49 protein-coding genes and 3 tRNA genes (2 of these 52 running past the window's edge) are annotated in these 57671 nt (G+C 67.5%); 22 read left to right on the top strand and 30 right to left on the bottom strand.

All coding sequences use genetic code 11. The features are described 5' to 3' along the window. The 4 genes from IEX49_RS05230 to IEX49_RS05215 form a co-directional block, all read right to left on the bottom strand. Window positions 1-729, bottom strand: the start of a protein-coding gene (locus IEX49_RS05230; protein ID WP_188804853.1) for an aldehyde dehydrogenase family protein. 864 nt of this gene lie to the left of the window's left edge; 729 of the gene's 1593 nt are visible here — the first part of the coding sequence; its start codon is at window positions 727-729; the stop codon falls past the left edge of the window. Between the two features lie 113 nt (window positions 730-842). Further along, window positions 843-1754: a glycerophosphodiester phosphodiesterase family protein gene (locus IEX49_RS05225; RefSeq protein WP_188804851.1), complete on the bottom strand. Its 912-nt coding sequence runs from the start codon at window positions 1752-1754 to the stop codon at window positions 843-845. 16 nt (window positions 1755-1770) lie between these two features. Then, on the bottom strand, window positions 1771-2682 hold the full coding sequence (locus IEX49_RS05220; protein WP_188804849.1) for an HAD family hydrolase: 912 nt from the start codon (window positions 2680-2682) through the stop codon (window positions 1771-1773). Window positions 2683-2743: 61 nt separating this feature from the next. Next, complete coding sequence (locus tag IEX49_RS05215; protein WP_229672257.1) at window positions 2744-3694, bottom strand: carbohydrate kinase family protein; 951 nt, start codon at window positions 3692-3694, stop codon at window positions 2744-2746. 228 nt (window positions 3695-3922) lie between these two features. Between IEX49_RS05215 and IEX49_RS05210 the strand changes: the two genes are divergently transcribed. Next, window positions 3923-5233, top strand: coding sequence for a uracil-xanthine permease family protein (locus IEX49_RS05210; protein WP_188805076.1), 1311 nt, complete (start codon window positions 3923-3925; stop codon window positions 5231-5233). Window positions 5234-5304: 71 nt separating this feature from the next. On the opposite strand, the gene IEX49_RS05205 is transcribed toward IEX49_RS05210, so the two are convergent. Together IEX49_RS05205 and IEX49_RS05200 are read right to left on the bottom strand one after the other, a co-directional pair. Continuing rightward, window positions 5305-6282, bottom strand: coding sequence for a type 2 periplasmic-binding domain-containing protein (locus IEX49_RS05205; RefSeq protein WP_188804847.1), 978 nt, complete (start codon window positions 6280-6282; stop codon window positions 5305-5307). 6 nt (window positions 6283-6288) lie between these two features. Then, window positions 6289-7011 carry a dienelactone hydrolase family protein gene (locus IEX49_RS05200; RefSeq protein WP_188804845.1) on the bottom strand — a complete coding sequence of 241 codons (723 nt, stop codon included), beginning with the start codon at window positions 7009-7011 and terminating at the stop codon, window positions 6289-6291. A 167-nt stretch (window positions 7012-7178) separates the two neighbouring features. On the opposite strand from IEX49_RS05200, the gene aqpZ reads away from it, so the two are divergent. Next, window positions 7179-7964, top strand: coding sequence for an aquaporin Z (aqpZ, locus tag IEX49_RS05195; protein WP_188804843.1), 786 nt, complete (start codon window positions 7179-7181; stop codon window positions 7962-7964). A gap of 117 nt (window positions 7965-8081) precedes the next feature. Here aqpZ and IEX49_RS05190 read toward each other — a convergent pair whose 3' ends face one another. Beyond that, window positions 8082-8651 carry a YceI family protein gene (locus tag IEX49_RS05190; RefSeq protein ID WP_188804841.1) on the bottom strand — a complete coding sequence of 190 codons (570 nt, stop codon included), beginning with the start codon at window positions 8649-8651 and terminating at the stop codon, window positions 8082-8084. A 384-nt stretch (window positions 8652-9035) separates the two neighbouring features. On the opposite strand from IEX49_RS05190, the gene IEX49_RS05185 reads away from it, so the two are divergent. Next, entirely contained in the window at window positions 9036-10364 is a 1329-nt protein-coding gene (locus IEX49_RS05185) for an NAD-dependent epimerase/dehydratase family protein (protein ID WP_188804839.1), read from the top strand. 18 nt (window positions 10365-10382) lie between these two features. Continuing rightward, window positions 10383-11588 carry a glycosyltransferase family 4 protein gene (locus tag IEX49_RS05180; protein ID WP_188804837.1) on the top strand — a complete coding sequence of 402 codons (1206 nt, stop codon included), beginning with the start codon at window positions 10383-10385 and terminating at the stop codon, window positions 11586-11588. 101 nt (window positions 11589-11689) lie between these two features. Here the strand turns inward: IEX49_RS05180 and IEX49_RS05175 are convergent. Beyond that, window positions 11690-11773 (bottom strand) — tRNA-Leu (locus IEX49_RS05175). A gap of 268 nt (window positions 11774-12041) precedes the next feature. Here IEX49_RS05175 and IEX49_RS05170 point away from each other — a divergent pair. The 7 genes from IEX49_RS05170 to pknB are packed head-to-tail and all read left to right on the top strand — an operon-like array spanning window position 12042 to window position 21937. Further along, on the top strand, window positions 12042-12965 hold the full coding sequence (locus IEX49_RS05170; protein WP_188804835.1) for an FHA domain-containing protein: 924 nt from the start codon (window positions 12042-12044) through the stop codon (window positions 12963-12965). Next, entirely contained in the window at window positions 12962-13513 is a 552-nt protein-coding gene (locus tag IEX49_RS05165; RefSeq protein WP_188804833.1) for an FHA domain-containing protein FhaB/FipA, read from the top strand. The genes IEX49_RS05170 and IEX49_RS05165 overlap by 4 nt, the downstream gene beginning before the upstream one ends. Before the next feature lie 5 nt (window positions 13514-13518). After that, on the top strand, window positions 13519-15090 hold the full coding sequence (locus IEX49_RS05160; RefSeq protein ID WP_188804831.1) for a PP2C family protein-serine/threonine phosphatase: 1572 nt from the start codon (window positions 13519-13521) through the stop codon (window positions 15088-15090). Further along, window positions 15090-16505: an FtsW/RodA/SpoVE family cell cycle protein gene (locus IEX49_RS05155; RefSeq protein ID WP_188804829.1), complete on the top strand. Its 1416-nt coding sequence runs from the start codon at window positions 15090-15092 to the stop codon at window positions 16503-16505. Before IEX49_RS05160 ends, IEX49_RS05155 begins: the two co-directional genes overlap by 1 nt. Further along, window positions 16502-17950: a penicillin-binding transpeptidase domain-containing protein gene (locus IEX49_RS05150; RefSeq protein ID WP_188804827.1), complete on the top strand. Its 1449-nt coding sequence runs from the start codon at window positions 16502-16504 to the stop codon at window positions 17948-17950. The genes IEX49_RS05155 and IEX49_RS05150 overlap by 4 nt, the downstream gene beginning before the upstream one ends. Then, window positions 17947-19734 (top strand): protein kinase domain-containing protein, encoded by a 1788-nt coding sequence (locus tag IEX49_RS05145; RefSeq protein ID WP_188804825.1) that lies wholly within the window; start codon window positions 17947-17949, stop codon window positions 19732-19734. The genes IEX49_RS05150 and IEX49_RS05145 overlap by 4 nt, the downstream gene beginning before the upstream one ends. Window positions 19735-19789: 55 nt before the next feature. Next, window positions 19790-21937, top strand: a complete 2148-nt coding sequence (gene pknB / locus IEX49_RS05140) for a Stk1 family PASTA domain-containing Ser/Thr kinase (protein WP_188804823.1) — start codon at window positions 19790-19792, stop codon at window positions 21935-21937. Between the two features lie 68 nt (window positions 21938-22005). On the opposite strand, the gene IEX49_RS05135 is transcribed toward pknB, so the two are convergent. Beyond that, window positions 22006-22698: an anthranilate synthase component II gene (locus IEX49_RS05135; protein ID WP_188804821.1), complete on the bottom strand. Its 693-nt coding sequence runs from the start codon at window positions 22696-22698 to the stop codon at window positions 22006-22008. Between the two features lie 214 nt (window positions 22699-22912). Here IEX49_RS05135 and IEX49_RS05130 point away from each other — a divergent pair, with 214 nt between their 5' ends. Next, complete coding sequence (locus IEX49_RS05130) at window positions 22913-23200, top strand: cell division protein CrgA (protein WP_188804819.1); 288 nt, start codon at window positions 22913-22915, stop codon at window positions 23198-23200. 32 nt (window positions 23201-23232) lie between these two features. Here IEX49_RS05130 and IEX49_RS05125 read toward each other — a convergent pair whose 3' ends face one another. From IEX49_RS05125 to IEX49_RS05115, 3 genes are all read right to left on the bottom strand, one after another. After that, entirely contained in the window at window positions 23233-23859 is a 627-nt protein-coding gene (locus tag IEX49_RS05125; RefSeq protein WP_188804817.1) for a DinB family protein, read from the bottom strand. Window positions 23860-24253: 394 nt separating this feature from the next. Further along, window positions 24254-24982 carry a rhomboid family intramembrane serine protease gene (locus IEX49_RS16765; protein WP_373286687.1) on the bottom strand — a complete coding sequence of 243 codons (729 nt, stop codon included), beginning with the start codon at window positions 24980-24982 and terminating at the stop codon, window positions 24254-24256. Window positions 24983-25321: 339 nt separating this feature from the next. Next, entirely contained in the window at window positions 25322-25867 is a 546-nt protein-coding gene (locus IEX49_RS05115) for a peptidylprolyl isomerase (protein ID WP_188804815.1), read from the bottom strand. 199 nt (window positions 25868-26066) lie between these two features. Here IEX49_RS05115 and IEX49_RS05110 point away from each other — a divergent pair, with 199 nt between their 5' ends. After that, window positions 26067-26945 carry a hypothetical protein gene (locus IEX49_RS05110; RefSeq protein WP_188804813.1) on the top strand — a complete coding sequence of 293 codons (879 nt, stop codon included), beginning with the start codon at window positions 26067-26069 and terminating at the stop codon, window positions 26943-26945. An 82-nt stretch (window positions 26946-27027) separates the two neighbouring features. Here IEX49_RS05110 and IEX49_RS05105 read toward each other — a convergent pair. The 10 genes from IEX49_RS05105 to dnaA form a co-directional block, all read right to left on the bottom strand. Further along, window positions 27028-27100 (bottom strand) — tRNA-Ala (locus IEX49_RS05105). A gap of 9 nt (window positions 27101-27109) precedes the next feature. Beyond that, on the bottom strand, window positions 27110-27277 hold the full coding sequence (locus IEX49_RS05100) for a hypothetical protein (protein WP_188804811.1): 168 nt from the start codon (window positions 27275-27277) through the stop codon (window positions 27110-27112). 45 nt (window positions 27278-27322) lie between these two features. Further along, window positions 27323-27396 (bottom strand) — tRNA-Ile (locus IEX49_RS05095). Between the two features lie 170 nt (window positions 27397-27566). After that, window positions 27567-28160, bottom strand: coding sequence for a DUF3566 domain-containing protein (locus IEX49_RS05090; protein WP_188804809.1), 594 nt, complete (start codon window positions 28158-28160; stop codon window positions 27567-27569). Then, window positions 28160-30829 (bottom strand): DNA gyrase subunit A, encoded by a 2670-nt coding sequence (gene gyrA, locus IEX49_RS05085; protein WP_229672288.1) that lies wholly within the window; start codon window positions 30827-30829, stop codon window positions 28160-28162. The genes IEX49_RS05090 and gyrA overlap by 1 nt, the downstream gene beginning before the upstream one ends. 198 nt (window positions 30830-31027) lie before the next feature. After that, complete coding sequence (gene gyrB, locus IEX49_RS05080; protein ID WP_229672287.1) at window positions 31028-33118, bottom strand: DNA topoisomerase (ATP-hydrolyzing) subunit B; 2091 nt, start codon at window positions 33116-33118, stop codon at window positions 31028-31030. A gap of 441 nt (window positions 33119-33559) precedes the next feature. Then, window positions 33560-34141: a DciA family protein gene (locus tag IEX49_RS05075; protein ID WP_373286686.1), complete on the bottom strand. Its 582-nt coding sequence runs from the start codon at window positions 34139-34141 to the stop codon at window positions 33560-33562. Continuing rightward, a complete protein-coding gene (recF, locus tag IEX49_RS05070) occupies window positions 34138-35337 on the bottom strand; it encodes a DNA replication/repair protein RecF (protein WP_188804804.1) in 1200 nt (399 codons plus the stop codon). The genes IEX49_RS05075 and recF overlap by 4 nt, the downstream gene beginning before the upstream one ends. A 38-nt stretch (window positions 35338-35375) precedes the next feature. Beyond that, window positions 35376-36506, bottom strand: a complete 1131-nt coding sequence (gene dnaN, locus IEX49_RS05065) for a DNA polymerase III subunit beta (RefSeq protein WP_188804802.1) — start codon at window positions 36504-36506, stop codon at window positions 35376-35378. Window positions 36507-37295: 789 nt separating this feature from the next. Then, on the bottom strand, window positions 37296-38744 hold the full coding sequence (gene dnaA, locus IEX49_RS05060; RefSeq protein ID WP_188804799.1) for a chromosomal replication initiator protein DnaA: 1449 nt from the start codon (window positions 38742-38744) through the stop codon (window positions 37296-37298). Between the two features lie 365 nt (window positions 38745-39109). Between dnaA and rpmH the strand changes: the two genes are divergently transcribed. From rpmH to IEX49_RS05020, 8 genes are all read left to right on the top strand, one after another. Beyond that, a complete protein-coding gene (rpmH, locus tag IEX49_RS05055) occupies window positions 39110-39247 on the top strand; it encodes a 50S ribosomal protein L34 (protein ID WP_115932474.1) in 138 nt (45 codons plus the stop codon). 38 nt (window positions 39248-39285) lie between these two features. Continuing rightward, window positions 39286-39747, top strand: coding sequence for a ribonuclease P protein component (gene rnpA, locus IEX49_RS05050; protein WP_188804798.1), 462 nt, complete (start codon window positions 39286-39288; stop codon window positions 39745-39747). After that, a complete protein-coding gene (yidD, locus tag IEX49_RS05045; RefSeq protein WP_188804796.1) occupies window positions 39744-40109 on the top strand; it encodes a membrane protein insertion efficiency factor YidD in 366 nt (121 codons plus the stop codon). Before rnpA ends, yidD begins: the two co-directional genes overlap by 4 nt. 6 nt (window positions 40110-40115) lie before the next feature. Beyond that, entirely contained in the window at window positions 40116-41084 is a 969-nt protein-coding gene (yidC, locus tag IEX49_RS05040) for a membrane protein insertase YidC (protein WP_188804794.1), read from the top strand. A 122-nt stretch (window positions 41085-41206) separates the two neighbouring features. Then, window positions 41207-41842: a Jag family protein gene (locus tag IEX49_RS05035; protein ID WP_229672285.1), complete on the top strand. Its 636-nt coding sequence runs from the start codon at window positions 41207-41209 to the stop codon at window positions 41840-41842. After that, complete coding sequence (gene rsmG, locus IEX49_RS05030) at window positions 41835-42563, top strand: 16S rRNA (guanine(527)-N(7))-methyltransferase RsmG (RefSeq protein WP_373286685.1); 729 nt, start codon at window positions 41835-41837, stop codon at window positions 42561-42563. Before IEX49_RS05035 ends, rsmG begins: the two co-directional genes overlap by 8 nt. A 130-nt stretch (window positions 42564-42693) precedes the next feature. Next, window positions 42694-43593 (top strand): ParA family protein, encoded by a 900-nt coding sequence (locus IEX49_RS05025; RefSeq protein WP_373286684.1) that lies wholly within the window; start codon window positions 42694-42696, stop codon window positions 43591-43593. 1936 nt (window positions 43594-45529) lie between these two features. Continuing rightward, on the top strand, window positions 45530-46816 hold the full coding sequence (locus tag IEX49_RS05020) for a ParB/RepB/Spo0J family partition protein (protein ID WP_373286683.1): 1287 nt from the start codon (window positions 45530-45532) through the stop codon (window positions 46814-46816). Between the two features lie 108 nt (window positions 46817-46924). Here IEX49_RS05020 and trxA read toward each other — a convergent pair whose 3' ends face one another. The 5 genes from trxA to IEX49_RS04995 form a co-directional block, all read right to left on the bottom strand. Beyond that, entirely contained in the window at window positions 46925-47248 is a 324-nt protein-coding gene (gene trxA, locus IEX49_RS05015; RefSeq protein ID WP_188804786.1) for a thioredoxin, read from the bottom strand. A 70-nt stretch (window positions 47249-47318) separates the two neighbouring features. Further along, window positions 47319-48293 carry a thioredoxin-disulfide reductase gene (gene trxB, locus IEX49_RS05010; RefSeq protein WP_188804784.1) on the bottom strand — a complete coding sequence of 325 codons (975 nt, stop codon included), beginning with the start codon at window positions 48291-48293 and terminating at the stop codon, window positions 47319-47321. Between the two features lie 240 nt (window positions 48294-48533). Next, window positions 48534-50426, bottom strand: a complete 1893-nt coding sequence (locus tag IEX49_RS05005; protein ID WP_188804782.1) for a hypothetical protein — start codon at window positions 50424-50426, stop codon at window positions 48534-48536. Between the two features lie 182 nt (window positions 50427-50608). Then, window positions 50609-52522, bottom strand: coding sequence for a murein biosynthesis integral membrane protein MurJ (murJ, locus tag IEX49_RS05000; protein WP_229672253.1), 1914 nt, complete (start codon window positions 52520-52522; stop codon window positions 50609-50611). Beyond that, window positions 52519-53112, bottom strand: coding sequence for an NUDIX hydrolase (locus tag IEX49_RS04995; RefSeq protein ID WP_188804780.1), 594 nt, complete (start codon window positions 53110-53112; stop codon window positions 52519-52521). The genes murJ and IEX49_RS04995 overlap by 4 nt, the downstream gene beginning before the upstream one ends. 105 nt (window positions 53113-53217) lie before the next feature. Between IEX49_RS04995 and IEX49_RS04990 the strand changes: the two genes are divergently transcribed. Continuing rightward, window positions 53218-54879 (top strand): tRNA nucleotidyltransferase/poly(A) polymerase-related protein, encoded by a 1662-nt coding sequence (locus IEX49_RS04990; RefSeq protein WP_188804778.1) that lies wholly within the window; start codon window positions 53218-53220, stop codon window positions 54877-54879. 74 nt (window positions 54880-54953) lie between these two features. Here IEX49_RS04990 and IEX49_RS04985 read toward each other — a convergent pair whose 3' ends face one another. The 3 genes from IEX49_RS04985 to IEX49_RS04975 all read right to left on the bottom strand — a co-directional run. Then, window positions 54954-56723 (bottom strand): formate--tetrahydrofolate ligase, encoded by a 1770-nt coding sequence (locus IEX49_RS04985; protein WP_188804776.1) that lies wholly within the window; start codon window positions 56721-56723, stop codon window positions 54954-54956. Window positions 56724-56876: 153 nt separating this feature from the next. Beyond that, complete coding sequence (locus tag IEX49_RS04980; protein ID WP_188804774.1) at window positions 56877-57038, bottom strand: hypothetical protein; 162 nt, start codon at window positions 57036-57038, stop codon at window positions 56877-56879. Window positions 57039-57644: 606 nt separating this feature from the next. Beyond that, window positions 57645-57671, bottom strand: partial view of an inositol-3-phosphate synthase gene (locus IEX49_RS04975; RefSeq protein ID WP_188804772.1) — the final stretch only. 1059 nt of this gene lie beyond the right edge of the window; 27 of the gene's 1086 nt are visible here — the last part of the coding sequence; its start codon lies off the right edge, out of view; the stop codon is at window positions 57645-57647.

The following is a 57671-nucleotide window of genomic DNA, read 5'->3' as shown; positions in this document are numbered from 1 at the left end:
GTAGACGATCCGCCCCACGCGCTCCCCTCCCGTGTAGAAGATGTGGTCGAACTTCTCGGTCAGCAGGGCCTGCACGGCCTCGGCCCCGCCCTGCACCACGGCGACCGCACGCGGATCCAGGTACTGCGGGATGAGCCGGCCGATGAGTTCGGAGGTGGCCGGGGCCTTCTCGCTGGGCTTGAGCACCACGGAGTTGCCAGCCGCCACGGCCGCCACCAGCGGGCCGAGCAAGGTCTGGACCGGGTAGTTCCACGGGCCGATGATCAGCACGGTCCCCAGGGGCCGGGCCTCGACCTTGGCGCTGGCGGGCCGGAACGCCAGCGGCACCTTCACCGACTCCGGCTCCATCCAATCGGTCAGGTACAGCAAGGCGTGGTCCACCTCGGATCGCGTGGGCTGGAGCTCGGTCAGCATCGCCTCGACGCTGGGCTTGCCGAGGTCGGCCGCCAAGGCCGCGCAGATCGCGTCGGCCTGTTCCTCCAGCATCCGCCGGAGGCCCTTGAGCTGACCGGCCCGGAAACGCCGCGGGTGCGCCAACCGCAGCGCGGCGGCCTGGCGCATCCTGGCGACGGCGGCGCCCGGCTCCTCGTTTCCGCTCGCCACGTCCGGCCCGGCGGGGACGTGCAGCATCGACGCCGGATCGAGGGCGGCGTCATCCTGCCCGGGTCCCTCGCCGTGCTGGCCGGGGTTCAGGGTCTGGTCCGCGATGAAGTCCGGAATCTGGGGCATGCCCCCACGGTAATGGCAAGGGCCCGATACCGCGCAGCCGCTCTGGTCACGGCGAATTCGATTCTGCTGACAGGCAGCGATGGGTACCCTTCTCTGCCCCCACAGGCGGGGGTTCAGCGCTGCGGCCAGTACCCGCGGGCCTCCATCACGGAGGCCAGGGCCTCGGCGTCGTCCGTCATCAGACCGTCCACGCCGAGGGCCAGCAGGTGCTCCATCTCCGCGGGCTCGTCCACCACCCAGACGTGGACCTGCAGCCCGGCGGCCTGGCACCGGGACACGAACGTGCGGGTCACCACGGGGATGGGGCCTTGCTTCACGGGGACCTGGACGCAGTCGACGTGCACGAGCCGGCGCGCCACGAACCGGGTCAGGCCCAACGGAGCCGCCACCACGAGGGCGGCGATGGCCCACCCTCCGCCGGACATCGCGATCCGGCGGCCGGCCGTCCGAGTGAATCGCCGGCGTCGGGAATCATGGAAGGAGGCGATCAGCACCCGGTCCCAGGCATCATGGCGGGCGAGCAGGGGCACCATGGCCTCGCCGGCGGCATCGTCCTTGAGGTCCACGTTGAGGTGCACGTCAGGCCACTCGGTCAGCAGGTCCTCGAAGCGCAGCAGGTGCTCTCCCTCGAGCAGGTCGCTCCCGGCGAACCCCACCTCGGGGTCCAGCGCCTCACCACCACCGGAGGACACCCGCGCCCCCACCGGACCGCGGTCGGACCCCTGCCTGGTGGCCGGATCCAGCACACGCAACGCGCTGAGTTCCTCCCAGGTGTGGTCGGAGATCCGGCCCGAGCCGGTGGTGACGCGGTCCAGGACCTCGTCGTGGAAGACCATGAGCACCCCGTCCTTCGAAGTGCGCACGTCCAGCTCGAGGTAGCCGTAGCCGCGGTCCACGGCACTGCGGAACGCGGTCAGCGTGTTCTCCCGGGTGGTGTCCGCCCCGCGGTGGGCGAAGGCCAGCGGCCATCCTCGGCGCGCGGGAAGGGAGTCCGTCAGATAGGGAGGCAGGAAGGTGCGCTTCACGCGTCCACCCTATCCGTCAGTCGAGCGTGAGCAGATGCTCGATGGCCTCGGCCACCCCGTCGTCATCGCAGGCCCCTGTGGTCGCGTCCGCGGCAGCCAGCAGGGTCGGGTGCCCCGAGGCCACGGCGTACCCGGTGCCGGCCCAGTGGATCATCTCCAAATCGTTGGGCATGTCCCCGAACGCCACCACCTCGCCGGCGGAGATGCCGTGCTCGGCGGCGAAGCCGGCCAGGGTCGTGGCCTTGTTGACCTCCGGCCGGGACAACTCCAGCAGGGTCATCCCCGGTGCGGAATGCGTCACGGCGAGCAGGTCCCCCAGCAGGTCCCGGACCTCGGCCAGGAAGGCATCGGGCTCGTGGGAGCGGGTCTTGACCAGGAACTTCACCACGGCAGGATCCGCCGGCAGGACTTCGTCCAGACGAGGTGCCACGTGGACTCCGGCGGCCAGTTCGCCAGATACCAGGTCCCCGGTGGCCTCCGCGTCCTGGCGGTCGATGAAGGCGGCATCGAGGTGGAAACCCTCGAGTGTCTCCATCCCGAACGACGCCGACGGGTCCAGGGCGGCGATCATCTCGCGTGCCTGCAGCACGGTCTCGAAGTCCATCGGCTTGGAGTCAAGCACCTCCTCCCGGACGAGGTCGTAGATGACGGCCCCGTTCGAGCAGATAATGGGCCCGGCATGGCCCAGCGCCTCGGTCAGCGGCGTCAGCCAGCGGATCGGCCGCCCGGTCACGAAGACCACCTGGATGCCGGCGTCATGAGCGGCCTGGAAGGCCTCCACTGTCCGCGGCGAGATCAGCCCGGTGCGAGTGTGGTCGTACCCGATGATGGTGCCGTCCAGGTCACTGGCGATCATCCGGGGCCGGCGGACGGCCGGACCGGCCGGAGCCGGCGGCGCCGGTTCGTAGGTCGGTTCTGGACGGGACATGGCCCCCATTCTAGGCCGCGGGCCCGCGGGGTGACGGCGCGAGGCGAACCGGCGGGGCGTCTCAGCCGAGCTCGTCACGCGTGGGCGGATCGGCCCCCAGCCGGGACGAGGTGATGGCCGCCGCCCGCGCGGCGTAGGCGAGTACCGCCGTGGTGTCCTCCGGGCTGATGGTCCGCAGTGCCCCGCGGTTCTCGGCGCCCAGGAGCCCGCGGTCCTTCAAGGCGACCAGCAGGGCGGCGGTGAAGGAGTCGCCCGCACCCACCGTGTCCGCGACCTCCACGGGCGTCACGGGATGTTCGGTCACGCCGGCAGCGGTGGCGCACAGGAGCGAGGCCTCCCCGCGGGTCACCACCACCATGGCCGGCTCGATCCGCTGCCACTCGACGATCACGTCCTCGAGCGCGCGATCCGGATACAGCCAGGCCAGGTCCTCGTCCGAGGCGTGCACGATGTCCGCGAACGCCACCGACTCCTCGGCCCGGCGGCGGGCGGTGATCCGGTCGGGCACGATCGACGGGCGGCAGTTCGGGTCGTAGCTCAGGGTGACATCCGGCTCGAGCGTGGTCAGCAACTCCATGACGGTGGAGGCACCCGGCTCGAGCATCGTGGCGATGGATCCGGTGTGCAGGTGTTTGAGGGTCCGTGCCCGTCCGTCCTTGTCCAGCACGGCGCGCACCAGCCGCGCCGTCTCGTCCGGATCAGGCAGCGACCAGTCCAGGTCGAACTCGTAGTGGGCCACCCCGGTGGGGTCCAGGCGCGCGGTGGCCACGGAGGTCGGCAGGCCGTCCGGGTCCAGCACCGTGTTCACGCCGTTGCGGTCGAGGTGCTCGCGGACCATGGTGCCGTAGTCATCGCGGCCGTAGCGGCCGGCGAAGAACACGTTCTCCCCGAGACGGGCCAGGCCGACGGCCACATTGAGGGGACTGCCGCCGACGTGGACCCGCGGCGTCGCGGTATCGGAAAGGACGACGTCGACGAGCGCCTCGCCGATCACACCCACGTAATCAGTCACAGATCAACGGTACCCTACCGCTCAGTTGCCCTCGCAGTTTTCGACCGGCTCTCCGGACGTCCGCAGGGCAATTCCCGCACCCCCGAACCGACCGGAAAGATGCCCGTGACCTCGAAGGACCCCACAGAGCCCACCGACGGACCCGCCGCGGAAGCCACCGACGGAGCCGCGGGAGCCACCACCGCGTCCGACGCCGGAGAGCAGCGGTCCCTGGCCCGCCGGCTCGGCATGGGCTGGCACCTGCATGGCGACGGCCGTCGCATCACCCCGGGCGAGGTCGTCGCCCCGGACGAGCGGCTCGCCTGGCCACAGACCGTCGGCGTCGGCATCCAGCACGTGATGGCCATGTTCGGCGCCACCGTGCTCGTGCCCACCATCACCGGCTTCCCCGTGACCGCGTCCCTGTTCTTCTCGGGCGTGGGCACTCTGCTGTTCCTGATCATCACCGCCGGCCGGGTCCCCTCCTACCTCGGCAGCTCGTTCGCGTTCATCGCGCCCATCAGCGCGGCCATGAGCCAGCACGGCATCGGCGGAGCCCTCGGCGGCGTCCTCGTCTCCGGAGTCGCCCTGTTCTTCGTCGGCCTGGTCGTGCAGCGGGCCGGGACCGGATGGATCCACGCGCTCATGCCCCCGGTGGTCATGGGCACGATCGTGGCCCTGATCGGCCTGAACCTCGCCGGTTCTACCACGGAGGCCATGGTCACGGTGCCCCTGACCACCTTCTCCACTGCCCTGGCCATCGTGGTGTGCGCCGTGCTGTTCAAGGGCCTGCTGGGCCGGCTGTCCATCCTGCTCGGCATCATCGTCGGCTACCTCGTGGCCCTGGCCCAGGGCCAGATCGACTTCAGTCCCATCGGCGAGGCCGCCGTGGTCGGCCTGCCGCCCTTCCACGCCCCGGAGTTCCACTGGGACGTGCTGTTCCTCTTCCTGCCCGTGGTGCTGGTGCTCGTGGCGGAGAACATCGGCCACGTAAAGACGGTCGGCCTCATGACGAACCGCAACCTGGACTCCTCCAACGGGAGGGCCCTGATGGCCGACGGCCTGGCGACCACGCTCTCCGGCCTCGGCGGCGGCGTGGGCACCACCACCTATGCGGAGAACATCGGCGTCATGGCCTCCTCCCGCGTCTACTCCACCGCCGCCTACTGGGTGGCCGGGATCGTGGCCCTCGCCCTCGCGTTCTTCCCCCAGTTCGGCGCCCTGATCAACACCATCCCCGCGGGTGTCGCCGGAGGTGCGGGGATCATCCTCTACGGCATGATCGGCGTGATGGGCGTGCGCATCTGGGTACAGAACCGCGTGGATTTCTCGAACACCATCAATTTGATGTCCGCCGGCGCAGGCCTCATCGTCGCGATCGCCGACCCGACCCTGGACGTCGCCGGCATGCAGTTCGGCGGCATCGCCCTCGGCACCGCGACCGTGCTCGTGGTCTTCCACCTCATGACCGCCATCGCCCGCTGGCGCGGCACCGAACCCGTACCCGAGGATCCGGACGAGAATCCCTACGAGTCCTCCGAACCCGGCCGCCTGGGCTGACCCGCACGGCCACGGCGGCAACGGCGCACATGCACGACGCCGGTCCTCCCCGTCCGCAGGTCAGGGCTCGTTCAGCGGCGATTGCCGCCCCTGCCGCCCTTCGATCCCGGGGACCCCTTCGAACCCTTCGATCCCTTGGCCGCGCCCTTTGACCCGCCTTTGGAACTCTTGGAGCCTGCCCCGGTGGCACCCTTGGCACCTTTCGTGGCCGCGCGGTTGCGGCCCGCGGTGGTGGCCTTGCCGCTGCGGGACGCACCGGCGGCCGTGGCGCCGCCTTGAGGCGCCGCGGGGGAGGCCTGGAGGTGGTCATTCCGGGAGGAGCCGGGGCGGCGGCCCTTCGCCGCGCCGACGAAGTCCTGCACGAGTTGGGAGTCCACGGTCTTCAACCAGGCCAGGCCCACGCCCCATCCGGGGTGGCCGTCGGATGCCTCCGGGGCGTCACCGCGGCGTTCCAGCGGCAGCACCACCACGTCCTTGCGGCCGAACATGCGGGCCACCGAGGCGGGCAGGACCACGTGGCCCGCGCCCGTGGCCACGATCTCCACGGCCATCCGCTCGCCCGAACCCGGGACCTCCGGGGCGTCCAGCGCATCGATCGGCGGCTCGGGCGCGAACCTCGCCGGATCCAACTGTTCGGCCGCGTCCAGCTCGGAGCACGGGACGGGGCCGTCGGCGGCGGCATCCCACGCTGCCAGCAGGTGATCCTGGCCTACGCAGACCACCGGGTCCTCCTCGTAGAACCGGACCACGTGCACGTCGGCGGGATCCACGCCGCCGGCGTTGAGGAGTGCCTCGGGGGTGGAGTCGAGCCGCCAGCGCAGGTAGCCCAGCTGCGGGAGTCCGCGCGGGGCCGAGCCGTCCGGGCCGGGGGCCAGGAACGCGACCTGCGCGCCGACGTCGTGGTTCACCAACTGGACCCGCCGCTCACGGGAGGTGAAACGGTCCACCCACTTGGAGGGCGAGGCGCCGGGGATGGTGGAGAGGAACAGCGTCTCCGGGACGATCTCGTCTGTTGAAGACCGCCCGGGCGGGGGCGAGGACGGTGGCACCGGCGGTTACTCGACCTTGTCCTTCAGGAACCGCACGGTGCGGGACCAGGCGAGCTCGGCCTCCTCGGGGCGGTAGTTGCCCTGGGGATTCTCGTCATTATGGAAGGCGTGCGGGGCATCGTAGAAGAAGTACTCGACCTCGGCACCGGACTCTTCGCGGATCTGATGTTCCTGGGCGCGTGCGTCCTGGGGCGGGAACATGGAGTCCTGTTCGGCGTAGTGGCCTTGAACAGCAGCCTTCACCCCGGCGTAGGCCTGCGGGACGGCCTGGCCGACGCCATAGAACGGCACCGCGGCGGAGACCTTCGCACCCTGGTCAGCGGCCAGGGCGAGCACGAACCCGCCACCCATGCAGAACCCGACAGTACCGACGGTCTTCGAGGTGACCGAGTCCAGGGACAGCAGGTAGTCGACGGCCCCGGCCAGCTGGCGGGCCCCCTCCGCCGCGGGGAGGTTCTGCATCATCTCGCCCGCCTCCTCGCCATCATGGGCGACCCAACCGCCGAACAGGTCCGGGGCCAGGGCGGTGAAGCCCTCCGCCGCCAACCGGTCGCAGACGTCCCGCATGTGGTCGGTGAGGCCCCACCACTCCTGGATGACGATGACGCCGGGGCCGGACCCGGATTCTGGGGTGGCCAGGTAGCCGTGGCCGAGGTTTATCCCGCCATCGGAGCCTTCCTTCTCCGGGAGGGCGAAGGTGGTGTTCTGGTGCGGGGTCTTTCCGGCCATGGGTCCTCCTTGGATCCGCGGATGAAGCTGGTAACGGTCACGGTCAGTCTAGGCGTGCCTTCAGGCCGGACAAGTGGAGATACTGGGGCTTCCGGCAGTCGCCCGTGTTGCCCGTCCACCCGGAGGGCCGGTGCCGATCTGCCATCACAGCACTGGAGGATCGCACCATGCCTGCTTCATCTGCTCCCAGCACCCCGGCCCGCCTGGTGGCCGAGTTCATCGGCACCTTCGTCCTCGTCTTCGGCGGTTGCGGCACCGCCGTCTTCGCCGCCCAGGTCATGGACGATCCCGCCGGCGTCAACATGGGCGTCGGTTTCCTCGGGGTCGCCCTCGCCTTCGGCCTGACCGTGGTGGTCATGGCCTACGCGGTGGGACACATCTCCGGCGGCCACTTCAACCCGGCCGTCACGCTGGGCACCGCCCTGGCAGGCCGGACCAAGTGGTCCGACGTCGGTCCCTACATGCTGATCCAGATCCTCGGTGCCACCGTGGCCGGCGGCGTCCTACTGGCGATCGCCTCCGGGAAGACCGGATTCGATGCCCAGGAGTCCGGATTCGCCACCAACGGCTACGGGGAGCGCTCACCGGACGGCTACACCATGCTGTCCGTGCTGCTGATCGAGGTCGTCCTGACCGCCGTGTTCCTCTACGTCATCCTCGGTGTCACGGACCGCCGCGCCCCGGCCGGCTTCGGACCGCTGGCGATCGGCCTGTCCCTGACCCTGATCCACCTGATCTCCATCCCGGTGTCCAACACCTCCGTGAACCCGGCCCGCTCCCTCGGCGTGGCCTGGTTCGCCGGCGGTGAGGCACTGGGTCAGGTCTGGCTGTTCATCCTGGCCCCGCTCGTGGGCGCGGCGATCGCCGGTCTGACCTACAACCTGTTGCTCCCGGACCGAGGAGACGTCAACGCCGGCATCGCCGGGCGGGAAGCCAACGACGCCACCGCCTGAGCGGTTGCCTGCCGCGCCAGGTCGCCTCCAGAGGTCAAAAGCGCCCCGTTGTCCCGGATGATCTCCGGGACAACGGGGCGCTCTGGCCTGCCGTTGCAGGCGGGGGCGTGCTCAGGCTCAGGCCTGGGCGCCCTCTTCGGCCGGCAGGACGAAGGAGGCGTCGATCTGGATCTTGACGGCGTCGGAGACGAGCACGCCACCGGCCGCGGCCTGCAGCGGGGCGTTCCAGGTGATGCCGAAGTCCTTGCGGGAGATCTCCCCGGCGGCCTCGAAGCCGGCGCGGGTCATGCCGAAGGCGTCGACGGTCTGGCCGCCGAACTCCGCCTTGAGCTCGACCGGGTTGGTGACACCCTTGATGGTCAGGTTGCCCACGAGGGTGAACTCCTGCGGGTCGTTGCCCTGGGCACGGACCTCGGTGGAGACGAAGGTCATGTTCGGGTGGGCCTCGGTCTCGAAGAAATCGGCGGCCTTGATGTGGGCATCGCGGTCCGGCTGGCCGGTGTCCACCGAGTTGGCGTCGATGGTGATGTTCACGTTCGAGGCGGTGGCGTCATCGGCCACGACCAGCGATCCCTCGACGGCGTTGAAGGTGCCGCGGACCTTGGAGATGCCAGCGTGGCGGACCGTGAAGTCCACATCGGTGTGGGTGGCGTCCAGGTTCCAGGTTCCGGGGGTCAATGCGGTCATGAGAGGTCTCCTTGCGTTGAATGCGGTGGCGTCCGGACCGCAGCCCGTCCGTTCCACCAATATTGGTTGAACGTTCAATAGAACCACGGTCGGCCCGGAACTATTCCCGGCCCCGGAATGAACTTCGGATGAACTGATCGAGGCGTCTCCGCGGACGGCGGCCGACGGCGGCGGTCCGGCCCCGCGGGGAGCCGGGCCTTTCGTCCGGTCTCCCGGCGCATCCCCTGACATCCGGGCGTCTCACCCGCTCCTGGGTCTCAGTCGTTTGGATAGGCTCAAGGCAGCCCTTCGACCGATACGGCAGCCAACCCACGGTGCCCGCCTGAGCACCACGAGTGCGGCTCGCCGTGATCGGTCCCTCGACAACCTGCATTGGGAGTACTTGTGAAGATTGCGATCCTCGGCGGCGACGGCTTCTGCGGCTGGCCCGCTTCCCTGCACCTCTCGGACCAGGGCCACGAGGTCACCATCGTGGACAACTTCTCCCGGCGTGTGATCGACGAGGAGCTCGAGGCCGAGTCCCTGACGCCCATCCGGTCCCTCTCCGAACGGCGCGCAGCTTGGCGGGAGGTCTCCGGCCGCCAGATCGGCTTCGCCTTCATCGATGTGGCCCAGGACTACGAGGGACTGCTGGAGTTCTTCCGCACCGAGCGCCCTGATGCCGTGGTGCACTTCGCCGAGCAGCGGGCCGCGCCCTATTCCATGAAGTCCTCGAAGAACAAGCGCTACACCGTGGACAACAACGTCAACGCCACGCACCATGTGCTGAGCGCGATCGTCGAGTCCGGCGTGGACATCCACCTGGTCCACCTCGGCACCATGGGCGTCTACGGCTACGGCACCGCTGGCATGAAGATCCCCGAGGGCTACCTGGACATCGAAGTCACCGCAGACGACGACTCGGACGGTGCTGCGAACGGTGAGGTGAACGGCCCGTCCGACCAGCCGGCCGAACCGCGGCGCATCGAACAGCAGATCCTGTACCCGTCCAACCCGGGCTCGATCTACCACCTGACCAAGGTCCTGGACCAGCACCTCTTCGCCTACTACGTGAAGAACGACTCGGTGCGGATCACCGACCTGCACCAGGGCATCATCTGGGGCACCCACACGGCCCAGACGCAGCTCGACGAACGCCTGATCAACCGCTTCGACTATGACGGGGACTACGGCACCGTGCTGAACCGCTTCCTCATGCAGGCCGCCGTGGGCCATCCGCTCACGGTGCATGGCACGGGTGGCCAGACGCGCGCGTTCATCCACCTGCAGGACATGGTCCGCTGCGTGCAGATCGCCCTGGAGAACCCTCCGGCCGCGGGCGAGCGCGTCAAGATCTTCAACCAGATGACGGAGACCCACCGGGTGCGGGACCTGGCCGAGCTGATCGGCAGGATCACCGGCGCCGAGGTGGCCATGGTGCCGAACCCGCGCAAGGAGTCGGCCGAGAACGACCTGCACGTCGTCAACGACACGTTCCTGGACCTCGGACTCCACCCGACCACCCTGTCCGAGGGACTGCTGCTCGAGGTCGAACAGATCGCCGAGAAGTACCGGGACCGCGCGGATCTGTCCAAGATCCCCGCCACCTCGCTCTGGACCGCCGACCAGCAGGCCGGCGTCCCGGCAGCGCCCCCGGCCGGGCCGGCGTCGTCCCCGGTCCCGGAGACGGACCCCGTTCCGGCCGCTGTTCCGGCTCATGCCCCGGTGAAGTAGCGGGAGCGGACTCCGCGCATGCGCATCGCGATGTTCACCGAGGTCTTCCTGCCGAAGATCGACGGCGTGGTGACCCGGGTGGTGCGCACCCTGGAACAGCTGGAGGAGCTGGGACACGAGGTCCTGCTCTTCGCGCCGGGTGAGCCGCCGGCGGAGTATGCCGGGCATGAGGTGGTGCGGGTGCGGAGCTTCTCGCTGCGCTACCTGTACCCGGAGTTGAAGGTGGGAGTTCCGACGCCGGCCATCGCCCGGCGGGTGGAGGCCTTCCGCCCGCACGTGGTCCACACCGTCAACCCGATCTGGCTGGCCGCCTACGGCGTGCTCTCGGCCGGGCGGCGGGACCTGCCCCAGCTGGCGAGTTTCCACACGGACGTGCCGAAGTACACGGAATCACTGCGCGTGGGCTGGGCCCGGCACCCCCTCGAGTCCTGGATCCAGTTCCTCCACAACAAGGCGGAGGTGAACCTGTGCACCTCCGGACCCATGGTGGACCGGGCCCGTGAGGTCGGCATCCAGCGGGTGGACCTGTGGCCGAAGGCCGTGGACACGGTCGGCTACCACCCCTCGAAGGCCACGGACCAAATGCGGGAGAAGCTGACCGCGGGCCACCCCGAGGCCCCGCTGGTGGTCTATGTGGGACGCATGAGCCGCGAGAAGGACCTCGACCAACTGGTGGAAACGATGCGCCGTGTCCGCGAGCGGATTCCCGGTGCCCGGCTGGCGATGGTGGGCTCCGGTCCGTACCGCGAGGACCTGGAGCGTTTGTTCGACCCGGCGTACACCGTGTTCACGGGCTACCTGTCCGGCGCGGATCTCGCCGCGGCGTATGCCAGCGCGGACGTCTTCGCGTTCCCCTCCACCACGGAGACCCTGGGCCTGGTGGCGCTGGAGTCCATGGCCTCCGGGGTGCCCGTGGTCGGAGCCCGTGCCGGCGGCATCCCCTTCGTGATCGACGACGGCGGCACCGGCTTCCTGGTCGACCCCGGCGATATCGACGGCTGGGTGGACCGCCTGGCGCGCGTGCTCGGAGACCGCGGATTCCGGGCCTCGATGGGCGAGGCCGCCCGCGCCGAAGCCGAACGGCATTCCTGGCGTGCCGCCACGGAGGCCCTCGTGGGCTTCTACGAGCAGGCGATCGAGACACACTGGAGCCACGGGCACCGGGACCTCAACGGGCCCTTCCTGGACCGCTTCGCCAAGCCGATGCCGCGGGCGGTGGACTGAGGCCGGCGCCGTGGCACCTCACGTGCTGACGGCCCGCAGCGTCCCAGGGACAGCGAAGGCCCCGGATCCATGATCCGGGGCCTTCGCTGTATTGACTCGCGTGCGCGAGGGGGGACTTGAACCCCCACGTCCTTTCGAACACTGGCACCTGAAGCCAGCGCGTCTGCCAATTCCGCCACTCGCGCGAGGTTTTGGTCTGTCTTCCCGGTCGAAAGGCCTGTATGGAATCCTTCGTACCGGTCAGAACAGCAGGATCTATCCTATCCCCACCCTGGCGGATTCCCAAATCGGCGGTCAATCGAACGCACATCGAAGGCCATCCGAGCGCCTGAGCCCTGCCTGGGAGATCGCATTGAAACCGCATTGAGACCCGTCACCGGCCTGTTCCTCACGGTTTGCTCATGCGTGCCGCGTACTATCGACACAGACATCTGCGGAAAGGAGCACCCCCGCGTGGGTCTTCTGGATAACCTCGAGCGCGGCCTGGAGAAGGCTGTGCAGTCAGCCTTCTCGGCCGGCGGCTCCCGAGCAGTCAAGCCGGTCGAGATCGCCAACGCCCTCAGACTGACCATGGACGATGAGGCCATGGTCCTCTCCGAGGGCCGCACCTTCGTGCCCAACGTCTTCATCATCCGGTTCTCCACCCCGGACTTCGAACTGGCCCGCAAATGGGGCTCCGCCCTGGCGGAGGAACTCTGCGACGAGGCCATCCGGCATGCCCGGGACCAGGGCTACACCTTGCATGGCCCGGTCCGCGTCACCTTCGTGGAGGAGGCGTCGCTGCGCGCCGGCAAGCTGGACATCGAGTCCGCCTCGGACCGCTCCGGCGGTTCGGACCAGATGCACGACGCCGGCTCCTCACCCTCCGGGACCGGCTCGGCCGCCGTCGTGTCCCAGGCTCCGGTGGACCGGGACGTTCCCGTCCCGCCGGTGGCGTCCGCGATCCCCAGCCCGGCCGCCCGGCCCGCGCCCTCGCCCGCCGCGCCGGCGGAAGCGGTCCGGCCAACGCCGAGCCCGTTCCCCCAGCGCCCGGCCCAGCCGTCCCGACCGGCAGCCGCACCACTGCAGCCCGTGCTCGAGATCGACGGCCGCAAGTACGGCATCAACGCCGATTCGATCGTGCTCGGCCGTTCGGCCGACGCGGACATCCTGGTGGAGGACACGGGCGTCTCCCGCCGCCACCTGGAGATCATCACCCGGGGCAGCACCGTCATGGCGGTGGACCTGGGCTCGACGAACGGCATCTACGTCAACGACCGTAAAGTGGACGGCTCCACCGTGCTGCGGCACGGTGACCGAATCACGATGGGACGTGTTGCCATGGTCTTCAGGATGCTGCCCGCGCGGGACACGCCGGGCCCGGGAGGTGCCTCATGAGTGAACTTGCCGTGGCCGCACTGCGGCTGGGCCTGCTGCTGGTCATGTGGATCCTCATCATCTCGATCGTCTCCTCGCAGGGGCGGGATCTCATGGTCGGCGCCCGCAACAAGGTCCGTCCCCGCGGCAAGAACCCCGCGCCCGTCGCCGCCGGCGCGGCCGCCGGTACGGCCGGCAGCCCCAGTGGTGGCCCCAGTGGCGGTGCACCCGCCTCCGGGACCGGAGGTCAGAGCACCGGCCAGCAACAGGCCCGACCGCTGCCGACGCGGCTCCAGGTCACCGAGGGCCCACTCCAGGGCTCCGTCGTGGACCTGCACGGATCACCGCTCCTGCTCGGGCGCGCCCAAGAGGCCGACCTGGTGCTGGACGACGACTACGTCTCGGGCCGTCATGCCCGCCTGTTCCCGCAGGGCTCACGCTGGTTCCTCGAGGACCTCGGCTCCACCAACGGGACCTACGTCTCCGGCTCCCAGCTGACCCGCACCGTGGCCGTGGACCCGGGCACCCCGATCCGGATCGGCAAGACCGTCCTGGAACTGAGGTCCTGACGCCGATGCCGTTGGTCCTCCGCTTCGCTGCGCGATCCGATGTGGGCAGGGTCAGGTCGAAGAACGACGACTCTGCCTATGCCGGTTTGCACCTGGCCGTCGTGGCCGACGGCATGGGCGGGCACGTGGGGGGCGACGTGGCCAGCGCCTCCACGGTGCTGGACCTGGCACCCCTGGACGCCACCGGCTATGCCAGCCCGGAGACCGTGCTGCCGGACGAGATCCAGAACGCGAACCTGATCCTCAACGACCTGGTCCATGCCAGCCCCAAGCTCGCCGGCATGGGAACCACGTGCACGGCGATGCTGCTCGCCGGGCGGACCATCCACGTGGCGCACATCGGGGACTCCCGGGCCTACCGGCTCAAGGACGGCACATTCGAACAGATCAGCATCGACCACACCTTCGTGCAGCGGCTCGTGGACGAGGGACGTCTGGACCCGGCCGAGGCCGAGTCGCATCCGCACAAGAACGTGCTCATGCGGGTGCTCGGGGACGTGGATGCCTCCCCGGAACTGGACATCTCGGCCGTGGACGCCGCGCCCGGCGAGCGCTGGCTGCTGTGCTCCGACGGGTTGACGGCCGTGGTGCCGCCCTCGGTGATCGAGCAGAAGCTGCGCCACCGGAGCGACCTGCAGGCCGTGGCCGATGAACTGGTCGAGCTGACCTTGAGCGGCGGTGCCCCGGACAACGTCACCGTCGTGGCCCTGGAGGTGGACGAGGCCACCGAGGCCGAGGCGGCCCTGCCCTCGCCCGCCCACCTCTCCGACCAGGCCCTCGCCGCCGCCACCCCGGGCGAGGCCGGCCCCGTCTCCGCCTCCCTGTTGCGGGAGGACCTGGAGTCCCGGCCCCACGTGCTCGTCGGCGCCGCCGACCTGGCCACCCAGACCGGCAAGATCCCCATCGTCACCCGCCGCAGCACCCAGAAGCGAGCGGCAGCCCTGCTGACCGGCGCGGCCAGCCACGGTGCTCAGGCCGACGGCGCCCTGCCCGACCCGCTGGCGGTCTCCGCTGCCTCAGAGCTCATCGAGGGCCATCGTGGGCCGGTCGATGGCTCAGACGACGGTCTCGGTGACGGCGCGGGCTCCGGCAGGCCCGAACCGGAGGAAACCCGGGACGGGACACGGGACGAGGAGCGGCCGCGCCGGCGTCGCTCCGTGTTCATCCCCGTCTTCACCGCCCTGCTGGCGCTGATCTTCGCCGTGCTGTTGCTCTGGGGCTACCTGTGGACACAGACCCAGTACTACGTGGGAGCCCAGGACGGCCGGGTGGCCATCTACAACGGCGTCTCCCAGCGGCTGGGGCCGATCCAGTTGTCCCACCTCGACAGCGAGACGGACGTGGCGCTGGAGGACCTGCCGGCATATTCACGTCAACGCGTCGAATCGGGCCTGCCGGCCCGCGACCTCGAGCACGCCCAGCAGATCGTGGCCGACCTGGAGAACTCCGTGACCCCGGATCCACCGGCCACGCCGAGTCCGTCCCCGTCCGAGTCGCCGAGCGATTCGCCGTCGGGGACACCCTCAGGCAGTCCGACCCCCACGCCCCCATCCACTCCTCCAGGAGGTGATCGCTGATGTCCCAGGTCTCTTCCACCCCCCGCCCGCGGCGCAACACCGAACTGGTGCTGCTGCTCCTGGGCCTGTGCATCGGCACCGGCGCCAGTCTGCTCGCCGGCCTCGGCATGGACCGCGAGATCACCTCTGACTACTGGGTGCAGGCGGCCGTACTGGCCATCATGTCCCTGGTCTTCCACCTGGTGCTGCGGCTACGCGCACGGTATGCGGATCCGTACATCCTGCCGATCGTGGTCACCCTCAACGGACTCGGGATCGCCATGATCCACCGCATCGACGTGGCCGAGGGGGACGACGCCGCCTCCCGCCAGCTGATGTGGACCGTGGTGGCCATGGGCGTGGCGATCGCCCTGCTCTGGCTGCTCAAGGACCACCGGGTCCTGCGGCGCTGGCCCTACCTGTTCCTCGCCGCCTCCGGCATCCTGCTGCTGTTGCCGCTGATCCCGGGGCTGGGCATGGAGATCAACGGTGCCCGGATCTGGATCAACCTCGGCGTGGGCTCCTTCCAGCCGGGGGAGATCGCCAAGATCACCCTGGCCATCTTCTTCGCGGGCTACCTCTCCGCCAACCGGGACCTCATCCTGCTGGCCGGCAAGAAGATCGGCCCCGTGACCTTCCCCCGCTTCCGGGACATGGGCCCGCTGGTGATCGCGTGGCTGATCTCCATGGGCGTGCTCGTGTTCCAGCGGGACCTCGGCTCCGCCATCCTGTTCTTCGGCTTGTTCATGGCCATGATCTACCTGGCCACCTCCCGGGTGTCCTGGATCATCCTCGGCCTGGTCCTCGTGGCCGTGGGCGGACTGATCGCCGTGAACACCATCTCCCACGTGGGCCTGCGCGTGGACGCCTGGCTCCATGCCTTCGACCCGGAGGTCTACAACCGCGGGGCCGGCAGTTACCAGATCGTCCAGGGCCTGTTCGGTCTCGCCTCCGGCGGACTCCTCGGCACCGGCCTGGGCGGGGGGCGGCCGGATATCGTGGCCTACGCCAACTCGGACATGATCATCGCCTCGTTCGGCGAGGAGCTGGGCTTCATCGGCCTGTCCGCGATCCTCATGCTGTTCGTGCTGCTGGTGACCCGGATGCTGCGCGCCGCACTGGGAACCCGTGACGCCTTCGGCAAGCTCCTGGCCGCCGGGCTGGCCTTCACCATGGCCCTGCAGTGTTTCGTGGTCATCGGCGGAGTCACCATGGTGATCCCCCTGACCGGTCTCACCACGCCGTTCATGGCGGCCGGTGGCTCCTCGCTGCTGGCCAACTGGATCGTGGTGACGCTCGTGCTGATGGTGTCCCAGTCCGCGCGCAAGCCCGTCGCCGTCGGTCCCATGGTCAACGCGTCCGGCTCCGGATCAGGGCACCTGGACCGCACGTCCGGGGTTCCGGTCGAGACGCCGGCAGGAGGGGTCACCGCATGAACCAGGCCATCCGCAACTCCTGGGTCGTCATCGTCGCCATGTTCATGGTGCTCGTGGTGGCCATCTCCGTCATCCAGGTCATCGCCGCCGATGCCCTGAAGAACAATGACTTCAACTCGCGGCAGCTCTACCAGGAGTTCGGCTCCGCCCGTGGGCCGATCCTCGTGGACGGCAACCCGATCGCCGAATCGGTGGAGTCCAACGACGACTTCAACTACCAGCGCGTCTACCACGACACCGAGTTGTACTCAGGGCTGACCGGTTTCTACTCGCTGACCTACGGCGCCACGGGCCTCGAGGACAAGCTCAACCGCTATCTGGCCGGATCCTCGGACGGCCAGTTCGTGGATCGCATCATCGAGCTGTTCTCCGGCACCCAGATGGAGGGCGCCCAGGTGGAGCTGACCATCGATCCGGCCATGCAGGAACTGGCCTACTCGGTGATGCCGGAGGGGGTGGAGGCCTCCGTGGTCATCACCGATCCGGAGAGCGGGGACATCCTGGCCATGGCCTCCAAGCCCAGCTATGACACGAACCTGCTCGCCACGCACAGCGGGGCCGAGGCCTCGGCGAACATGGCGGAGCTGCAGACCGTTCCGGGCCTGAGCCCCTACCTCAACCGGCCCACCGCCTCCCTGCCGGCCCCGGGTTCCACGTTCAAGCTCATCGACACAGTGGCCATGCTCGAGTCCGGCGAGTACCAACCCGACCAGGTCCTCGACGTGCCGGACTCCATCACCCTGCCGAACACGAACACGCCCTTGGGCAACTTCGGCGGCGGCCTCTGCGGCAGGATGGACGAGGCCACCCTCGCCGAGATCTTCGCGCAGTCCTGCAACACGCCCTTCGCCCTCGCGGCCATGGAGCTGGGTCAGGACCGGATCCGGACCACGGCGGAGAACTTCGGGTTCAACGAGTCCTTCGAGATCCCCCTGACGGTGGCGGCCTCGCAGTTCCCCGAGGACCTGGATGACGCCGCCCTGGCCCAGTCCTCGATCGGGCAGCGGGACGTCAAGGCCACCGCCCTGCAGATGAACATGGTCGCCGCCGCGATCGCCAACGACGGGACGATGATGAAGCCGCAACTGATCGACACGATCCGTGGCTCGGACCTGACACTGCTGGAGGACGTGCAGCCAGAGGTCTTCAGGCGCTCCACCACCCCGGAGATCGCCGAGCAGATGACGGAGTTGATGCGCGGTCCGCTCGACGGCGGTACGGCCTACCGCGCCCAGTCCGAGAGCGTGGACATCGCTGCCAAGACCGGCACCGCCCAGTTGGGTGCGGACAACGACCTGGTCAACTCCTGGATCACCGGGTTCGCCCCGGCCGATGACCCGCAGGTGGCCGTCACGATCGTGTACCAGAACATCGACTTCGACACCGGCAGTGAGCTGACGTCGACCAACCTGAAGGAAATCATGGAGGCGGTGGTCACACAGTGAGGCCGACATCGGGTATCACGCTGGGCGGCAGGTATCAGCTCACCGAGCGCATCGCCATCGGCGGCATGGGCGAGGTCTGGAAGGCCAAGGACAAGATCCTGGGCCGGCTGACGGCGGTGAAGATCCTCAAGGAGGAGTACACCGGTGACGCGAACTTCCTGCGCCGCTTCCGGGCGGAGGCCCAGCACACGGCACTGCTCAACCATCCCGGCGTCGCGAATGTCTTCGACTACGGCGAGGAGGACGGCTCCGGCTACCTCGTCATGGAACTGGTCCCGGGACCGCCGCTCTCGGCGATCCTGGACAAGGAGAAGGTGCTCTCCCCGGACCGGACCCTGAACATCATCGCGCAAACGGCCCGTGCCCTGTCCGCCGCCCATGCCCAGGGTCTGGTGCACCGTGACGTGAAGCCCGGGAACCTGCTGATCACTCCGCACGGCCGCGTCAAGGTCACCGACTTCGGCATCGCCCGGCTCGCCGACCAGGTGCCGTTGACCGCCACCGGCCAGGTCATGGGCACCGCCCAGTACCTGGCCCCGGAACAGGCCACGGGACAGCAGGCCACCGGTTCCTCGGACATCTACTCCCTCGGTGTCATCGGCTACGAGAGCCTCGTGGGACACCGCCCCTTCTCCGGCGAGTCCCAGATCGCGATCGCGCTGGCCCAGGTCAACGACCCGCCACCACCCCTGCCGGACACCATCCCCGAGCCGGTACGGGCCCTGATCATGTCCATGCTGGCCAAGGAGGCCCACGAGCGTCCGGCCAATGCCACCGCCCTGGCCGAGGCCGCGGAGGCCCTTCGTCAGCAGGACACGGCGTCCGCTGCCGCCGCCGTGCCCGGGATGATTCCGTTCCTGACCGGGGGAGCCGCCGCTGCGGCCGCTGCCGCCCAGGGCGCCCAGACCCAAGCGCTCACACAAGCCGTCGACTACTCGGGAATGTCAGACACCCATGCCACCGAGGTCATCAGCGGTGCCTCCGGCTCGGAGGGCACGGGCACCTCCGCACTGCCCGTGGCCGAGGCCGCCGGCGCAGGAGCCGGCGCTGGTGCAGCCGGGGCCATCTCCGCCACGGAGGATCCCGATGCCTACCGCGCCGGAGACTCCGTGGACCCGGACGACGAGGGCTACAACGACCAGCTGGATCGCACGGCCGGACGCAAGAAGCGCAGCCCGTGGACCTGGCCGCTGATCGGGCTGCTTGCCCTCATCGTCTTCGTCATCCTCGGCATCTGGCTCGGACCCCAGTTGACCGGCGGTGAAGAGGACTCCTCTGCACCGGTGACCTCCGCCAGCTCGTCGGCCACTGAGTCGGAGTCAGAGTCTGCCTCGCCCTCACCGAGCACCTCCGAACCGACCACCGAGTCCCCGACTCCGACCGAGACGGGACCGGAGACCGTGTCGATCCAGGCCGCGTCCTATCAGGGCCGCGACTTCGAGACGGTCGCGAGTGAGCTGCGCGCCCTGGGCATGGAAGTAGAGGGCGCCGAGATCCGTAACGACGCCCCCGCCGGGACGGTCATCAACCTCTCACCAAGCAACACCGACGTCGAGGTCGGCTCACTCATCATCGTCACCTACTCCGCCGGCCCGCAGCCTGATCCGACCACGCCGGCCCCATCCACCCCCACGGACACGGGCACGGAAGCCCCACCACCCTCGGACCCTGGTCCCACCGAGACCTCGCCGACTCCGACCGTAACGCCCACGGCCACTACGGCCCCCCAAAGTGCCGAGAGTCCCATCGCCCCCACGGGACCGGACGAGGGTTCCGCGGCTTAGACCGCCCGGGGACCCCGGCCAGCCAGCATCATCAGCGAGAACAGGACGAACGACAGTGCCACATCAACGCATCCTCAACGGCCGTTACGAGGTCGGTGACCTCATCGGCCGGGGTGGCATGGCCGATGTGTTCCAGGGTCGGGACCAGAAACTCGGCCGCAAGGTCGCCATCAAGCTGATGCGCCCGGACCTGGCCCGCGATCCGCAGTTCCAGTCCCGGTTCCGCCGGGAGGCCCAGTCCTCCGCCGCGCTGAACCACCCGAACATCGTCTCGGTGTTCGACACGGGCGAGGAACGGTTCGAGGACGGCGCCTACCAGGGCGTCGCCTGCCCCTTCATGGTCATGGAGTTCGTGGACGGCCGCACGCTGCGCGACCTGCTGCGCCATGACGATGTCACCGTGGACCAGGCCATCGAGTGGACCTCCGGGGTACTGGCCGCCCTGAACTACAGCCACGAAGAAGGAATCGTCCACCGGGACATCAAGCCGGCCAACATCATGGTCACCAAGTCCGGGGCCGTGAAGGTCATGGACTTCGGCATCGCCCGCGCCCTGTCCGATTCGGCCGCCACGATGACTCAGACCCAGGCCGTGGTCGGTACCGCCCAGTACCTGTCACCGGAGCAGGCCCGGGGCGAGTCCGTGGATTCTCGGTCGGACCTGTACTCGGCCGGCTGCCTGCTGTTCGAGCTGTTGACCGGGCGCCCGCCCTTCGTGGGGGATTCCGCCGTGGCCGTGGCCTACCAGCACGTCCGGGAGGAACCTCCGGTTCCCTCCACGCTCAACCCGACCGTCTCGCCCGCCCTGGATTCCGTGGTCTCCCGCGCGCTCTCGAAGGACCGCGAGGACCGGTTCCAGTCCGGCCTGGAATTCCGCGCCAGCCTGAACCGCGCGGCGGAGCAGCCCGACGCCGGCCCTGCGCAGCACTCGTCCCGCTCGGCTGCCGCTGGGGACCGCTCCGGTGGCGTTGCCGATGCCTCCGCCGGTTCCGCCGCCGGTTCCGCCGCGGGAGCTGCCGCCGGTGCTGCCGCCGTCGGGAGGTATCCGGACGGTGCCACGGAGGCCATGACGGCCGTGCCTCCCCGGCCGGAGGGAGAGACCAGGGCGATGGCCGCCGTCGGGAATGACTCTGGTTCCGGGCCCGGGACCGAGAGGTACACGGGCTTCCCGGGTGACCGGTACTCCGGTCAGCAGGCCGGGGGACTCTCGGCCCCGACCGCGGCCACGCCGCCCGCACCTCCGGAGAACACGCGCCACCCGCTGGACCTGGACGACGAGCCGCGCCCAGGCGGCCCGCCGAAGAAGCGCAAGGCACACCGTGTCTGGGTGCCCATCCTCGTGGTCATCCTGGCCCTGGGCGCCGTGGCCGGTGGGTGGTTCCTGATGGAGGAGCTGAACCGCCGTACGGTGGAGGCCAATCAGGTGACGGTCCCGTCCGTGGCCGAGATGACCCAGATCGAGGCCCAGAACGCGCTGACCTCCGCAGAACTGCGGCCCATCCTGGAGGAGGTGCATGATGACGAGATCCAACGGGATCTCGCCGTCGGCACTGAACCCGCCAGCGGCACGGTCGTCCAGAAGAACCAGGAGATCACCCTCCTGATCTCCATCGGCCCCGAACAGGTGGAGATCCCCGCGGACCTGGCCGGGCAGTCGGAGGCCACGGCGCGGGACACCCTCGAGGGACTGGGCCTGTCCATCTCCTCGGTCCGCTATGTCCCCTCGGCCGACGTCCCGCGCGACCGGCTGGTCGGCACCTCCCCGGAGCTCGGAGCCACGGTGAGGTCCGGCTCGTCGGTGGAGTTGCAGATGTCCTCCGGCAACGTGGGGGTGCCCAATCTGGTCGGCCTGACCCGGGAGGAGGCCCAGGCGGCCCTCCAGGACCTGGGCCTGCAGATGACCGTCTCCGAGGTGGAACGCGAGGCCCCGGTGGAACCGGGCACCGTGGTCGGTCAGGAACAGCCCGAGGGAACCGAGGTGCCCCAGGACTCGTCCGTCACGGTCGAGGTGGCGAAGGCTCCCGAGGAACCGTCCACCTCTCCGTCTCCGTCGAGTGAATCACCCAGCGGCTCCCCGAGTCCGAGCGACTCCGCATCCGGCTCACCCAGCGAGTCACCCAGCCCGTCGGAATCATCTGCCGGTGCCTCCGGGTCCCAGCCCACCGGGCCGGGCAACAACCGGGGTCGCGGGCAGAGCGGCTGAGCGGCTGAGCGGCTGAGCGGCTGAGCGGCTGAGCGGCAGGCTCGCCGCAATCGGCCGCTGCGGGAGTGTCAGCCCATCACGGGCGAAAGGGTATCGGCCCGGGCGGCCGCGCCCACCATGCCCAGTGACTCCAGCCAATTGCCCAGCATCCGGTAGCCGCCCTCGGTCAGCACGGATTCCGGATGGAACTGCACACCCCATAGGGGGACGCTGCGGTGGGCCACACCCATGACGATCCCGCCGTCCGTCTCCGCGGTGATCTCCAGTTCCTCCGGAATCGTGGCACGCACGGCCGCCAGGGAATGGTAGCGGGTGGCGGTGAAGGGGTCCGGGACGCCGGCGAACATCGGGTGCCCGCCGTGCACGACGCGGGAGGTTTTGCCGTGCATGAGTTCCTCGGCGTGCGTCACGGTGGCCCCGTGCGCCTCGGAGATCGCCTGGTGGCCCAGGCAGACCCCGTAGAGGGGCTTGCCCTGCTCGGCGGCCCACCGGACCATGTCCGTGCTGATGCCGGCCTCGGCGGGCGTCCCGGGGCCGGGGGACAACAGGATCCCGTCCCGCTCTGCCGCGAGCTCGGTCGCCTCATCGAGGCTCACGGCGTCATTGCGGACCACGAGGGTGTCCGCCCCCAGTTCCCGCAGGTACCCCACGAGCGTGTAGACGAAGCTGTCATAGTTGTCGACCACGAGGATCCGGGCGGGGGAGACGGCCTCGGAGACGGTGGCGTGATCCGAGTCGGTGGATGCGGTCGGGGAGGTCATGAGCGGAGGTCCCATCGTGTGTCGGGCGGGCAGGGCAGCGGAGGCGGGTCCGGAGGTACTCGGCGCATCGGGGGGTCGGCGAGCCCCCGGGGCAGCCTCATGGGCGGGCCCACGTTCGCCGCTAGACTGGGCCGAGTACTTCATCTGAAGCAGACTACGCCGTGACCGGTTCCGGTGCGGCGACGTGACCGAACCATCATGGACAGGAATCGAAGTGCCCGAGTCGAAGTCCCGCAAGACCGGCCAGAAGAGCAAGAGTGCTGCGCAGGCCGAACGAAGCCAGCGCCGGGCCGATCTGCGCGCGGAGAAGCCCGAGCCGGGCCCCCTGCCCACCTGGTACAAGGCCATCATGTTCGGCCTGATGATCGTCGGCCTGCTGTGGATCGTCGTCTACTACCTCACCATGGGCGTGGCCCCCCTCCCGCAGGCCGGTGGCTGGAACATCGGCATCGGCTTCGGCATCGCCTGCGTCGGCTTCCTCATGACCACGCGTTGGCGCTAGACGCTTCCTACCCTGAGGATCACCCGTCGGCGCTAGACGTTCCTGTCCGCGCGATAGAGGTCCCTCAGTAGGCACATCTCTGCTCCGTGGTGGATGGCCTCACGGTTGATGTGCAGGACCAGCTCCAGCATGGAGTGCTCCTTCCACGGCCCTTCGGCCTCTCCCACGTCCGCGCCGAGCGCGCCGGCATCGAGCGAGTCCACCGCCTCACACCAGGCCGTCACAGCGGCGTGCAGCCTCTCATAGGCCTCCCGAGCCGTCCCCGGGTAGTCATAGGTGAAGTAGTCCACCTCCGGACCGCCGAAGTGACCCGCCATCCGTGCCCCGAACACGCCCACGAGGACGTGGGCCATCCTCCACGCGATCGTCGTCACCGGTGCGGGCTCCGGCTCGGGGACGGCGAAGTCGACCACCCAGTCTCCGCCACCGGCCTGCACGGCGCCCGGATAGTCCGGTGGCGTGGTGCCCCGTGGACGCAGCCCCCACGCCCCGCGAGCCGATTCCCAGTGGTACTCCTCGTCGCTCATCCCCGCCAGACGGGCGGACAGATGGTGGTCCCAATGCCAGCGCAATTGCTGTGACAGCTGTTCGAGCGGCAGGCCGACAGACCTGTGGTTATCTTTCGACAGGCCTGTGGATTCAGCGGCTTCCTCGGTCATGAACCGATGTTCCCGCCTCCTTCGCAATTGTGGAAGACCTGCCAGAGAGCATCAACAAAACGCCCGAGTTTTCCACAGTCGCCAGACTCTTTGTCATTCATGCTCTGACCTGGGGTTTTGCTATCCACAGGGGTATCCACAGTGTGAACAACATGCGTGTGATTCATCCACACTGTGGATAACGCTTGTGGATAACTTAAGCCCCGAATCACAGCCATGTCATTTCATCCACATCCGTGGATAACTCTGTGGACAAACAAGGGACCCGTGGAGGGCCGATCCTCGGGGATCGGCCCTCCACGGGTCCGTGCCGCCTCACTGCCTCACCACGACTCGGAGGGCGTCAACCGGTGCGAGTCAGAGGCCCTGCGTCAGCGACCAGGGAATGTCCTGCTCACGTATCCAGCCAGTACTGGACCAGGGTGGCGTCCGTGAGCCGTAGGATGCCCACGACCGTCAGGACCGCCAGCACCGCGAGGATCCCCGCGAGGAGGAGCCACTGGACAGTGACTGCCCGCTGGTCCAATCGCGCCGGAAACCCGGGCCCGCGTTGTCCACGGGGCAGATAGGCCACCACCGCGGCACACGCCGCCCCGGTGACCAGGCCACCGACGTGGCCCTGCCAGGAGATATTGGCCCCCGGGAGGAAGGAGATCACCAGGTTCACACCGATCAGGGCGGCGATCCCGGTGACGCTCCCCCCGGTCCGGCGCATCACGATGAACAGGGCCGCGAAGAGCCCGTAGACGGCGCCGGAGGCACCCACCACCGGGACGTAGGGGTTGGAGAGCAACAGCACCGCCACGGAACCGCCGAAGGCGGACAGGAGGTAGAGCGCGAGGAACCGAGGCCATCCGAGAACGGGTTCCAGCATCCGTCCCATGAGCCACAGGGTGTACAGGTTCAGCACGATGTGCAGGGGGTTGCCCAGCGAGTGCAGGAACGCCGAGGTCAGCATGCGCCACGGCTCCATGGCCTCTGCAGAGGTGTGCAATCCAGCGTAGAAGAACTGTTCGGTGATCCCGATGCGCTGGCCCGAGGTGACCCACTGCAGGGCATACATGGCCACACAGAGCCCGATCATGGTCCAGGTGACCCACGGCTGCCCGGGTCGGCGGCGCACGACTGTCCGCCCGGAACGGCCCGTGCCCGTCGGCACGATCAGCTGGCCTTGGCCGTAGGGTGGCCTCGCCCCCTCGCTGGGCCCGGAGAGCGGAACCCCCCACGGATCGGTGGACGGCTGTCCAGGACCGGCAGTGCCTGTTCGGTCTGGACCCCGGCCAGCGGCGCAGTCAACACAGTGGATGCCCACGGCGGCCGGACGCTGGCATTCCGGACACGCCGGACGTCCGCAGCGTTGGCAGTGGATGAACGAAGGGCGGTCCGGATGGCGGGGGCAGACCGGCAGTTGCCGGCCCGCCCCTCCGTCCGGACCGCCCGCGGTCTGGTGGGACAAGGAGACTCAGGCTTCCTTGATCTCGATGGACTCGATCGAGACGCCCTCGAGCGGCTTGTCACGGCCATCGGTGGCCACGGCGTTCAGGGCGTCGACGACCTTCTGGGAGGCCTCGTCCTTCACCTCACCGAAGATGGTGTGCTTGCCCTGCAACCAGGTGGTCGGCACGGTGGTGATGAAGAACTGGGAGCCGTTGGTCCCGCGGCCGTTCTGGATGCCGGCGTTGGCCATGGCCAACTTGTAGGGGGCGTTGAAGTCCAGGTCCGGGCTGATCTCGTCGTCGAACTGGTAGCCGGGGCCGCCGAAACCCTGGCCGAGCGGGTCACCGCCCTGGATCATGAAGTCCTTGATGATGCGGTGGAAGACGGTCCCGTTGTACAGCGGGGTGCCGTTGTGGGTCTCCCCGGTCTGCGGGTGGGTCCACTCGCGATCACCGGTGGACAGCCCGACGAAGTTCTGGACAGTCTTCGGGGCGTGGTTCCCGTAGAGCTCGACGAGGATGTCGCCGGCGGTGGTCTTGATGGTGGCGGTGTGCGTTGCAATGGCAGTCATGGTCGCCATTGTTCCATCACCGTGCCCGTCGGGACCCGCCGCGGCTCAACGGTGGTGGCAACTTCGCCCACAGCCGAATCCCCGCGCCCCGGGCTCACCGTGCCGTGACCGCCCGGACCCCGTAGGCTATCTCCAGGACCGGCGGACCGGTGGGTTGCCGGCACACCACAGTGCACAACCGCACGTCATGGAGGTTCAGATGAGCAAGAAGACGACTGTCCCAAGCATCGAAGACCGGATCAACGCCGGTGTGGACCATGCGGCACATTGGGCCGCCCCAAAGGTGGAGGCTGCGCTGGCCTGGGCGGAGCGGGGCCTCGGAGAGGGCAAGGTCCAGGGCAAGGCCGCCGGGGAGAAGACCTCCCAGCAGGTGTCCGAGGCCATGGAGAAGCTCAGCCCGCAGGTCAGGGCGGGCCTGGCCCAGGCGAGTTCGGTCCTGTCTGGGGCCGTTGACAAGGTCTCCCCGCAGGTCCAGGCGCAGCTCGACCGGCTGACCCCGGCCTTCGAGGAGGCTCGCAGCAAGGTGGAGGGCGAGTACGTCCCCGCCGCGTCGGCACGCCTCGCCACAGTAGCTGGCCAGGCCTCGAAGGCGGCTCACGGCGTCAAGGTCTCCCCAGCTGTCGAGAAGGCCCTGGTGAACATCACCGGTGACAAGAAGACCGTGAAGAAGCTGAAGAAGGCCGCCGAGGAGTACGCCAAGACGGCGGAGAAGCAGCTGAAGAAGCAGGCCAAGAAGCAGCACAAGGGCGGCAAGGGCTGGCTCGTGACCGGCATCGTGGTGGCCGCTGGCGTCGCGGCCGTCGCCGTCTGGCAGTTGACCAAGCCGGTCGAGGATCCGTGGAAGACTCCGGCTCCCTCACCGCTGCCGAAGCAGGACGCCCCGCCCGCCCCCGCACCGGCCGGTGCGGATCCGGACCTGGCCACCAAGGCTCCCTCCGTCCCGGGTCCGACGCCGGCCGCCAGCTCCGCTGCCGCCACCCCGGCCCCCAGCGTCGCCGCGGGCACCGCCACCGTGGACTCCGTGGATGCCACCGAGGAGAAGGTCGAGGGGATTCCCGCCCCCAAGTCTGCAGAGTGATGCGGACCCGGCGCCCGGCAGCCGGTTGAAACAGAAGGGCCCGGGACACCAGCGGTGCTGGTGTCCCGGGCCCTTCTCTCGGTGGAGGCAAGGGGACTCGAACCCCTAACCCCCTGCTTGCAAAGCAGGTGCGCTACCAATTGCGCCATGCCCCCGAGGGGTGTTCAGTTATGTGCGTCCGGATGGTGCTCACGCGGGCTTCCGGGGCTGTCCAGTGAATCTGTGGCCGAACTCCAGACCTGCTTGCCGCGTTCGTTCTCCCGCCAGGAGCGGATCCCGAGCACTGCGGCCACGCCGGCTGCCAGGGCAGCCAGTCGAACTACCGGCTTCATGGTGCCGCCTTCCCCGGCCTACGGCCGGATGGGGGACTGCGTGGGTGGGCGTACCAAGACTTGAACTTGGGACCTCTTCGTTATCAGCGAAGCGCTCTAACCGCCTGAGCTATACGCCCTCACGTTTCGAAAGACCGAACGAAATCGTGTCTCCGGAACGAGAGTCAACATTACCCCAGCGGGGCTGACCGTCAAAATCGAGGAACGATCCGGCCGAGCCTCTCACTGTGCGGGCGGAGATCAGAGGTGCTGCCCCTCATCTCTGCCCGCACAGCGAACGCTGTGGTGTTCAGTCGTCTGTCAGGGTGACCCCGATGCCGCCGACGAGGGTCGCGGAGATGTTGTACAACACGGCCGCGAGCATGCTCAAGGCCGTCAGCAGCACCACATTGACCACCGCGATGATCGTGGCGAAGGAGGCGACCTGGCCCAGCGAGATCAGCTGCTGCACCGTGAACGACCCTCCCTCAGAGCCCAGGACCTGAGCCAGCAGGTCGTTGACCTGGTCGAAGATGCCCGTCAGGTCCATGACGGTCCACAGCACCACGGCTCCGACCACGGTGACGATGCCCAAAGCCACTGACAGCAGGAAGGCCATCTTCAGCACCGACCACGGATCGACCTTGGAGACGAGCAGCCGGGCTTTGCGGACCTTGGCCTTGGGCGCCGGACGCACTAGTCCCTGGGCGGCGGGCCGCTGCGCAGGGCGCTTCTGACCGGGTCCCGCAGACCCCGTGGGACGGGCATTCTGCGGACGCTGGCCGGGCTGACGGGAACCTTGCGCCGAGGGCCGCTGCTGCGTCCCGCGAGGTGTGGCTCCCCTGTCCGACGAACCGCCGGCCGGGCGTTGGCCTGCAGGCCGGGGCGTTCCGGATGTGCTCACTACTGTCCTCCGTCAATCTCCGCGTCCGGGTCAGGATCGACCGCTGCGGATTCGGTGGCTGTCACGGTCGTGTCGGTCCCCTCCGCACTGGCGGGGGCGGCCGTCTCAGAGTCCAAGGGTACTTCACCCTCGGTAACATCCCCTGCGACCTCGCCCTCGGGATCCTCGTCCGTCACACCGTTGAGCTGCTTCTCGTTGTTGAGCGTGACGGCGATGATCCGGTCGTTCTTGTCCGGCTTGGCGAAGATGACGCCCATGGTGTTGCGGCCCTTGGCCGGGACGCCGGTGACGGCGGAGCGGACCACCTTGCCGGAGTTCATCACCACCAGCACCTCGTCCTGTTCCTCCACCACCAGGCCGCCGGTCAACTCTCCGCGATCCTCGACGATGTTGCCGACCTTGATGCCCAGACCACCCCGATTCTGCACGCGGTACTCGTCCACTGTGGAACGCTTGGCGTAGCCGCCGTCCGTGACGATGAACACGAAGGCGTCGTCGCGGACCACGTCCGCGGTGAGGAGCTCGTCTCCCTGACGGAACTTCATGCCAGTGACGCCGGAGGTGGCGCGGCCCATGGGACGCAGCGCCTCGTTGGTGGCGTTGAAGCGCAGCGACTGGCCGTTCTTGGAGATCAGGATCAGGTCATCCTCCTCCGAGACCAGCTTGGCCGAGACGACCTCATCGTCATCGCGCAGCTTGATGGCGATGACGCCGGCAGAACGGTTGGTGTCGTAGTCCGCCAACAGGGTCTTCTTGACCAGGCCCTGCCGGGTGGCGAGGACCAGGTAGGGCGCCCGTCCGTAGTCGGCGAGCGGCAGTGCCTGGGCGATCCGCTCCTCGGGCTGGAAGGCCATCAGGTTGGCCACATGCTGGCCCTTGGCGTCCCGTCCCGCTTCCTGCAGCTCGTAGGTCTTGATGCGGTAGACCCGGCCCAGGTTGGTGAAGAACAGGATCCAATGATGCGTGGAGGTGGTGAAGAAGTGCTCCACCACATCGTCGTTGCGCAGCGAGGCACCACGGACGCCCTTGCCGCCGCGGTTCTGGGCCCTGTAGTTGTCGATCCGCGTGCGCTTGATGTAGCCGCCGCGCGTGATGGTGACCACCATCTCCTCTTCGGGGATGAGATCCTCGATCGACATGTCACCGTCATAGCCGTACATGATCTCCGTGCGGCGGTCGTCACCGTACTTCGCCACGATCTCGGCCAACTCGGTGGAGACCACCTCGCGTTGACGTTCCGGAGAGGCCAGGATCGCGTTGTACTCGGCGATCTTCGCCTGCAACTCGTCGTACTCGTCCTGGATCCCCTGGCGTTCCAGTGCGGCCAGCTGCCGCAGCTGCATGTTGAGGATGGCCTTGGCCTGGTCGTCGTCGATGTCCAACAGCGTCTTGAGGGACTCCCGTGCCGCATCGGCGCTGGCGGAGGCCCGGATGGTGGCGATGACCTCGTCCAGCATGTCCAGGGCCTTGAGCAGCCCCAGCAGGATGTGGGCACGTTCCTCGGCCTTGCGTTTGCGGAACTCCGTGCGCCGGACGATCACCTCGATCTGGTGCATCACCCAGTGGTGCACGAATCCGTCCAGGGACAGGGTCCGCGGGACCCCATCCACGAGGGCCAGCATGTTGGCGGAGAAGTTCTCCTGCAGCTGGGTGTGCTTGTAGAGGTTGTTGAGCACCACCTTGGCCACAGCATCCCGCTTGAGGACGATCACCAGGCGCTGTCCGGTGCGGCCGGAGGTCTCGTCCCGCATGTCCGCGATTCCGGACAGCTTGCCGTCGCGGACCATCTCGGCGATCTTGGCGGCCAGGTTGTCCGGATTGGCCATGTACGGCAGCTCGGTGACCACCAGGCAGGTCCGGCCCTGGATCTCCTCGACGTTGACCACGGCCCGCATGGCGATGGAGCCGCGCCCGGTGCGGTACGCGTCCTCGATGCCCTTGCGGCCGAGGATCTGCGCACCGGAGGGGAAGTCCGGACCCTTGATGCGCTGCATCAGGGCGGCCAGGAGCTCCTCGCGGGAGGCCTCGGGGTTCTCCAGGTACCACTGCACGCCGTCCACCACCTCGCGGAGATTGTGCGGCGGGATGTTGGTGGCCATGCCCACGGCGATGCCGGAGGAGCCGTTGACCAGCAGATTCGGGAACCGGGCCGGCATGACGGTCGGCTCCTGCTGCTTGCCGTCGTAGTTGTCCTGGAAGTCGACCGTGTCTTCCTGGATGTCCCGAACCATCTCCATGGCCAGCGGCGCCATCTTGGTCTCGGTGTAACGCTGGGCGGCGGCGCCGTCGTTGCCGGGGGATCCGAAGTTGCCCTGGCCGAGGGCCAGCGGGTAGCGCATGACCCAGTCCTGGATGAGCCGGACCAGGGCGTCGTAGATCGCGGAGTCGCCGTGCGGGTGGTAGTTGCCCATCACCTCGCCGACCACGCGGGCGGACTTGTTGAACGAGCGGTCCGGACGGTAGCCGCCGTCGAACATGCCGTACAGGACCCGGCGGTGCACGGGCTTCAGCCCGTCGCGGACGTCCGGCAGTGCGCGGCCCACGATGACCGCCATGGCGTAGTCCAGGTAGGACCGCTTCATCTCCGTCTGCAGGTCGACCTGCTCGACCTTGTCATGCTCGGTCAGAGCCGGGGCGATGATCGGGGCCTCTCCCTCGCCAGCCGGCAGGCCGGCGTCGGGATTCCCGGTGTTGTCCGGGTTCACGTTCTCGTTCTCAGGGTTCTGCTCGTCAGTCACGCGCGGTGTCCTCGGGTCTCAAAGTATGGGGGCCGTGCCACGGCCCGGGCGCCGATCACTCGGTGCCGCCGGGCCGTGACCGTTTTCGGCCGGGGTGGGTAGCGGAGGGGATCAGAAGCCTCAGAAGGCTCAGATATCCAGGAAGCGGACGTCCTTGGCGTTCTGCTGGATGAAGGAACGGCGTGATTCGACGTCCTCGCCCATCAGCATGGAGAAGATCTCGTCTGCTGCCGCCGCGTCGTCCATGGTGACCTGCAGCAGGGTGCGGTGCTCCGGGTCCATGGTGGTGTCCCACAACTCCTTGAAGTCCATCTCACCCAGGCCCTTGTAGCGTTGGATGCCGTTGTCCTTCGGGTAGCGCCAGCCCCTGGCGAGGCCCGCGGCCACCGCCTGGTCCCGCTCCTCGTCGGAGAACACGTAGTCGTGCGGCGCGTTGGACCATTTGATCCGGTACAGCGGGGGCTGCGCCAGGAATACGAATCCGTGCTCGATCAGCGGCCGCATGTAGCGGAACAGCACCGTCAGCAGCAGCGTGGTGATGTGCTGGCCATCCACATCGGCGTCCGCCATCAGCACGATCTTGTGGTACCGCAGCTTCGTGATGTCGAATTCCTCGCCGATGCCGGTGCCGAAGGCCGTGATCATCGACTGGATCTCGGCATTGGACAGCGCCCGGTCCAGACGGGCCCGCTCCACGTTCAGGATCTTGCCACGGAGCGGGAGGATGGCCTGGGTGCCGGGGTTGCGGCCCTGCTTGGCCGATCCGCCGGCGGAGTCGCCCTCCACGATGTAGACCTCGCACTCAACGGGGTTCTTCGAGGAGCAGTCGGCGAGCTTGCCGGGCATGCCGAAGGATTCCAGCGGTGACTTGCGGCGGGCATTGTCCCTGGCCTTGCGGGCGGCCAGCCGCGCCTGAGAGGCCAGCTGGGCCTTGCGGATGATGTCCTTGGCCGGACCGGGATTGCGCTCCAGCCAGTCACCGAGCTGGTCGGAGACGATCTTCTGGATGAAGCCCTTGGCCTCGGAATTGCCCAGCTTGGTCTTGGTCTGGCCTTCGAACTGCGGTTCGGAGAGCTTGATGGACAACACGGCGGTCAGGCCTTCGCGGACGTCATCGCCCGAGAGGTTCTCGTCCTTGGCCCTCAGGATCTCCTTCTCCCGTGCATAGCGGTTGACCAGGGAGGTCAGAGCCGCCCGGAAGCCCTCTTCGTGGCTACCGCCCTCGTGCGTGTTGATGGTGTTGGCGTAGGTGTGCACGGACTCGGAGTAGGCCGTGGTCCACTGCATGGCCACCTCGGCGGCCATCTTGCGGTCGGTGTCCTCGGTCTCGAAGGCGATGACGTCCTCGTGGACCATCTCGACCTTCTTGTTCGAGTTCAGGTGCTGGACGTAGTCCAGCAGCCCGTTGTCGTACTTGTAGTCGACCATCCGCTTCTTCGCGCTGGCCAGGTCCTCGCCGATGGTGTCCGGCTGGGCTTCGCTCTCGGTCTGGCGGTCCGCGTCGGTACCCGGAACGCCGTCACCGTCGGTGTCCCCGGCGATCTCATCCTGCTGGATCTCGTTCGTCTCGATCAACCGCTCATCCGTGAGGGTGATGCGCAGACCCTTGTTGAGGAACGCCATCTGCTGGAACCGGGCGCGCAGGGTCTCGAAGTCGAAATCGATCGTGTCGAAGATCGCGGGGTCCGGGTAGAACGTCTGGGTGGTGCCCGTCTCGTCCGTCTCCCCGGCGTTGAGGAGTTCGCCCTGCGGCACACCGCCATCGGCAAAGCTCATCTTCCAGAGGCTGCCCTGGCGGCGGATCTCGGTGTCCACGCGGGTGGACAGCGCGTTGACCACGGAGATGCCCACACCGTGCAGACCTCCGGAGACCGCGTAGCCGCCGCCGCCGAACTTGCCGCCGGCGTGCAGGATCGTCATGACGACCTCCACGGTGGGCCTGCCCTCGGTGGGGTGCATGTCCACGGGGATGCCGCGGCCGTTGTCCTGGACACGCACGCCGCCGTCCGCCTGCAGGGTCACGTGGATGGTGTCGCAGTACCCGGCCAGCGCCTCGTCCACCGAGTTGTCCACGACCTCGGACACCAGGTGGTGCAGACCGCGCGGGCCCGTGGAACCGATGTACATGCCAGGGCGTTTGCGGACGGCCTCCAACCCCTCGAGGACCGTGATGTCCCCGGCACCGTATTCGTGCTCCACCTTGCGGTTCGCCTCGGTGATCTGCGTCGACGGGGTGGATGCCTCCGAGGCCGTCGCGTCGTTCTCCGCCGGGGCGGTGGTCTCGACGGTGGGATCCTGCGGGGCGCCGCTCTGATCTGTGCCGTTGTTCTCTTCGGCCACGGGCGTCTACGGCTCCTCTGTTGGGGTACTGGGCTTCACATCGCATGTGCCAAGGGGTTCTGGCGCCGGGGCGCACGGAAGGTGTCCCTCTCGGCACGATTCCGTCCTATTCTACCCCCGACACGCCGAATCGTGCGTCTTCAGGGAGGTGTTCCGGGGATAAAACATGGCCTCTACGGAACAGAATCGGCGATTCCGACCGCCCGGGGTACCCCCTCCAGGTCCCGATCCGCCCAACGGGGTTCCAGTTCGCCAAATCGCCGTTGGCGGGTTCCCCGGAGAATGCCCCGGCCTGTGGAACCGGCGCCGGCATCGATCCGATCACCCGTAGGTATCCCGGGGGCCGCGCCCCTTGACCACCCGTGGACCCTTGCGCCATGAGGGAGCGGCTGGGCCCGCCACCCGCAGGCTCGTCACGATCCCTGGACCCAGTTCCGTTTCGAATCGCTGGAGCAGGGCCGGCTTCAGCAGCTTGAGCTGGGTGGCCCACGCGGTGGAATCACAGCGGACGGTCACCACGGCGTTCTCGAAGCTCTCGGGCCGGCAGTGCAGCCCGATGTCCGCGCCGACCAGTTCGTCCCACCGGGACAGGACGGAGCCCACGGCCACGGGCGAGGACCACCCGCGTTCGGTGACCAACCGGCCGAAGACATCGCCCACCATCCTCGGGTCCCGGGCATCCGGACCCCGACGCCGGCCCGGCACCATCCCGCTCCCAGCCCCCGATGCCTCGGTGGCCCCGCGGCCTTTGGCTGCCGGGCGCCGACGTCGGACCTCACCCCGGGATTCCGCGGCCTGACGCACTCGGTTGAGGGCCACGATCGCCGCATCAGGATCATCCTCGATCCCGTCCGGAGAGGTTTCCCGCTCCGGTGGGGGCACGAGCTCGTCAGGGCTGCTCACGGCGAATCCTCCGGCTCGGGTGCGGCCGATCCGGAGGATTCGGCCTGGTGGACCACACTCCCGTCGTCCCCCAGAGTGACGTTGATCCTCGGGCCGGTCAGCTCGTCCGGGATGTCTGCGGCGACGGCGGCCGTGACCAGGAGTTGCTCTGCGCCGGAGACCAACTCAGCGAGCCGACTGCGGCGGGCGGCGTCGAGTTCGGCGAAGACATCATCGAGGATGAGCACGGGCCGGGCATGAGGATCCGGATCGTCGGCCACCAGGATGCGGTAACTGGCCAATTTGAGCGACAGTGCCATGGACCAGGTCTCGCCGTGGGAGGCGAATCCCTTCACCGGTGCTGGGCCAAGGGTCAGGGCCAGGTCATCTCGGTGCGGGCCGGCCAGGGTGACGCCGCGGTCTCGCTCCTGCCGGTGACGGGACTCGAGTTCTGCGAGCAGTGCCTCGTGGAGGGCCTGTTCGTCCGGAATCTCCTGGTGTTGGCCACCCGCCAGCGGGACAGTGGATTCATAGCTGAACCCCGCGGTCCTCACACTCTCGGCCAGGGCGGTGTAGGACTCGGTGAGGGGATGGGCGAGCATCTGCAGCACATGGAGGCGGCCGTTGAGGACGCGGGCACCGGCACGGGCGAGGTGTTCATCCCACACCCCGAGGGTGTGCGCGTGTTCCTCAGTCCATCGTCCGGAGTGCTTGGCGTTCTTCAGCAGCGCGTTCCGTTGCTTCAGCACCCGGTCGTAATCACTGCGGGCATCCCCGAGCGCCGGCCGCAGCTGAACCACGAGATCATCCAGGAACCGACGCCGAACGGACGGGTCGCCATTGATCAGCGCCAGGTCCTCCGGAGCGAACAACACCGACCGCAGCAGTCCGAGGCCCTCGCGGGCCCGTTGTGGGGCGCCCCGGTTGACGGCGGCCCGGTTGGACTTCCCGGGATTGATCTCCAGTTCGAGGGAGATGGCCCGGTCCCCTCGGTGGATGCGACCGCGGATGATTGCTTGCGAGGCGCCGAAGTGCACCAAGGGAGAATCAGTGGACACGCGGTGGGAGACCTGCGTGGCCAAATAACCCACGGCCTCGACGATATTCGTCTTTCCGACCCCGTTGGATCCGACCAGCACATTGGGTCCTGGCACCAGGGAGACATCGGCCTGATGGTAGGAGCGGTACTGAGTGAGGGAGAGATGGGAGAGAAACACGTTTCGGTGTCGGTGACCTGACTGGGCTGTCAGCCGGGTCAGTTGGCCAGGCGCACCGGCATGACCAGGTACCGGTAGTCGTCCTGTTCGGGGGAGTCCTGTTCCTGCTGGGCGGTCATCAGGGCCGGCTTCGGCGCCGTGGTGAAGGAGAAGCGCACGTACGGGGCATTGATGACGTTGAGTCCCTCGCCGAGGTAGGACGGGTTGAATGCCACGGTGATCTCGTCGCCATCGAGGACGGAGTCCAGGGACTCGTTCGCGGAGGCATCGTCACCGGCGCCGGCGTCGAGGGTGACGTGGCCGTCATTGAACATCATGCGCACGGCGGTGTTGCGTTCGGCAACGAGGGCAACGCGCCGGACGGCCTCGATCAGCGGACCGGTCGGGACCACGGCGTGGATAGGGCTGGACTCCGGGAAGAGTGCCCGGATCTTCGGGTACTCCCCGTCCACCAGCAGGCTGGTGGTGCGCCGTCCTCCGGAGGAGAAGCCCACCAGGTCCGACGTGGATGACTCCTGGGGCAATCGCAGCTGCAGATCGCCGCCGCCAGCCAATGATTTGGCAACTTCCGTGAGGGTCTTGGCCTTGACCAGCAGGGACGTTGAGATCGAGGGATCCGCAGGAGACCAGTTGAGTTCCTTCATGGCCAGCCGATAGCGGTCCGTGGCGAGGAAGGTGATGCGGTCGCCCTCGATCTCCAGCTTCACTGCGGTGAGGATCGGCAGGGTGTCGTCCTTGGAAGCCGCCACTGTCACCTGGGCGACCGCGTGAGCGAACGCGTCCCCATCCACGGTGCCTGCTGACTCAGGCATCTCCGGGAGAGCCGGATAGTCCTCGACGGGCATGGTGGCCAGGGCGAAGCGTGAGTTCCGGCACGTCAGGACCACCTTGGAGCCATCGGTTTCCAGAGTGACGGGCGCTGCCGGAAGGGAGCGGACGATGTCGTTGAGCAGCCGGCCGGAGACCAGGATCTTGCCGGGAGTCTCGATGTCCGCCTCGATCTCGAGCTGCGCTGAGGTCTCGTAGTCGAAGCTGGCGATGGAGACCAGGTTGTCCTCGGCGGTGATCAGCAGCCCGGACAGCACCGGTACCGGCGGGCGAGGGGACAGTGAACGTGCGGTCCAGGAGACGGCGTCCGTCAGGATGTCTCGCTCAACGGTGAACTTCACAGAAGTTTCCGCCTTTCTCGTAGACGGCAGGTGATGGTGGTCTTCCTCCAGATACCCCCGCCGGGCATCCTTCGAATCACACGTCTGAGCCGTGTGCTGTGTCAGCTTACCGTGACTCGCCGAGGGCGCGAATGTTGGCATTTGTGCCGCGGATGTGGTTGGTCGCTGTGCCTCAGGCATGAGGACCGCCCTCGAAGCGTCCCACGTTTCGGCGGATTCGTCAGATCCGGCGAGCGGTGATCGGCAGGCAGGGGCGGATGTTCTTGGGATTCATTCTTAACAGGGATCAGTAGTGTTAATAAGTCCTGTGGATACTGTGGATAACCCCATCCGTCGGTGCGGTTCCGGCGTTCCTCCTGTGGACCCTGCGGTGGAGTTCTCTCGCTTGCCCTGTGCACGGTCGGTGCACAACTTTCGATCGTGGATCTGCGAATTCACAGGGAAGCGTGTAGTTATCCAGAGAATCGCCCGAACACTCCACTTAAGCATCCACAGGTTTGTCCACAGCTGTGGGTTGTACTCGGAGAAGGCCTCCCACAGCCTGTGGATATTTGTGGACAACTGTGGATAAGCGAGGCTCTTGAGCGCTCACTCCGGTGTTCTGCCTGTGGAACCACCTTGTCGTTAAGGATCAAGGTTGCCTCTGGACGAGCTGGATGAGGGAGGACCCGAGGTTGGGTCCAGGTCTGGGTCCGGCCACGATCTCATCTGGCTCTGAGGAAGGGCCCAGCGGTCGAGGCGCAGCCTTCAGACCTGACAGGACGTCAGGATCGTAAGGGCCCGATGAGGTCAGCGGGCGCGTTGTTGCTGCTTGATCCGGTTCGTCAACTCGGTGACCTGGTTGTAGATCGTCCGGCGTTCAGCCATCAGCTCACGGATCTTGCGGTCGGCGTGGATCACCGTGGTGTGGTCCCGGCCGCCCAGCTCCTGACCGATCTTCGGCAGGGACATCTCCGTCAGCTCACGCAGGAGGTACATGGCGATCTGGCGGGCCGTGACGAGGGTCCTGGTCCGTGACTTGGAGGTCAACTCCTCCATGGTCAGGTTGAAGTACGCCGCGGTCTCGTTGAGGATGGTCGGCGCGGTGATCTCGTGTGCGTCCTCATGGGTGATGAGGTCACGCAGAACCTGTTCCGCCAGTTGGATCCCGACCGGCTGCTTGTTCAGCGACGCGAAGGCGGTGACGCGGATGAGGGCACCCTCCAGCTCGCGGATATTGGTGGAGATGTTGGAGCCGATGTACTCGAGGACCTCGGGCGGGGCCGTCAGCCCCTCGGCTTCTGCCTTCTTACGGAGGATGGCGATGCGCGTCTCCAGGTCCGGCGGCTGGATGTCCGTGATCAGACCCCACTCGAAGCGTGAGCGCAGCCGTTCCTCGAAGCCGGACAGCTGCTTCGGCGGCAGGTCGGAGGTGATCACGACCTGCTTGTTGTTGTTGTAGAGGGTGTTGAAGGTGTGGAAGAACTCCTCGACGGTGGCTTCCTTGTCCGCCAGGAACTGGATGTCGTCGATGAGGAGGATGTCCACATTGCGGTACACCTGCTTGAAGCTCGCGCCCTCGTCGTGGCGGATCGAGTTGATGAAGTCGTTGGTGAACTCCTCGGAGTTCACGTACCGGACGCGCAACCCCGGGTACAGGTGACGGGCATAGTGACCGATCGCGTGCAGCAGGTGCGTCTTCCCCAGCCCGGACTCGCCGTAGATGAACAGCGGGTTATAGGCCTTTGCGGGTGCCTCGGCAACGGCATTGGCGGCGGCATGGGCGAAGCGGTTCGAGGATCCGATGACGAAGGTCTCGAAGTGGTACCGCGGGTTCAGTCGGCTGGTCTCATCCGAGGTCGACGGCGGCGCTGGCGCCGGCGCCGCTGAGCGGACCGGGGCATGGGGGGACGGGGCCGAGCGGGTGTGCTGGACCTCGCGGACCGGTGGCACCGCGGCGGTCGGCAGCTGGTAGTCCTCGCTCGACTGGGCCATCAGGGTCGAGTCAATCGAATAGGCACACAGGATCTCGGTCCGGAACACGTTCCCGAGCGCTTCGGCGAGGGAGTCCTTGAGCTGGGACTGCAGGACCTCACGGGTCAGTTCGTTCGGAACAGCGAGCAACAGGGTCGTGCCGATCAGCCCCTGGGGCTGCGCGAGGCCGACATGGCCGAGTTGGCGAGGTGAGACGCGGTCGTCTTCCTCAAGGGTGCGGACCACCTTCCGCCACGAGCTGCTGACAGCCTCATCTGCAACCATGGGGGCTGGGGTCCTTCCGTCGGCGTCGAACCGAGTCTAACGGCAATCCACAGAGTTATTCACAGGCAGTGGATAACTCCGGCGAGGGTACAGGTCGGGTGCCCTGGAGGCCACCGGAGAGTGCAATTTGACGCTGATAGCCCATCATCCCTAAACTTGATTGGTCCCCGCGGGGTTGTTTAGCCGTGCTCTGAACCGACTGGAAAGATCCGGATCGACATCAGGGCGCAGTCAACCAGCGGACACCCGAAGGCCCAGGCTTGTGGATCGGTGTCTTCAGCGGGGAAGTCCTAGTCAGAGCGTCTACCGGTTCTTCCCCCAGGTACAACGGGTCCGGGCGCATACACACGTTGTGGAGATATCAAGTGAGCAAGCGGACTTTTCAGCCGAATAACCGCCGCCGGGCCAAGAAGCACGGTTTCCGCGCCCGGATGCGTACCCGCGCCGGCCGCGCCATCCTGGCCACCCGCCGTACCAAGGGCCGCACGGAACTGTCCGCCTGATCCGGCCAGAGGCCGATCAGCAGAGCGGACGACACGGCGTGCTGCCCCGCGAGAAACGGGTACGCACCCCCGCGGATTTTTCCCAGACACTGCGTTCCGGCGCCCGGACAGGGCGCCGGAACGTTGTCGTGTCCGCACACCTTCTCGATCCCACGCTCCCCAGCGAGGCCGATAGCTCGGCCGGACCGGTGCGCGTGGGTTTCGTCGTCTCCAAGGCCGTCGGCAATGCGGTGGTGCGCAATCGCGTCAAGCGTCGGCTTCGGGCCGCGGTGGCCGATCAGCTCAACGGGCCACTGGCGCAGCACCCGGGTGCGACCGTGGTGGTCCGTGCCCTGCCGCCGTCGGGCACAGCCGACTGGGACGAGCTCAAGAAGGACCTGGACTCGGCCTTGGCCGGTGCTCTGCGGAAGGAAACCGGCCGGCGTCGTCCCCGCGGTCCCGTGCCTCACGGCCGGTCCGCATCACGGGATCAGGGCCCGGGGACGGAGCTGAACGCATGATCACCCAGTCCCCGTTCACCACCCTGCCCGACGCTGCTGAATGGGGTTGGCTCCGCGCGCTGCCGTCCACCCTGCTGGCCTGGCTGCTGATGGCCTACCGCGCGGTGATCTCACCGCTCTACGGACAGGTCTGCCGGTACTTCCCCTCGTGCTCGGCCTATGCGCTCGAGGCGGTCCACGTCCACGGTGCCCTGAAGGGCTCGTGGCTCTCGGCACGCCGTCTCGGCAGCTGCCATCCCTGGTCGAAAGGTGGTGTCGATGCGGTCCCACCCGGCCGGAGGATTTGGCCACCGGGCCGCCGACCCAAGATCATTGACCTAAACCATCCCGTCATCCCCCCGGATCCTCCGGCGGAACAGTAGGAGATCATGGACTTCTTCCAAATCATTCTCTGGCCCTTCAAGTGGGTGATGTCCTGGATCCTCGGCGCCTTCCACACGGTCCTGGAATTGGTCGGCATGGACCCGGACAGCGGGTTCACCTGGACGCTGTCGATCATCCTGCTCGTGGTGCTGGTGCGGACCCTGCTGATTCCGCTGTTCGTCAAGCAGATCAAGTCGCAGCGTGCCATGCAGGCGCTCCAGCCGGACATCAAGAAGCTCCAGGCCAAGTACAAGGGCAAGACGGACCAGCTGTCCCGTCAGGCCATGGCTATGGAACAGCAGGCCCTGTTCAAGGAACACGGCACGAGCCCCTTCGCCGCCTGTCTGCCCATGCTCGTGCAGATGCCGTTCTTCTTCGCCCTGTTCCAGATCCTGACCGGGGCAGGGGCCGCCGCCGAGCGAGGTGAAGGCGAGGCCGCGCTGACCGCGGACCAGATCCGTTCCTTCGGAGACGCGATCTTCCTGGGCGCCCCCATGCAGTCCACGTTCCTGGGATCCCTGGGCGAGAACCTCAACGTCGCCGTCATCGTGGTCTCCGTCATCATGATCATCCTCATGTCCGGCTCCCAGTTCTTCATGCAGAAGATGCTGATGAGCAAGAACATGTCCGAGGCTGCCATGACCGGGCCCTTCGCCCAGTCGCAGAAGTTCATGCTGTACATCCTTCCGTTGGTGTTCGGCATCGGTGGCATCAACTTCCCGATCGGCGTGCTGATCTACTGGACTGCCACGAACTTCTGGGCCGTGGCACAGCAGATGTGGATCATCCGCAACAACCCGACCCCGGGCTCCCTGGCTGAGCAGGAGTTGAACGAACGCCGCGCCGTCAAGGGCCTTCCCCCTGTCGGCAAAGCCGCCCAGGAGGCGGCAGCCAAGGCAGAGATCGAAGCGGCCAAGCCCCAGCAGACCGGTCAGCGCCAGCAGCCCAAGCGCAAGACCAAGAAGAGGAGATGACCATGAGCGACGCGTCCAGCACGCCGTCCGGTAAGGCTGCGGAGTCGGCCGAGACCGCCGAGCAGGCCATCGGGCAGAGCACCGAGCGGGCTTCAGACCAGGCCGTGGACAGCGCTGCGGAGGTGTCCACCGGTTCGGCGACGTCCACCGAATCGAGAACACCCGCAGACTCCTCCTCAGCAGAGGACGAGTCGGACCAACAGGACTCCGGCCAGCAGGAGTCCGCAGAGACCGACCAGAGCGCAGTCGCGTCGCCGGAGGCGTCCGAGGACTCTGACGCCCCGTCCGCCAGCCGCCTTGAGGAGGAGGGGGACATCGCTGCCGACTACGTCGAGGAACTGTTGGACATCTCGGACCTCGACGGTGACATCGACATCGAGATCCGCAACGGTCGCACCTACGTCTCCGTGATCGCAGAGGAGGGAGACGACCGCCTGCGCGACCTCGTGGGCAAAGACGGCAAGGGCCTGGAAGCCCTGCAAGAGCTCGTGCGTTTGGCCGTGCTGTCAGCCACCGGCAACCGCTCCCGCCTCGTCCTGGACGTCGCTGGGTACCGCACCGAGCGTGCCCAGGAGTTGGAGCAGCTCGCCCAGGAGGCCATCGTCAAGGTCCGCGAGACCGGAGAGCCGCTGCACCTGAGGCCGATGGGCGCCTACGAACGCAAGATCGTTCACGACGTTATTGCTGAGGGCGGTCTCGCGAGCGAATCGGAGGGCGAGGGTCCGCGCCGGCATGTGGTGGTCTCCTCCGGTGTCTGATCAGTCCCGTCCAGAGAACGACCAGACCGCTCCGCGGCCCACCCGGGAGGCCGAGAAGCCCTCGATCGAGGCCCAGGACCCACCGGAGCTGGCCGGTGACCTGTTGACGGCGGCCGAGGAACTCTTCGGCGATCGGACCGATCTCGCGGTCCGTTTCGTGGAACATCTGTCCTCTACCGGGATCGAGTGGGGGTTGCTGGGTCCGCGCGAGGTACCGCGGCTGTGGGAACGCCACGTCTTGAATTGTGCCGTGGTCGGTGACCTGCTGCCGGAAGGTGCCCTGGCGGCCGACGTCGGCTCGGGCGCCGGGCTGCCCGGCCTCGCCCTCGCACTGGCGCGGCCTGATTGCCAGTTCATCCTCATCGAGCCGCTGGAACGGCGGGTGGCCTGGTTGGACATGGTGGTCGATGATCTGGAGCTGAACAACGTCGACGTGGTTCGGGCACGGTCGGAACAGGTGGTGGGCAACGTGGTCGTGGACATCGTGACGGCCCGCGCCGTCTCTGCCCTCAAGACCTTGATTCCCTTGACCCTTCCGCTGTTGCAGGGGTCTGGAGAGTTGTTGGCGATCAAGGGCCGGAGTGCGGCCGACGAGGTCAAGTCGGCGGCCAAGGTCTTGAAGAAGCACAAGGGATCCGCGCCGGTCATTGAGATCGTCGGCGAGGATCTGCTCGCCGAGCCCACTACGGTGGTACGGGTGCGGGTGGGCTCCTCACGCTGACCAGTAGGCTGGAGTGGCTGGATGTCACGGCCGAAGGATCGTTTCGCCGTCTATCAACCTCGGGAGGTTGTTCTCATTGACCAATGAGTCGGAAGTTTCACGGGTAACCGTCAGCACCGTGGACTCGTCCGTGGCGGATGACATCGAGACGCCCTTGGCCCGTGAGCTGGCCCAAGAGAACCGTCGACGGGACAAGTTGAAGGGTCGCAAACTGCCCACGCCGAACGAGACGCGCATCGTCACTGTGTCCAACCAGAAGGGCGGGGTCGGCAAGACCACGACGACGGTCAACCTCTCAGCAGCTCTTGCGCGTGCGGGCATGCAGGTTCTGGTCGTGGACATCGATCCCCAGGGCAACGCCTCCACCGCGCTGGCCATCCCCCACAACTCGGATGTCGACAGTGTCTACGACGTCCTCATCGACGAACTGCCCATGGCCGATGTGGTCAAGCCCTGTCCTGATGTGGACGGCCTGGTGGTGGCTCCGGCCACGATCGATCTGGCCGGAGCAGAGATTGAGCTCGTCTCCCTCGTTGCCCGTGAACAACGCCTGTCTCGTGCGCTGAACGAGTACTTCGCCTACCGGGAGAAGCAGGGTCTCCCGCGGATCGACTATGTCTTCATTGATTGTCCTCCGAGCCTCGGTCTGCTCACCGTCAACGCCTTTGTGGCCGCGAGCGAAGTTCTGATCCCCATTCAGACCGAGTATTACGCGCTGGAAGGGCTCTCTCAGCTGCTCAACAACATCCGGATGATCCAGAAGCACCTGAACTCGTCGCTCAAGGTGTCCACGATCATCCTGACCATGTATGACGGACGTACCAACTTGGCGACTCAAGTGGCCGACGAGGTGCGTGAGCATTTCCCGGAAGAGGTGCTCAATACCGTGATCCCCCGCAACGTTCGCATCTCCGAGGCCCCGAGCTTCCAGCAGACAGTGCTCACCTATGATCCTCAGTCCACCGGTGCACTGTCCTACCGGGAAGCTGCGGTGGAGATCGCTGACCGAGGTCACGCGGCGGGCATCTGATCTCTAGATTCCGGATCGCTGAATCATCCCCTCTAGGTTGATTCCGTACACCGCCCTCGGCGTCCGAGGACGGTGAGCCAGCATGTGCTGTGGGACAGACGTTGTGCAACGCTCCCCGCATGATCACACGTTGGACCTGGCATCGCCGGGAAATTGGTTCCCTGGGTCCCTGATTTCCTGGTTCCCTGTGACGGTACTGAAGGCTGGGGGGACCTCATGCGCGTTGCACGTGAAACAGGTAAGCCTGTATGTGGAAGTTCGACTCGGTGGGTTTACAGGGAGGCTCGGGTGTGGATCCCGGCGTACCCACGTGACCGCTTCCAGGGGAATGCGCCCCGTCCCGACTGCGGGCGATGACCATAACAACCTATCCGGGAACGCGCCGTAGACTTTGCCACTGTCGCTGTGGTCCGTCTTCGGCGCGCCAGCAGACGGGCCGCGCCTTCGGTCAGGGAATCTGCGCTGGTCACTGGTGGCTGTTTCACGTGAAACGCGGGTGGATCGACGACGCGACGAAGGCGGGGACCCTAGCGCCTCTGTCATTTCTGGCCGATCAATCGTTGGGGTCCCTATGACGGCGGGATTCCAGGAACCAGCGTTGGCATTGGTCGTCCTCTCCAAACGAGGGAAACGCGTAGCCGCGGCTTGTGTGGCGGAGTGGTGGTCCCATTGGGTAAGCCACGTCCGCTGGAATAGGTCCGGCCGGTGCTTCTGCTGCTCGTGCGCTGGCGCATCGAAATGGGTGGAGTCGGTTGACTGTCCAACGCCTGGTAACTGCGCACAATGGGGACTCGATAGTGTGCTGTGGTTCCACGTGAAACGCGCGTCCAGGATTGACGTGGCCACGGGATGGAGGCTCCTACGGGACTACGACAAATTCCTGGGCTGCAGTGCGCTCTTCCGGTGGAAAGGACTGGCGGGATCCAGGACTGAATATGGAGCGAGGGTTTCACGTGAAACTGACCGGACTGTGCTGTTCAGCGGCCCGTCGCGGTAGCTGATATTCGTTCGAAGTCCCTGGGCCGGACGATTCGAATGGAGTCGACGCTGTTTCACGTGAAACGTAGCGCAGTCGTGTTCAGCAAGTCCACGATGGATCCGGCACGCTGGGGAGCAGCTCTCGCTGCTTGGTCACTTCTGTGGTTTGGCTTCAAGTCCAGTCGGTGCGTTCTTAGTGGCCTGCTTGCCGTCGATTCCTCGCTGCTCATCACCATCGTGGCGTTCGGACCCACGGTCTTGTATGTGCCGGGGCGTGTAGACCAGCCACCATCGCGAGTACGAGTATGGACGCACGTTCGCTGAGCAGGGGTGGAGTCCATGGGCACCCGTGGCGGCCGGCCGTTGTGGAGTTCCACCGTGCGGCGTGGGCGTCGATCGTGCCACGTGAACCCTGAATGGGTCATCGGCCGCCGAATGAGACGAGTTCGAGTCCGTGTGGCCTGAAGTATGTATTGCCAAGGCAATCATGCAGGTCCGAATCCGTCGCCAAACATCGCGCCAGGGATACTCCGTTGACCAGGTCCTACCGGTCCGGTGCCTGTGTTCCTTCTGTATGGTGGCTCGGACGCCCGTTTCACGTGAAACGGGAAGGCAGGAACGGTCACTCGTGGGGATGGACAACCTTGCCCACGGACCGATGCCCCGCCGAATCTGGCTTCACGTGAAACGGCAGTAGACTGGAAGCCGTTGCCGGACGCCGACCTAAGGAGTAAGCGTGAAGAAGAACCGACGCGGTCTTGGTAGAGGCCTTGAGGCGCTCATTCAGAACACGAGCTCCGAAGAAGTCCCCGTTCCGGAGCCAGCATCAGAGCGGCCTCACGTCGATTCCGATCCAGAAGGTTCCAGCACTGGGGAATCAACCTTAGATGAAGGTGCACGGGAATCTACTCCTCGCGATGATGGGCCACAGACTTCACAACCCGACGCGGGGAACCCGGTGGCGGCCTCAGATGAGAAGGTTGCGGAAGCAACTGCTGCGTCGACTGCCGCTTCCGCGTCGTCCGACAGGGAGAGCAACCCTCGAACCGACCGGATCGACCTGACGAGTAGGTATCTCGGAGCGCGCAGCTCCGAGGCGGCTCGCACGCCGGTTGCACGTGAAACGCGACGGCCGGTCGACGTCTTCTTCCCCGACCGTCGGATCAATGACGCTGGTCCGGCGACTGATGCGGCTCGAGCGTCCGAGGTGACCGAGGCGGGAACTCCAAGCCGCAAGGTGAAGTCGCGTCCGACGATGCCGCCGGTCAAATCCGTCGCCATCACGGGCGGTTCGGACGAGGCCGCTCCCATCGATCGATATGCTATAGCCGAGCAACCGGAAAAGGTTGAAGTCAAGTCGATGGTGGCGGAATCGGCTGAGAGCGAGCCGGTGTCAACACAGGTCCGCCACCATGGGTCTGTCGGCGACGCGGAGCTGAGGACAATTCCGACGGGTGACATCCATCCCAATCCACGTCAGCCTCGCGAGGTGTTCGACGAGGACGATATGGATGAGTTGGTGGCGTCCATCGCCGAGGTGGGAGTGCTCCAGCCCATTGTGGTGCGGCCCGTTGAGGGTCCCTCTCCCTTCGAGCTCGTCATGGGTGAACGGCGGTGGCGTGCCTCGCAGCGCGCTGGGCTGGCCGAGATTCCCGCCATTGTGCGGCATACGGCGGACACCGATCTGCTCAGGGACGCTCTCTTGGAGAACCTGCACCGGAGTCAGCTCAACCCGCTTGAAGAGGCCGCTGCCTACGAGCAGCTGCTCGAGGACTTCAACTGCACCCAGGAGGAGCTGTCCTCTCGGATCGGGCGGTCCCGGCCGCAGATTACGAACACCCTGCGGCTGCTGAGGTTGCCTCCGCTGGTGCAGCGCCGGGTGGCGTCCGGTGTCCTTTCCGCAGGCCATGCTCGTGCACTCCTGGCCTTGGTGGACCCCGCCGAGATGGAGCGCCTGGCGCAGAAGGTGGTCTCGGAAGGCCTGTCGGTGAGAGCGACAGAGGAGCTCGTCTCATTGCAGGACGGCGTCCGTCAGGTGAAGCCGAAGAGCCGCGCTCCGAGGAGCGATCGGCATGAACGGCTGGACTACCTGGCGAACTCCCTGACGGATCGTCTGGACACCACGGTGAAGATCACTCTGGGGGCCCGTAAGGGCAAGATCGCCATCGACTTCGCGTCGGTGGACGACCTCAATAGGATTATGGACCTGATCGGCCAGTCCGGTGCCAACGGTCCGCGCGTCTAAGTCTGAATAGACACTGAGATAAGATGCTCTGTACAGGTCTTAAGCGCAGAAGGGCCCCGCTCCAGTTGGAACGGGGCCCTTCTTGCCGCACAAGTCAGTGGCTAATGCTCACTTGAGGTATTCCGCGAACTCCGTCTCCAGGACCTGCTTGGGCTTGGCGCCGATGGAGGTGGCGACCTTTTCGCCCCCCTGGAACACCATCACCGCGGGGATGCTGGTGATGCCGTAGTTGGAGGCTGCCTGCGGGTTGTCGTCGACGTTGAGCTTGGCCACGGTGATCTTGTCAGCATGCTCGGTGGCCATCTCCTCGAGAATGGGGCTCAGCATGCGGCAGGGACCGCACCATTCTGCCCAGAAGTCGACGATGACGGGCTTGTCCGAGTTCAGGACCTTCTCCTGGAAGTCCTGGTCGGTGACGTCGATGGTGTTCATGGTTCCTCCTGGTGGGTTTGGTCTGGAATGCCGGCAGGGGCCGGTATTCAGGTCTGTGCGGTCCGGCGGTCTAGACGGCGGCCGTGACCAGTTCCTTGACGTCCGCAAGGTAATGCTCGACGTCCTGTGCGGCGATGCATCCGCTACCCGCAGCGGTGATGGCCTGACGATAGGTCGGGTCGGTGACATCTCCGGCAGCGAAGACGCCGGGAAGCGACGTACGGGTGCTGGGGTGGTCGATCCGGACGGTGCCGTCGGCATTGAGCTCGACCTGGTCCTTGACGAGGTCCGTCCGGGGATCCGAGCCGATGGCCACGAACAGGCCGGTGACGTCCAGGGTGGACTCCTCGCCGGACTTCAGGTTCCGCAGGTGCAGGGTCTTGAGTTTCTCCTCACCGTCGAGGCCGGTGACCTCGGTGTCCCAGATGAACTCGATCTTCTCGTGCGCCAAGGCCCGCTCCGCCATGGTCTTCGAGGCACGGAGGTCATCACGGCGGTGGATCACCGTGACCTTGGACGCGAACTTGGTGAGGAACAGTGCCTCCTCCATGGCGGAGTCGCCACCGCCCACCACGGCGATGTTCTGGTCGCGGAAGAAGAAGCCGTCACACGTGGCGCACCAGCTCACGCCGTGGCCGGAGAAGCGCTTCTCTCCCTCCACGCCGAGTTCTCGGTAGGCCGACCCCGTGGACAGGACCACGGCGTGGGTGCGGTACTCGGAGCCGTTGCCGAGGGTGATGACCTTCGGAGAGGCCTTCAAGTCCACCGCCACGACGTCCTCATACTGAACTTCGGCGCCGAATCGGGTGGCCTGCCGCTCCAGGTGGCCCATCAGTTCTGGGCCGAGGATGCCCTCGGGGAAGCCGGGGAAGTTCTCCACGTCGGTCGTGTTCATCAACTCACCGCCGGCGGTCACGGACCCGGCGACCACGAGGGGATTCAGGTTCGCGCGTGCGGCGTAGATGGCGGCGGTATATCCCGCCGGGCCCGATCCGATGATGACGACGTCCCGGACGACGTCCGTGGACTCTGGAGCCTCGGTCACGGTGATTCCTTCAGGGGTAGGGAACTGGAACTGTTAACGGTGGAACATCCCCCGGGAGAAACCTATTCCAATCCTGTTCCCGTCCAGCAGATGTCCTGGCATGATCACGACGGTCCCTCGTCACCTGGACGGCCTGGGGACAGCCGGGCTACCACTCCCACCATCCTAGGCGGCGCCCACCGGGCGCTGAGGCGCGTCTTCCGCCCAGCGGAGGGCTCGGAACCGGCTCGCAGTCTCCGGTCAGTTGACCTCGACCTCGGCGATCCTCAGGCCATAGGGCCGGTTGGACGTGGCGTTGGACAGCTCGGGCAGTTCGGTGAAGTTGATGATCACGTACTGTGCCTCCGCAGGGCCGCCGTCCTCGGCGGGAACCGGCACGCTGACCTCGGGTCCGGTGAGGGAACCCTCGGCGATCTGCCGGGCGTCGTCGATCTCCGGGGTGTCACTCAACAGCACCGAGAACGATCCGCCACTGCCGTTGTTCTGGGTGATGTCCACCTGGGAGACGGCACTGAGCTCCTCCAGCTCGATCACCAGAGCCATGCTTGAGGCATAGCCGCCGAAGGCCGGCTGCGCGAAGGTGTAGGTCTGCCACGCCGTGGCCGGATTGCCGTCGATGGCATTGGGCAGGGTGGAGTCCGTCTCCGCACTGAGACCGGCGACGTCCGGCACCACGCGCGTGGCCGAGACGATGGCCGGATCCGGCAACTGCGACTCCTGGGTCTGCTCTTGCGAGGACTCGGCTGGTGAGGACCCCGGGGTGGTGGATTCGCCCCCGCCCGCCTCCGGATTGCGATTGTTGTCCAGGACGTTGAAGGCGAACACCGCACCGAGGATGAGCAACAGGACGAGGATTCCGCCGACCAGCCAGCGAGCACCTCGCGGCTTGTCGTCCTCGGCGTGCTCTTCGTAGTCGTCGAACTCGGGATAGTCATCATCGTCGCCGTGGTCAGCAGTCGGGTGACGGCCAGGGCCGCCTGCCGACCCACCACGGGAGCCTCCCGCGCCCTCGGCAGCAGTGCCAGCTGCAGCACCGGCACCGGCAGCCAGCCCAGCGCCAGCGACGCCGGCCCCGAGGACTCCGGCACCGCGGCGGTCTTCGTTGTGGGTCTCTCCGGCCGCACCGGCATGATCGTCGCTCGAGGGCTCGTGGGGGGCGTCGTCCCAGAGTGTGACCTTGGGCCGCTCAGCGGCCCGCTGCTGCGGGTCCCGTCCCGGTTTGGGGCTGTGCCGGCCAATGGCCGGGGAGGCGCCGGCGGCCGTCGGGGTCTCGCCCGTCACCTCACCCGTGTCCTCGGCCTCATCGCGCCCCTCATTGGACGGGGATCCGACCACGGGCGATGCGGAGGTCGCAGCAGGGGTCCGGTCGGCAGGCGAGGACGTCACGGCGACCTCGTCCTGGGCACCGGTCCAGTCAGTGTCGCTGACCGTCTCCGGCAAGGGTGTGTCATCGGTGCGGAGCACCGCGGAACGGTACGGATCGCGCTCGTCCCGAGCGCCGTCGTCGTATCCCTGGCCATTCCTCGCCGCCGTGGCACCGGCGGCACCGGCACCCGCTGCACCGGCACCTGCTGCGCCGGCAACGGTCCTGCCGTCCACGGCGTCCCTGGCGGCGTCATCCGAGCCGAGCCGCTGGCTCAGGCGGTCGGAGATGCCGCGCAGGAACTTGGGGCGGCGGGTCTCCGTCTCTGGCCCGGTATAGCCGTCGTCCAGCTCCTCGTAGTACTCCTCATCGTCCTCGTAGACCTGCGGCTCGTACGTGCGGGCCTCGCCGAAGATCTCCGAGCCCAGGGTGTCCGTGTAGAAGGGCTCCACGTAGACCTGCTGCTCACGGGTCATGTCCAGCAGGTCCTCGGGCGCCGGGTTGCCGCCGGCGATCAGGTAGGTACGACCCTCGCTCAGGCCGAGGTCGAGGACCTGGATGGTGCCCTGACGTTCGCCGGTGGCGAGTTCGCGGGCGGAGGCGGCCACCTGGGAGGCGTGCGCGGAGGAGGCGACCAGGATGGAGACATCGCGGTTCAGGACTTGGTCGCGGCCGTCCAGCACCATGTCCTGGTCGGCTGACGTCAGCACATGTCCGGTGACGAGGTATCGGCCTCCGAGGACCATTCCCTCTTCAATGGGCTGCGGCACGGTGTTCCTCCAGGTCGGTGGCCCGGGCCAACGGTTGGGTATGGCCGTCCAGGTGGACGGGGGTGCCTCTGGCGCCACTGCGGGCAGTGGCCGGCCACGGGCGGACCCGGGTGCGGTCGGGTCCATGCTACGGCGGACGGCGGTGTGGTGCGCGGTGAACCGCCGGACGGCAGGTCAGGAAATTACCGGGCCAACCCGGGGATTCTCCGGGCCAGCGGCCCCAGGAACTCGGTCAGCTCGGGTAGCCGCATGGCGCGGAGCATCACGAAGTACACCACCATCATGACCACCCCCACCACGGCGCAACTCACCAGGGCGGTGATGATCGTGGACCAGGGGAACCCGCCGGAGTACCCGCCGATCAGCCACAGCGCCAGGGCGCCGGCCACCCCGGAGATGACGGCGGCCACGCCGGTGCGCAGGTAGGCGTCCAGGACCTCGCCGGCGCCGTAGTCCCCGTAGTGGCGGCGTACCAGCACATGGGCGGCGACGAACTGGGCCACGTGCAGGAGGGTGAACACGGAGACCATGAGGTAGGCCATGGTCCAGCTGGGCATGAAGATCGAGGCCACGTAGGCGATGACCAGCGTGCACGCCGCGGTCCCCACCTGCACCAGCATGGGGATCCGCGCGTTCTCAGCCGCATAGAACAGCCGCATGAGGTAGATGTGCGCCGAGCGGAACGGCATCCCCAGCGCGAGCAGGATGAGCAGCTGCCCGATGGCCACGGCGGACGCCGCAGCGGTCTCGGAGGAGCCGGCGAAGACGCGTCCCAGCGGCCCGGCGAGGACGAGCACCACGACCGTGGAGAACATCATCGGGACCGCGAAGTTCCGCAGGCCCCGACTGATGGTGGCCAGGGCCTCCGGCACATCGTCCCGGTGCAGCGACCGCGCGAGCTGGTTGAACAGCACGGTGGCCAGGGACAGGACGAACACCGAATGCGGCAACACGGTGATCAGCTGGGCGATGTTCAGCGCCATGAGCCCGGGGATCGAGGCCTCGACGACGGCGGGGTCCAACCCCTCGAACGGCCCGCCGGACCCGCTGGCCTCACCCACGGAGGCACGGGCCTCCGTGGCCCCGGAGACCAGTCGGGCGACCAGCAGATTGACGACGTTGCCGGCCATCATGGTCACGAGGGTGTAGCCGGCGAGCTTGCCCGTGGACCGCAGCCCCATGCCCTTCCAGCCGAACTTCGGCTTCAGCCCCAGCCCGAGCCGGCTCAGCGGGACGAAGAGCACGAGGGCCTGGACCACGATCCCGAGGGTGTGCCCACCGGCCAGCAGGACGGTCTGGCCGGTGGTCCACTCCGCCAGTTGGTCGCCGCCGGCCTGGTAGGAACCGAACATCGCGAGGTAGAGGCCGATGACGCCGATCGCCACCACGTTGTTGGCCACCGGGGCCCACATGTACGCGCCGAAACGGCCGTTGGCGTTGAGGACCTGCCCCAGCACCGCGTACACGCCGTAGAAGAAGATCTGCGGGAAGGTCCAGAGCGCGAACGCCGTGCCCAGGGTCAGCATCGCCGGGGACCAGTTGCTGGTCAGCGCCACCATGATGGGGGCGGCCGCGAGTGTGATGGCCAGGGTGGCCGCGGCCATGACCAGCACCGCGAGGGTGATCAGCCGCGAGGTGTAGTCGGAGCCCTTGTCCGGCTTCTTCGCCGCCTTGATGAGCTGTGGGACCAGCACCACGTTGAACACGCCGCCGGCCAGCAGCATGTAGATGATGTTCGGGATCGTGTTCGCGGACTCGAAGATGTCCGCGGCCATGGCGGTCGACCCGATGGCCACCGTGAGCAGGGCTGTGCGGACAAAACCGAGGATGCGGGACACCAGGGTGCCCGCGGCCATGATGGCACTGGACTTCGCCGTGTTGTCCGCCTCGGCGGAGGCAGCGGCCGAGGCTGTGACGGAGGCCGAGGCAGAACCGGGGTCGGACGCTGAGACGGGAGCGGGATCAGGAGCCGGAACAGGATCAGGAGGACGGACAGTACTCCCGGAACGGCGTGGAGGCACGGTGTTGGGGCGCCGCGAACCGGGGGAATCGCCGCGGTCCGGGGTGTCCGGCGTCGTGGTGTGGGTGTTCTTCACCGCTCGGAGTCCGACAGGTCCGGGAACCTGCCCTCATACTCGGGGAGCACGTCCCGCGCGAGGTCCACGATCCGGCGTTCATTCGGGAAGGAAAGCTTGGCGTTGAGCACGTCCAGGCCCACCCAGGCCACGTCCACGGCCTCATGGTCCGGGTCGTTCTCCGTGGTCAGCTCGCCACCGGTGGCCTGCAGCAGGTAGTGGTGCACGGTCTTGTGCACACGGTGGCTGGACACGGTGAACCAGTAGTCGATGGATCCCAGCGACGCCAGGATGTCACCGGCGATCCCGGTCTCCTCCTCGACCTCGCGGATGGCCGCCTCGCCGTGGGTCTCCACGCCCTCCGGATGGCCCTTGGGCAGGCACCACTCCAGCCGGCCGCCGCGGTTGTAGCGGGCGATGATGGCGACCTCGAGCCGGCCGCGGAACCGGCGCACCACCAGCCCACCGGCGGAGATCTCCTCGACCGTGGGCAGGGAACCCTGTGTGGACTCGCCGGGCGTGCCCGGTTGTCCCGGGCGCCGGGGCACACGCCGGCCCACCGATGCGGTGAGCGGAGTGCGCTTGGGGGCGCTCGGAACGGGATGAGCCATGCATTCCACTGTAGCGGGCCGAACCGGAACCGCATCCGGCAACACCGGAGTCCGCACCCCGGTTGTCCTCACCGGGCCCCCGGATCTGGCACCCTTAAGCACACGATGAATCCCACCGCCCCCTCCTCTCCTTCGTCCGGCACGCCCGCCACCGCCGGCGTCCAGCCCTCCGGCACTGACCCATCCGGCCTGGTTGACCACACCGACCTCGTCGCCCTGCCTGTGGGGTTCCCGACCGGTGCCGGCCTGCCGCCCGTGGTGCTGGAACTGGGCCGGCTGTTCAAGGCCGCTGGACACGAGCTGTCCCTGGTGGGCGGTCCGGTCCGGGACCTGTTCCTCGGACGGGTGTCCCCGGACCTGGACTTCACCACGGACGCGGACCCGGACACCACCCTGAGGATCGCCCGGAAGTGGGCGGATGCGCACTGGGACATCGGCCGGAAGTTCGGCACCATCGGCTTCTCGAAGGGTGGATGGCAACTCGAGGTCACCACGTACCGCGCTGAGAAGTACGACCGCGACTCCCGCAAGCCGCAGGTCGCCTTCGGGGACTCCCTCGACGAGGACCTGCTGCGCCGCGATTTCACCGTCAACGCGATGGCCATCCGGCTACCCTCCCTGGAACTCGTGGACCTGTTCGGCGGGGTCAAGGACCTGGCCGCCGGACGGCTGCGCACGCCCGGCACGCCCGAGGACTCCTTCTCCGATGACCCGTTGCGCATGATGCGGGCCGCCCGGTTCGCCTCCCAGCTGGGCATCGGCGTGGACCCCTCCGTGGTGGAGGCCATGACCGCCATGGCCGAGCGGATCACGATCATCTCCGCCGAGCGCGTCCGGGACGAGCTGGTCAAGCTGGTCAACGGTTCCCATCCCCGGGCCGGCCTCAACCTGCTCGTGGACACCGGCCTGGCCGAGCACGTGCTGCCCGAACTGCCGGCCCTGAAGCTGGAGACCGATGAGCACCACCGCCACAAGGACGTCTACGAGCACTCGCTGACCGTCCTGGAACAGGCGATGGACCATGAGTACCCTGCCGAGCTCGAGGAGCGGTGGGCGGCGGAGCACCCGAAGGCTCCGGGTGGCGGGCCGGCCGGGACGGGTGAGTCAGGCGAGGACAGCGATGGCGAGGCGGAAACGGAACGGTTCGTGCCGCCGTCGGGCACCTATGTTCCCGCACCGGACTTCGTCCTGCGCTTCGCGGCCTTGATGCACGACGTCGGCAAGCCGGCGACGCGGCGCTTCGAACCGAACGGGGCGGTCACCTTCCGCCACCACGACGTGGTGGGGGCCAAGCTGGTCAAGCAGCGGATGCGGGCGCTGAAGTTCGACAACGACACGATCAAGGCCGTGGCCCGGCTGGTCGAGCTGCACATGAGGTTCTACGGCTACGGCGACGCCGGCTGGACCGATTCCGCTGTCCGTCGGTATGTCAACGACGCCGGACCGGTGCTGCCGCGGCTGCATGCCCTGACCCGCTCGGACGTCACCACGCGCAACCGCCGGAAGGCCGAGCGGCTGGCGTTCGCGTATGACGACCTGGAGCGGCGCATGGTGGAGATCGCCGAGAAGGAGGAGCTCCAGGCCGTACGTCCGGACCTGGACGGATCCCAGGTGATGCAGATTCTCGGAATCAAGCCCGGACCCGTGGTGGGGCGCGCCTACAAGCACCTGCTGGAGTATCGCCTGGACGAGGGTCCGCACGACGTTCAGACGGCCACGGCCGAGCTGTTGCGCTGGTGGGCCGAGCAGCCGGAGTCCACTGCCTGATCACGGCATCGACCACTGTCGACTTCATCGGCGTGTCTCGACGTCCACCGCGCACGTGATTCCGGGGCCGGGGGTCAGAAGAGCCCCGTGACGTTGCCGTCCGCGTCCACGTCCATGGAGTCGGCCGCCGGCTCCTTCGGCAGCCCGGGCATGGTCATGACGGCCCCCGTCAGAGCGACCACGAAGCCCGCACCCGGCCGCAGCAGCAGCTCGCGCACCAGGACGGTGAAGTCGCAGGGCGCCCCCAGCACCGCCGGGTCGTCCGTGAACGAGTACTGGGTCTTGGCCATGCACACGGGCAGGTGGTCCCAGCCCTCCTCGGCCAGTTGGACGAGCTGCCGGGCGGCGGTGGGCGCGTACTCCACGGCGGATCCGCCGTAGATCTGGGTCACCACGGCCTCGATCCGGTCCGCGACCGTCATCTCCTCGGTCCAGAGGGAATGCCAGCCGGAGTCCACGCCCTCAGCCGGCAGGACCTCGAGGAGCCGGCGGGCCACGTCCAGGGCGCCCGCCCCGCCGCGCGCCCAGACCTCGGCCACCGCGGCGGGCACGCCCCGGCGCGCACACCAGCCGGTGAGCCAGTCCAGTTCGGCCTGGGTGTCCTGGGGGAAGCGGTTGATCGCGACGACCACGGGCACCCCGTAGGCGGCCATGTTCTCGATGTGCCGGGCCAGGTTCGCGACGCCGGCCCCCAGGGCCTCGAGGTGCTGCTGTTCCGCGTCCCCGGTGTTCCGGTCGAGTTCCTGCAGGGCCATCCCGCCGTTGAGCTTGAGGGCCCGCACCGTGGCGACGATGACGCTGGCTGCCGGCGGGAAGCCCCCGGCCACAGAGGTGATGTCCATGAACTTCTGGCCGCCCAGGTCCGCGCCGAAGCCGGCCTCGGTGACCACCAGGTCGGCGAGCCTCCGGGCGGTGTTGGTGGCGGTGATGGAGTTGGCCCCGTGCGCGATGTTGGCGAAGGGTCCGCCGTGGACGAAGGCGGCCGAACCGCCCAGGGTCTGCACGAGGTTCGGGTGAAGTGCATCCTTGAGCAACACCGCCATGGCCCCCTGGGCGCCCTGCGGCCCCAGGTCCCCGACCGTGACCGGCCGCTGGTCACGGGTCCGGCCGATGATTATGCGGGACAACCGGTCCTTGAGGTCCTCGAGGTCGGTGGCCAGGCAGAACACCGCCATGGTCTCGGTGGCCACCGTGATCTCGAAGCCGTTCTCCCGGGGGACCCCCTCGGTGCGGCCGCCGAGACCGATGATGGTCTCGCGGAGTGCGCGGTCGTTCGTGTCCAGGGCCCGCTTGATCGAGATGGTGCGGGGATCGAGGCCGAGGGCATTGCCCCGGTGGAGGTGGTTGTCCACGAGGGCGCAGAGCAGGTTGTGGGCCGCGGTGATGGCGTGGAAGTCGCCGGTGAAGTGCAGGTTGATGTTCTCCATCGGCACGACCTGCGCGTACCCGCCGCCGGTGGCGCCGCCCTTCATGCCGAACACGGGGCCCAGGGAGGGCTCACGGAGTGCGGCGATCGCGGTCTTGCCGGCCCAGTCTGCCGGGGCGTCTTCGGCCTGCGCCAGAAGGTTCAGACCATCCGTGAGGCCGACGGTGACGGTCGATTTGCCCTCACCGGCCGGCGTCGGGCTGATGCCGGTGACCAGAACAACCCTGCCGAGCTGGCCTGGACTGCCGGAGCGGCCGGGTGGAACGCCGTGTAGGGGACCACCCGGGAGGCGGCGGGTGTCCACCTTCGCCATGTAGTGGCCATAGGGAATGAGCGCGTCGGCGGGGATCCCGGCCCGGTGGGCGACGTCGGCCACCGGTTCGAGCGTCGCGGCCGCGGAGACCTCGGCGTCGTTCATGGGGGTGATCCTCGCATAGGGGCTGCGGAGCGGGGAACGGGCCCTGCCCTGCCCCCGGCAACGAAACTGGCGGCCGATGGATGACCTCGAACCGGCCGCGGGGGCCGATCCGAGGTATCCGTCGACCGCCAGATGCGGGTCGCTGGATGCTGGTCATCGGGGAAAGATGATGAAGTCCGGCGGCAAGGGGATGTCATCCCGGCTCGGGGACCGTTCCTGGTCAGGCAGGAAGGGTGCCGGGCGGAAGATGGTCCCGAAGCGCTGCTTGCCGGACCGCCGGCGTTTGCTGCGGGGGTCATCGAAGTGCTCACTCACGTGCTGTCACCCCCTTCCCGTGACTGAAGGGGGTCCGGTCAGGAGCGGGGGTGTGCTGTGTGGAGCGCTGTGTGGAGGGATGGATGGACATGGCTGGGGTTCCCTTGGTCGGGGGCCTCAGCGATGGGCAAGCGGCTCAGGGGACGTTCACCAGACGGGTCTGGATGAAGGTCCTGCTCTACGGTTCTTCCAGGACGGGAAGGGCCCGGGAAGGGGAAGCTCAGCTGGTTGCGGTCAGCGCGGAGGCGGGGTTGGGCAGATGAATGGCGGCGACTCCTGGCCACGCCAGAAGGACGCCGGACGCGGTGTAGCCACCGTTCTCAGAGTCATTTCCATAGATCATCAATTTCCCCACCTCCTTCAGATGAGTCCGTCCGCCGATGAAGAGCGGAAAAGCCGACAAGGAAGCGCGCCGAATCCTGACGGATCAGGGCACCATTGGAGATTAGCACCTGACCTGTGGCGTGCGACACCCCTACCGGTGAGTAGTCTCAGCGGCAATAAAAAACTGGCGGTCGAGACCGCACCGGTTCTCCGGGTTCGGCGTTGGAAAACGGTGCGATCTCGACCGCCAGTTGAGTAGGGGTTGAGCAGTCGGAAGAGGGCTCAGCGCTCGATCTCGCCGCGGATGAA

The organism is Citricoccus zhacaiensis, from assembly GCF_014645315.1.
In the GTDB taxonomy this organism is placed as follows: domain Bacteria; phylum Actinomycetota; class Actinomycetes; order Actinomycetales; family Micrococcaceae; genus Citricoccus; species Citricoccus zhacaiensis.
This window is presented reverse-complemented; position numbering and strand designations above follow the sequence as displayed.

Bases quoted from the DNA above. Each gene is read 5' to 3' on its own strand.
- IEX49_RS05220 (WP_188804849.1), bottom strand. From the start codon at position 2,682: ATGTCCCGTCCAGAACCGACCTACGAACCGGCGCCGCCGGCTCCGGCC.
- IEX49_RS05210 (WP_188805076.1), top strand. From the start codon at position 3,923: ATGGGCTGGCACCTGCATGGCGACGGCCGTCGCATCACCCCGGGCGAG.
- IEX49_RS05200 (WP_188804845.1), bottom strand. From the start codon at position 7,011: ATGGCCGGAAAGACCCCGCACCAGAACACCACCTTCGCCCTCCCGGAG.
- aqpZ (WP_188804843.1), top strand. From the start codon at position 7,179: ATGCCTGCTTCATCTGCTCCCAGCACCCCGGCCCGCCTGGTGGCCGAG.
- IEX49_RS05190 (WP_188804841.1), bottom strand. From the start codon at position 8,651: ATGACCGCATTGACCCCCGGAACCTGGAACCTGGACGCCACCCACACC.
- IEX49_RS05180 (WP_188804837.1), top strand. From the start codon at position 10,383: ATGCGCATCGCGATGTTCACCGAGGTCTTCCTGCCGAAGATCGACGGC.
- IEX49_RS05165 (WP_188804833.1), top strand. From the start codon at position 12,962: ATGAGTGAACTTGCCGTGGCCGCACTGCGGCTGGGCCTGCTGCTGGTC.
- IEX49_RS05160 (WP_188804831.1), top strand. From the start codon at position 13,519: ATGCCGTTGGTCCTCCGCTTCGCTGCGCGATCCGATGTGGGCAGGGTC.
- IEX49_RS05155 (WP_188804829.1), top strand. From the start codon at position 15,090: ATGTCCCAGGTCTCTTCCACCCCCCGCCCGCGGCGCAACACCGAACTG.
- IEX49_RS05150 (WP_188804827.1), top strand. From the start codon at position 16,502: ATGAACCAGGCCATCCGCAACTCCTGGGTCGTCATCGTCGCCATGTTC.
- IEX49_RS05135 (WP_188804821.1), bottom strand. From the start codon at position 22,698: ATGACCTCCCCGACCGCATCCACCGACTCGGATCACGCCACCGTCTCC.
- IEX49_RS05125 (WP_188804817.1), bottom strand. From the start codon at position 23,859: ATGACCGAGGAAGCCGCTGAATCCACAGGCCTGTCGAAAGATAACCAC.
- IEX49_RS05115 (WP_188804815.1), bottom strand. From the start codon at position 25,867: ATGACTGCCATTGCAACGCACACCGCCACCATCAAGACCACCGCCGGC.
- IEX49_RS05110 (WP_188804813.1), top strand. From the start codon at position 26,067: ATGAGCAAGAAGACGACTGTCCCAAGCATCGAAGACCGGATCAACGCC.
- IEX49_RS05100 (WP_188804811.1), bottom strand. From the start codon at position 27,277: ATGAAGCCGGTAGTTCGACTGGCTGCCCTGGCAGCCGGCGTGGCCGCA.
- dnaA (WP_188804799.1), bottom strand. From the start codon at position 38,744: ATGGTTGCAGATGAGGCTGTCAGCAGCTCGTGGCGGAAGGTGGTCCGC.
- yidD (WP_188804796.1), top strand. From the start codon at position 39,744: ATGATCACCCAGTCCCCGTTCACCACCCTGCCCGACGCTGCTGAATGG.
- yidC (WP_188804794.1), top strand. From the start codon at position 40,116: ATGGACTTCTTCCAAATCATTCTCTGGCCCTTCAAGTGGGTGATGTCC.
- trxA (WP_188804786.1), bottom strand. From the start codon at position 47,248: ATGAACACCATCGACGTCACCGACCAGGACTTCCAGGAGAAGGTCCTG.
- IEX49_RS04995 (WP_188804780.1), bottom strand. From the start codon at position 53,112: ATGGCTCATCCCGTTCCGAGCGCCCCCAAGCGCACTCCGCTCACCGCA.
- IEX49_RS04990 (WP_188804778.1), top strand. From the start codon at position 53,218: ATGAATCCCACCGCCCCCTCCTCTCCTTCGTCCGGCACGCCCGCCACC.
- IEX49_RS04985 (WP_188804776.1), bottom strand. From the start codon at position 56,723: ATGAACGACGCCGAGGTCTCCGCGGCCGCGACGCTCGAACCGGTGGCC.